Source organism: Margalitia sp. FSL K6-0131, assembly GCF_038008735.1.
GTDB classification, from domain to species: domain Bacteria; phylum Bacillota; class Bacilli; order Bacillales; family Bacillaceae_C; genus Margalitia; species Margalitia shackletonii.
Genome location: NZ_JBBOZS010000001.1, coordinates 57,672 through 115,342, shown reverse-complemented (window position 1 = coordinate 115,342; position 57,671 = coordinate 57,672). Strand labels below are relative to the sequence as shown.

Genomic DNA, 57,671 nt, shown 5'->3' with positions numbered 1-57,671 from the left:
CAAAAATCCCGTTTGGCAAATATCCGCAATTCTACCATCAATAATGACACTTGTATCCAATAGTTTCAATGTTTTTGTGTTCTTTTTTTCTTCCTCTACTTCGATATTTGCTTTCTTTTTGTTGGAACGAGAAATAGTAAATAGATTCATCAATTCCTCACGCTTTTTAAAACCAATTTGAAAGCCCAAATATCCAAGTAATAAAGTTAAAAGAATTGGAATAACTGAATTCACAAACGGAAATCTCATATTATTGAATGGTATTCCCACCAAAAAGGCAATAAGCAAACCAAAAATTAAACCTAAGCTCCCAGATATAATCTCCGTAATTGGGGCTTTCACCACAGAATCCTCAAACCATTTAACAAAATCAACCACATAATCAACTGTCCAAAAAGTAATTAAATAAAATATAATAGCACCTAAAATTGCAGTAACATAAGAATTATTAAGAAAGATAATATCATGTAAATTAAATAGTTTAAATAATTCAGGTAATAAAAAGATACCAAGCGTTCCTCCTATAATTAGAAAGCATGCTTGCACTAGTCTTTTTAACATTTTTTCACCTCCTTTATTCATTATAAACAAATTCTTAAGTTTAAAACGTAATATTGATGAATATTTTTATTTTGTAACGATATGGTCAAATTATTGTTATAACGAAGTATTAATTTGTACATTTGTAATATATATCTCCTCATCAATATAGTTATTTAAGTTGTTTTCACATTGATTGTTTCTTTTCGCCATTTATAATAAATCCTAACAAGACTGGCTTTCGGGGTTTGCCCATTTTTCACTAAATAAGGATGGTACAACGTTTTTGTCTTCAAAATCAACAGAGTTTAATTTATAACTGGCGATCCGCAAATATTTGCTCTCTTATCAACTGCAATCCGTCTTTAATTTTTCTTGCTCTTACCTCACCAATTCCTTCTACATCATCGAGTTCATCAACCGAAGCACGAAGGATATTGGGAAGCGTTGAAAATGTATCTATTAAGTTTTCCAAAATGATCGTAGGAAGTCTTGGAATCTTACTTAGGACTCGATAGCCTCTTGGACTGACCGTTTCATCAGGATGAATGAAATTGTTATAACCTAATAGCTTCATCACGACGTTGTCATCTAAAACATCGGAACCCACCATATCCTGAAATCTTAATAGCAGGTCGATAGGTTTTATCTTTTGATCAAAAGCATAGTCTCTTATAATCAGCATTGCTTCATGTTCAATATCTGTCATAAGTTCTTTCATCTGGAGCCGGACTAAACGCCCTTCTGTTCCTAATTCATTTAAATAAGTAATCAACTCTTTTTTTATCCTTATGACCATTTCTAATCGATGAAGCACTTGCAATAAATCACTGTTTGTTACAAGTTCTTCGAATTCCAAAACAGATAGATTTGCGATACTTTGATCTAGCACAACCTTGTATTTTTCTAACGTTTGAATAGCCTGATTAGCCTTTGTCAAAATGACCCCAATGTCTTTTAATGCGTAGCGAAAGCTCCCTTGATATAAAGTAATAACATTTCTTCTTTGCGAAATAGCAATAACAAGCGATTTTGTTTGTTTCGCTACTCTTTCAGCTGTACGGTGTCTCATCCCTGTTTCAGAGGAAGTGATGGTTGGATCAGGAGCCAATTGAGCATTAGCAATTAAAATTTTGCTGCCAGTTTCATTCAAAATAATAGCCCCATCCATTTTAGCCAATTCATATAAGTAACTAGGACTAAAACTGCAATTAATAGTGAATCCACCATCCACTAATGCTTTCACCCGGTCATTATAGCCAAGGACAATTAAGCCACCCGTATTAGCACGCAATACATTATCAATACCTTCTCTAATCGGTGTTCCGGGTGCGATTAATTGTAGAATCTCCGACATGGATTTTTGTTGGGGCTTTTTATCTTCCATCCATTCATCCTCCTAGTGCATGCTTTAAAGCTTCTTTCACTGTTGAAACACCAATTACTTGAATGTCTTTTGGTATTTTCCAGCCTCCCAGATTATTATTCGGAATAATAACCCGATTAAAACCTAATTTTGCAGCCTCTTGTACACGCTGTTCGATTCTGGATACTCTTCTAACCTCACCTGTTAGCCCAATTTCACCAATAACAATATCATCGGCATTTGTAGGTACATCCCGGAAGCTGGAGGCAATGCTTACTGCGATAGCCAAGTCGATGGCCGGTTCGTCAATTTTTACTCCGCCTGCAACCTTTAAATATGCATCCTGATTTTGTAATAGCATACCTACTCTTTTTTCCAAAACAGCCATTATTAAATTTACCCTGTTATAATCGATCCCAGATGCCATTCTTCGGGGTGTTGGGAACATAGTAGGTGAAACAAGTGCTTGGATTTCCACTAAGATAGGTCGTGTACCTTCCATTGAGGCAACAACTGTCGAGCCTGAAGCACCTTTTGACCGCTCCTCTAGAAATATCTCTGACGGATTTTCCACTTCTACAAGACCTAATTCTTTCATTTCAAATATGGCCATTTCATTTGTCGAGCCAAATCGATTTTTTACAGCTCGTAAAATTCGATAGGAATGATGTCTCTCTCCTTCAAAATAAAGAACAGTGTCAACCATATGCTCTAAAAGTCTCGGTCCAGCAATATTACCTTCCTTTGTAACATGCCCTACAATGAAAATAGCAATACCATTTGTTTTAGCTATTCTCATTAGTTCCGCTGTACATTCCCGAACTTGAGATACGCTCCCCGGCGCCGAGGTTACTTCGGGGTGAAAAATGGTTTGGATAGAATCGATAATGACAAAATTGGGGTTTATATCTTGAATGGTTTGTTGAATAACCTCAAGATTCGTTTCAGAAAAAACATATAGCTCACTTGAAGTAATTTGAAGGCGGTCTGCTCGAAGCTTCGTTTGTTTAACAGACTCTTCCCCTGAAATATACAAAACTTTGTGTTGATGTGTAGAAAGCTGAGATGATACTTGAAGAAGAAGTGTTGATTTACCAATCCCAGGGTCTCCCCCAATTAAGACTAAGGATCCGGGTACTACCCCTCCACCTAGTACTCTATTTAATTCCACTAAATCCGTTTCTACTCTAGCTTCCTGTTCCGATTGAATGGTATTTATGGGGGCTGCTTTTGCCGCCGTTCCTGGAGCAGTATGTAAAAAAGCACCTTTAGGCTTACTAATGACAGAAACTTCCTCCGTCATTTGATTCCATTCATTACAGCCTGGACATCTTCCCATCCATTTTGGCGATTCATACCCACAAGATTGGCAAATAAATTTTGTTGTTTTCTTTGCCATTTTTTACTTCCTTTCTATATATCTATGCGTAATCAAAATAGTGATGACCTTTTTGAATAAGAAAAGCACAAGCGCCGCAGCTCTAGCATAAGGATTTCGCAGTCCTCAACGCAAGATTTAGGAAATCGTGCTGAAGGTAGTTCACTGGCTGATGTTTTACTCGCAGGGCGGAGTAGAATCCCGCTAGCCGGCAGACGCTGGTGAAATTTAAAGTGCCAATTTCACTTGAAGCTAAACAAAGGCTAATGGCCTTAATAAATTCTTAAAAAACTTATTTTTATCTCTTAAAATACAGTTTCATACAACTTTCAAGTATGAAAGGAGGTTGCATTCTTTTGATTAAATATCTCAACAAAAGAATGCAACCTATTCCATTAAATTACATATTATAGACGTTCCAACTACCAAAATGGTTTCATATATTTATGAAATCATTAAGATAATGTTCCGGTCATTTCTGAGGAGTTCACAACAAATTTACCGTCTTTTACATCAATCACAACATGCTGACCTTCTAAAATTACACCTTTTAATAGCTCTTCAGACAAGCGGTCCTCAATATATTTTTGGATTGCTCGGCGAAGCGGTCTTGCACCATATTCAGGATCATATCCTTTTTCGGCAATCTTTTCTTTAGCTGCCTCTGATATTTCAAGTTCAATTTTCTGTTCTTTTAAGCGTTTTACTAGCTCTTCTGCCATAAGGGTAACAATTTGTTTCAATTGGTCTTTTTCTAATGCATGGAAGACGATCGTTTCATCAACTCGATTTAAAAATTCCGGACGAAATGCTCTTTTAAGCTCTTCCATTACTTTGCTTTTCATATCCTTGTAGTCTTGATTATTATCTTGAATATTAAAGCCGACAAATTTATTACGCTTTAAGGCTTCTGCACCTACATTAGACGTCATAATGACTACTGTGTTGCGAAAATCAACTGTACGGCCCTTGGAATCTGTTAAACGGCCATCTTCTAAAACTTGCAGTAAAATATTAAACACATCTGGATGTGCTTTCTCAATTTCATCTAACAAAATAACGGAATAAGGTTTTCTTCTTACCTTTTCTGTTAATTGTCCGCCTTCTTCAAAGCCTACATATCCAGGAGGGGAGCCGACAAGTCTAGAGGTAGAATGCTTTTCCATGTATTCAGACATATCAATACGGATCATCGCATCCTCATCCCCAAACATTGCTTCCGCAAGGGCTCTAGCTAGTTCTGTTTTCCCGACACCTGTTGGACCCAAGAAGATGAAGGAACCGATTGGACGTTTTGGATCCTTCAATCCGGCACGTGCCCGGCGAACTGCTTTAGAAATAGCCTTAACGGCCTCTTCCTGCCCAATTACTCGAGAATGTAATAGCTCTTCCAGATTTAATAATCTTTCTGATTCTGTCTGTGCCAATTTAGAAACCGGAATTCTAGTCCAGCTTGAAACTACATTCGCAATGTCTTCAACTGTCACTTCACTATTTTCTTGACCTTGCTTTTCCTTCCAAGATTTTTTCGTTTCTTCAAGCTTTTCACGTAAACGCTGTTCAGAATCACGGAGAGATGCAGCTTTTTCAAATTCCTGACTTTGTACCGCGGCATCCTTTTCCTTTTTAATTTCTTCAAGATTTACTTCTAATTCTTTTAAGCTTGGAGGAGTTGTATAGGATCTTAAGCGAACCTTTGAACCAGCTTCATCAATTAAATCAATCGCCTTATCTGGTAAGAATCGATCCGAAATGTAACGATCTGATAATTTTACAGCTGCTTCAATAGCCTCATCTGTGATAGAAACACGATGATGAGCTTCATAGCGGTCACGAAGTCCTTTCAATATTAAGATAGACTCTTCTGTTGTTGGCTCATCCACTTGAATTGGTTGAAATCTTCTTTCCAAGGCTGCATCTTTTTCAATATATTTTCGATATTCATCCAGTGTTGTGGCACCAATACACTGAAGTTCCCCGCGAGCTAGCGAAGGCTTCAAAATATTAGAAGCATCAATTGCTCCTTCAGCACCACCTGCACCAATTAAAGTATGAAGTTCATCAATAAATAGAATGATATTTCCGGCTTGGCGAATTTCATCCATTACCTTTTTTAAACGGTCCTCGAATTCACCGCGATACTTTGTTCCAGCTACAACTGTACCCATATCTAATGTCATGACACGTTTATCACGAAGTGTTTCCGGTACCTCATTATTCACAATTTGTTGAGCAAGTCCTTCCGCAATGGCGGTTTTACCAACTCCTGGCTCTCCAATAAGGACAGGATTATTTTTCGTTCTTCGGCTTAACACCTCTATCACGCGTTGGATTTCTTTGCTTCTGCCAATAACCGGATCAAGTGTTTCTTCTCGGGCAATAGCCGTTAAGTCCCGAGCAAGGCTGTCTAATGTTGGAGTATTCGCATTAGAAGGAGAACCTCCTGGATGGTTACCTGTCTCATTGCTGCCAAGAAGCTGCAGAACTTGTTGGCGTGCCTTATTTAAGCTTACACCTAAGTTATTTAGAACTCGGGCAGCGACTCCTTCTCCTTCACGAATTAATCCAAGCAATATATGTTCTGTTCCAACATAAGAATGCCCTAGCTTACGCGCCTCATCCATCGATAATTCAATTACTTTTTTAGCACGCGGTGTATAATGAATGGTTTGCCCAGAATCTTGTCCTTTACCAATCAAATTTTCTACTTCCGATTGAATTTTTTCTGCACTTAGTCCAAGACCATAAAGTGCTTTTGCAGCTATTCCTTCTCCCTCTTGAACTAATCCAAGTAATATATGCTCTGTTCCGATATTATTATGGCGTAAACGAATCGCTTCTTCTTGTGATAATGCAAGAACTTTTTGTGCTCTTTCTGTAAATCGGCCAAACATCATAAGGATCTCCTCCTAACCATTATTCACTTCTTCAAGTTTTAAGCGTTCCCTAATAAGTGAAGCTCTTCTAATATCCCGTTCATGTGGGCGAAGAGGTCCTCCGGCATATTGCTGTAAAAAGCCAGGTTGTGTGAGTATCATCAATTCATTTAGAATACTCTTTGATACGCTTTTAATATACCCCGTGTCAATGCCCAGACGTACATCCGAAAGGCATTGTGCTGCTTCTTTTGATTCGATAATACGGCTATTTGCCAATACACCATAAGAGCGGTATACTCTATCTTCTAATTGTATGTTAGAGGTTTTAATCAATGCTTCTCTTGCAGACCTTTCTTGAGCAATTATTTGATGAACTACACTTGTTAGATCTGCTACAATATCCTCTTCCGTTTTTCCTAACGTCATTTGATTAGAAATTTGAAATATGTTCCCGAGAGCTTCACTGCCTTCACCATATATTCCTCTAACCACTAAACCAAGCTGATTAATGGCCGGAATAATTCGATTCATTTGTTGAGTCAAAATTAAGCCAGGTAAATGAACCATGACGGAAGCTCTCAATCCCGTTCCGACATTGGTTGGACAGCTCGTTAAATAACCAAATTTTTCACTAAAAGCATAGTGAATATGTTCTTCAATTAAATCATCTATACGATTTGCTTTTTCCAATGCATCCTTTAATTGAAGCCCGGGAAAAAGGCATTGAATACGGATATGATCTTCCTCATTAATCATAATACTTACATCTTCATCATTAGTTAAGATGACTGCCCCGTGTGAGGATTCATCAGCAAGATTGGGACTGATTAAATGTTTTTCAACTAAAACCCTCTTTTGTAAAGGTTGTAATTCATCCATTTTTAACAAGTCTATCTGACTATAATCATTTCTTATCAAGTTAAAAATTTCTGTTACTTCCGTTATTATTTTCTTTGCTTGTTCAGGGCTATATATAGTTGGGAAATAATAATCTTTAAAGTTGCGGGCCAAACGAATTCGTGAGCTTAACACAATATCAGAATCTGGTCCATCCTGACTCATCCATGAACTTATCGCTTTATTTAAAAATTTATCAAGAGTCATCGGGCCTCTCCTCCTTCAGAAAGAAGTTTAGCCTCTAAAGCACGAACTTGATCGCGAATTTCTGCAGCTCTTTCGAATTCTTCATTTTGAATAGCAATGTGCAGGTCCGCTCTGAATTGTTGGATTTGCTTCTTAATATGAATGGAACCCCCAATTCTTTTAGGGATTTTACCATGATGCTCATAATTACCACTGTGAAGCCTTTTTAAAATAGGAGTTAATTGTTCTTTAAAAGTCTCATAACAATGGGCACATCCAAACTTTCCAACATTTAAAAATTGTTTAAAGGTCATTTTACAATTTTCACACTGTAAAATTTCATTTCTAGGGAGTGTTTCTTGCTTTGTTTGCTGAAAGATTGGATCATAGCTAAATAATCCCGCTAATAAGTTATTAATTGAAAAACCTGGCTCTCCATCAAACATGAACATTTCACCTTTTTCTTGAGCACATTTTTCGCAATAGTGAAGTTCTGTTTTCTCCCCATTTAAAATCTTGGTAAAGTGTAGAGTCGCCGGGCGCTCGTGACATTCTTGACAAATCATGCCTTACACCTCTCCACTATTTGTATTTCAATGTTATAAGCATTGCCTTTAGCATTCTTGCCCTCAGTTCATCTCTTTCAGGTAAATCGATGTACAATACTGAACGATCCATCACACATAGCATAATTTTTGCTTCTCTCTCGGAAATAACCTCTTCCTCCACTAATCGAATAATTACATCTGTTGCATTAGACTGGGAGACACGGTTTTTAATAAGTAAAATAAGCTGGTCAATTAAATGGGCTTGATCATGACTTTTTACTTTCATGATGCGAATATAACCACCGCCGCCTCTTTTACTTTCCACTACATAGCCTTTTTCTATTGTAAAGCGAGTATTTATTACATAGTTTATTTGAGATGGAACACACTGAAATTTATCGGCAATTTCACTTCTTTTTATCTCTACTATTTCACTGCCATTCATTTCCAAAACTTTCTTTAAGTAATTTTCTATGATGTCAGATATATTTTTCATCAAGTCCACCTCCTTCTCCCGACTTGACTTTGACTATATTTGACATTAATTATACATGATTATTCCAAAAGTGCAAGGGTTTCGATTCTAGCATATGTAGGCGGCGCTTAACACATTGCAATATATCTTATGTGAAATGACAATATTGGTTAACTGTATCGGATATTTCTAAATATCAGTTTCACCAAAGTGCATTTAAAATAAAACATGGAAAGAAAAAGTAAAAAATTATTTTTGTATACTTCTGTAGGTGAAGTTTTGCTTGTTGAAACTAAAAAATGAGGTTTTTATATGATTTAGCATTTATTCTCGTCGGTTTCATCCATAATCTCGCGAATGTATCCACTAATAGCAGCTAATCTCGTGATTCGGGACTATAGAACTATTTTTACCATACAAAAAAGCCACAGAATAATATCTGTGGCTTTCGCTGTTTGCCTGGCAACGCCCTACTCTTGCAGGGGGAGAGCCCCCAACTACCATCGGCGCTGAGAAGCTTAACTTCCGTGTTCGGGATGGGAACGGGTGTGACCTTCTCGCCATAATTACCAGACTATATGAGGTTTGTTCCCTCAAAACTAAATACTGCAGAAGAAGAAGTAAAACTGAGTTTCGCTTTTTTCAATCCAGCTCCAGCGCCTATCGGCTAGTGAATTTCTCCGTCTCCTCCCTACGATAAGTCAACATCAGTTCGTGAACTACCTCACTGTGTTTCCTTTATCTCGAGCCTGCGACTACGAAATTCATACGCCGATGAGCAAGGCGCTTCCACTTTATATTTTGGTTAAGTCCTCGATCGATTAGTATTCGTCAGCTCCATGTGTCGCCACACTTCCACCTCGAACCTATCAACCTGATCATCTTTCAGGGATCTTACTAGCTTGCGCTATGGGAAATCTCATCTTGAGGGGGGCTTCATGCTTAGATGCTTTCAGCACTTATCCCTTCCGCACATAGCTACCCAGCGATGCCTTTGGCAAGACAACTGGTACACCAGCGGTGCGTCCATCCCGGTCCTCTCGTACTAAGGACAGCTCCTCTCAAATTTCCTACGCCCACGACGGATAGGGACCGAACTGTCTCACGACGTTCTGAACCCAGCTCGCGTACCGCTTTAATGGGCGAACAGCCCAACCCTTGGGACCGACTACAGCCCCAGGATGCGATGAGCCGACATCGAGGTGCCAAACCTCCCCGTCGATGTGGACTCTTGGGGGAGATAAGCCTGTTATCCCCGGGGTAGCTTTTATCCGTTGAGCGATGGCCCTTCCATGCGGAACCACCGGATCACTAAGCCCGACTTTCGTCCCTGCTCGACTTGTAGGTCTCGCAGTCAAGCTCCCTTGTGCCTTTACACTCTACGAATGATTTCCAACCATTCTGAGGGAACCTTTGGGCGCCTCCGTTACTCTTTAGGAGGCGACCGCCCCAGTCAAACTGCCTGCCTGACACTGTCTCCCACCCCGATCAGGGGTGCGGGTTAGAATTTCAATACAGCCAGGGTAGTATCCCACCGACGCCTCCACCGAAGCTGGCGCTCCGGCTTCAAAGGCTCCTACCTATCCTGTACAAGCTGTACCAAAATTCAATATCAGGCTGCAGTAAAGCTCCACGGGGTCTTTCCGTCCTGTCGCGGGTAACCTGCATCTTCACAGGTACTATAATTTCACCGAGTCTCTCGTTGAGACAGTGCCCAGATCGTTACGCCTTTCGTGCGGGTCAGAACTTACCTGACAAGGAATTTCGCTACCTTAGGACCGTTATAGTTACGGCCGCCGTTTACTGGGGCTTCAATTCAGAGCTTCGCTTACGCTAACCCCTCCTCTTAACCTTCCAGCACCGGGCAGGCGTCAGCCCCTATACTTCGCCTTGCGGCTTCGCAGAGACCTGTGTTTTTGCTAAACAGTCGCCTGGGCCTATTCACTGCGGCTCTCTCGGGCTTGCACCCTACCAGAGCACCCCTTCTCCCGAAGTTACGGGGTCATTTTGCCGAGTTCCTTAACGAGAGTTCTCTCGCTCACCTTAGGATTCTCTCCTCGCCTACCTGTGTCGGTTTGCGGTACGGGCACCTTTCACCTCACTAGAGGATTTTCTTGGCAGTGTGGAATCAGGAACTTCGGTACTATATTTCCCTCGCTATCACAGCTCCGCCTTCACGGTTACGGGATTTGCCTCGTAACCAGCCTAACTGCTTAGACGCACATAACCAGCAGTGCGCTTACCCTATCCTCCTGCGTCCCCCCATCGTTCAAACGGTGAAGAGGTGGTACAGGAATATCAACCTGTTGTCCATCGCCTACGCCTTTCGGCCTCGGCTTAGGTCCCGACTAACCCTGAGCGGACGAGCCTTCCTCAGGAAACCTTAGGCATTCGGTGGAAGGGATTCTCACCCTTCTTTCGCTACTCATACCGGCATTCTCACTTCTAAGCGCTCCACTAATCCTTCCGGTTTAGCTTCACCGCCCTTAGAACGCTCTCCTACCACGGACACCTGTCAGGTGTCCATCCACAGCTTCGGTGATACGTTTAGCCCCGGTACATTTTCGGCGCAGAGTCACTCGACCAGTGAGCTATTACGCACTCTTTAAATGGTGGCTGCTTCTAAGCCAACATCCTGGTTGTCTAAGCAACTCCACATCCTTTTCCACTTAACGTATACTTTGGGACCTTAGCTGGTGGTCTGGGCTGTTTCCCTTTTGACTACGGATCTTATCACTCGCAGTCTGACTCCCAAGCATAAGTATTTGGCATTCGGAGTTTGTCTGAATTCGGTAACCCGATGAGGGCCCCTAGTCCAAACAGTGCTCTACCTCCAATACTCTTCATCTTGAGGCTAGCCCTAAAGCTATTTCGGAGAGAACCAGCTATCTCCAAGTTCGATTGGAATTTCTCCGCTACCCACACCTCATCCCCGCACTTTTCAACGTGCGTGGGTTCGGGCCTCCAGTAAGTGTTACCTTACCTTCACCCTGGACATGGGTAGATCACCTGGTTTCGGGTCTACGACCTCATACTTATTCGCCCTATTCAGACTCGCTTTCGCTGCGGCTCCGCTTCATCAGCTTAACCTTGCATGAAATCGTAACTCGCCGGTTCATTCTACAAAAGGCACGCTATCACCCATTAACGGGCTCTAACTACTTGTAGGCACACGGTTTCAGGTTCTCTTTCACTCCCCTCCCGGGGTGCTTTTCACCTTTCCCTCACGGTACTGGTTCACTATCGGTCACTAGGGAGTATTTAGCCTTGGGAGATGGTCCTCCCTGCTTCCGACGGGATTTCACGTGTCCCGCCGTACTCAGGATCCACTCTGGAGGGAACGAAGTTTCAACTACAGGGTTGTTACCTTCTTTGACGGGCCTTTCCAGACCTCTTCATCTACTCCGTTCCTTTGTAACTCCGTATAGAGTGTCCTACAACCCCAAGAGGCAAGCCTCTTGGTTTGGGCTTCTTCCGTTTCGCTCGCCGCTACTCAGGAAATCGCGTTTGCTTTCTCTTCCTCCGGGTACTTAGATGTTTCAGTTCCCCGGGTCTGCCTTCATTACCCTATGTATTCAGGTAAAGATACTGCTCCATTACGAGCAGTGGGTTCCCCCATTCGGAAATCTCCGGATCAAAGCTTGCTTACAGCTCCCCGAAGCATATCGGTGTTAGTCCCGTCCTTCATCGGCTCCTAGTGCCAAGGCATCCACCGTGCGCCCTTACTAACTTAACCTATAAGGTTATTACTACTTTAAAATGGATGAAATCCATAAAGTGGCGATTCTCGGTTTTACTTGGTTTCTTCTATCAGTATCTAGTTTTCAAAGAACAAATTATCCTGGATGAATTGATCATCCAAAACTGAACAGAACTTATAAACGTCTTCTTATAACCACGTAAGTGGTTTTCCATTATCCTTAGAAAGGAGGTGATCCAGCCGCACCTTCCGATACGGCTACCTTGTTACGACTTCACCCCAATCATCTGTCCCACCTTCGGCGGCTGGCTCCAAAAGGTTACCTCACCGACTTCGGGTGTTACAAACTCTCGTGGTGTGACGGGCGGTGTGTACAAGGCCCGGGAACGTATTCACCGCGGCATGCTGATCCGCGATTACTAGCGATTCCGGCTTCATGCAGGCGAGTTGCAGCCTGCAATCCGAACTGAGAATGGTTTTATGGGATTGGCTTAACCTCGCGGTCTCGCAGCCCTTTGTACCATCCATTGTAGCACGTGTGTAGCCCAGGTCATAAGGGGCATGATGATTTGACGTCATCCCCACCTTCCTCCGGTTTGTCACCGGCAGTCACCTTAGAGTGCCCAACTGAATGCTGGCAACTAAGGTCAAGGGTTGCGCTCGTTGCGGGACTTAACCCAACATCTCACGACACGAGCTGACGACAACCATGCACCACCTGTCACTCTGTCCCCCGAAGGGGAACGCCCTATCTCTAGGGTTGTCAGAGGATGTCAAGACCTGGTAAGGTTCTTCGCGTTGCTTCGAATTAAACCACATGCTCCACCGCTTGTGCGGGCCCCCGTCAATTCCTTTGAGTTTCAGCCTTGCGGCCGTACTCCCCAGGCGGAGTGCTTAATGCGTTAGCTGCAGCACTAAAGGGCGGAAACCCTCTAACACTTAGCACTCATCGTTTACGGCGTGGACTACCAGGGTATCTAATCCTGTTCGCTCCCCACGCTTTCGCGCCTCAGCGTCAGTTACAGACCAGAGAGTCGCCTTCGCCACTGGTGTTCCTCCACATCTCTACGCATTTCACCGCTACACGTGGAATTCCACTCTCCTCTTCTGCACTCAAGTCTCCCAGTTTCCAATGACCCTCCACGGTTGAGCCGTGGGCTTTCACATCAGACTTAAGAAACCGCCTGCGCGCGCTTTACGCCCAATAATTCCGGACAACGCTTGCCACCTACGTATTACCGCGGCTGCTGGCACGTAGTTAGCCGTGGCTTTCTGGTTAGGTACCGTCAAGGTACCGCCCTATTCGAACGATACTTGTTCTTCCCTAACAACAGAGTTTTACGATCCGAAAACCTTCATCACTCACGCGGCGTTGCTCCGTCAGACTTTCGTCCATTGCGGAAGATTCCCTACTGCTGCCTCCCGTAGGAGTCTGGGCCGTGTCTCAGTCCCAGTGTGGCCGATCACCCTCTCAGGTCGGCTACGCATCGTCGCCTTGGTGAGCCGTTACCTCACCAACTAGCTAATGCGCCGCGGGTCCATCTGTAAGTGATAGCCGAAGCCATCTTTCAATCTTTCCTCATGCGAGGAAAGAAGTTATCCGGTATTAGCCCCGGTTTCCCGGAGTTATCCCAGTCTTACAGGCAGGTTACCCACGTGTTACTCACCCGTCCGCCGCTAACTTTTAAAAGCAAGCTTTTAAAAGTCCGCTCGACTTGCATGTATTAGGCACGCCGCCAGCGTTCGTCCTGAGCCAGGATCAAACTCTCCAAAAAAGTGTTTGATATAGCTCATTATTTAAAACATTGACGTTTCGTTCTGTTCAGTTTTCAAAGATCAATGTCGTTCATCAGCGACTTTTCTATATTACTCTCTTAAATAGAGAATGTCAAGAACTTTTTTTGGTGGAGCCTAGCGGGATCGAACCGCTGACCTCCTGCGTGCAAAGCAGGCGCTCTCCCAGCTGAGCTAAGGCCCCAATATTAAATGGTCGGGAAGACAGGATTCGAACCTGCGACCCCATGGTCCCAAACCATGTGCTCTACCAAGCTGAGCTACTTCCCGTTTGAATTGATTATGGCGCGCCCAAGAGGAGTCGAACCCCTAACCTTTTGATCCGTAGTCAAACGCTCTATCCAATTGAGCTATGGGCGCATATTATAATAAATTATTTTGCTTTGCAAAAATCTTGGTGCCGAGGACCGGAATCGAACCGGTACGGTAGTCACCTACCGCAGGATTTTAAGTCCTGTGCGTCTGCCAGTTCCGCCACCCCGGCAAGGGTATTTGGAGCGGAAGACGGGATTCGAACCCGCGACCCCCACCTTGGCAAGGTGGTGTTCTACCACTGAACTACTTCCGCGCAGAAATTTTTATCAATGCGGGTGAAGGGAGTCGAACCCCCACGCCTTGCGGCGCCAGATCCTAAGTCTGGTGCGTCTGCCAATTCCGCCACACCCGCGTTATGGAAAGTTAATTTACTTTAAAAAATGGTGAGCCATGAAGGACTCGAACCTTCGACCCTCTGATTAAAAGTCAGATGCTCTACCGACTGAGCTAATGGCTCGGAAATGGTGCCGGCCAGAGGACTTGAACCCCCAACCTACTGATTACAAGTCAGTTGCTCTACCAATTGAGCTAGGCCGGCATTTTATATGGTGGAGGATGACGGGATCGAACCGCCGACCCCCTGCTTGTAAGGCAGGTGCTCTCCCAGCTGAGCTAATCCTCCATTATGTAAGCCTGGCAACGTCCTACTCTTGCAGGGGGAGAGCCCCCAACTACCATCGGCGCTGAGAAGCTTAACTTCCGTGTTCGGGATGGGAACGGGTGTGACCTTCTCGCCATAATTACCAGACTATATGAGGTTTGTTCCCTCAAAACTAAATACTGCAGAAGAAGAAGTAAAACTGAGTTTCGCTTTTTTCAATCCAGCTCCAGCGCCTATCGGCTAGTGAATTTCTCCGTCTCCTCCCTACGATAAGTCAACATCAGTTCGTGAACTACCTCACTGTGTTTCCTTTATCTCAGTCGAAGACTACGAAATTCATACGCCGATGAGCAAGGCGCTTCCGCTTTATATTTTGGTTAAGTCCTCGATCGATTAGTATTCGTCAGCTCCATGTGTCGCCACACTTCCACCTCGAACCTATCAACCTGATCATCTTTCAGGGATCTTACTAGCTTGCGCTATGGGAAATCTCATCTTGAGGGGGGCTTCATGCTTAGATGCTTTCAGCACTTATCCCTTCCGCACATAGCTACCCAGCGATGCCTTTGGCAAGACAACTGGTACACCAGCGGTGCGTCCATCCCGGTCCTCTCGTACTAAGGACAGCTCCTCTCAAATTTCCTACGCCCACGACGGATAGGGACCGAACTGTCTCACGACGTTCTGAACCCAGCTCGCGTACCGCTTTAATGGGCGAACAGCCCAACCCTTGGGACCGACTACAGCCCCAGGATGCGATGAGCCGACATCGAGGTGCCAAACCTCCCCGTCGATGTGGACTCTTGGGGGAGATAAGCCTGTTATCCCCGGGGTAGCTTTTATCCGTTGAGCGATGGCCCTTCCATGCGGAACCACCGGATCACTAAGCCCGACTTTCGTCCCTGCTCGACTTGTAGGTCTCGCAGTCAAGCTCCCTTGTGCCTTTACACTCTACGAATGATTTCCAACCATTCTGAGGGAACCTTTGGGCGCCTCCGTTACTCTTTAGGAGGCGACCGCCCCAGTCAAACTGCCTGCCTGACACTGTCTCCCACCCCGATCAGGGGTGCGGGTTAGAATTTCAATACAGCCAGGGTAGTATCCCACCGACGCCTCCACCGAAGCTGGCGCTCCGGCTTCAAAGGCTCCTACCTATCCTGTACAAGCTGTACCAAAATTCAATATCAGGCTGCAGTAAAGCTCCACGGGGTCTTTCCGTCCTGTCGCGGGTAACCTGCATCTTCACAGGTACTATAATTTCACCGAGTCTCTCGTTGAGACAGTGCCCAGATCGTTACGCCTTTCGTGCGGGTCAGAACTTACCTGACAAGGAATTTCGCTACCTTAGGACCGTTATAGTTACGGCCGCCGTTTACTGGGGCTTCAATTCAGAGCTTCGCTTACGCTAACCCCTCCTCTTAACCTTCCAGCACCGGGCAGGCGTCAGCCCCTATACTTCGCCTTGCGGCTTCGCAGAGACCTGTGTTTTTGCTAAACAGTCGCCTGGGCCTATTCACTGCGGCTCTCTCGGGCTTGCACCCTACCAGAGCACCCCTTCTCCCGAAGTTACGGGGTCATTTTGCCGAGTTCCTTAACGAGAGTTCTCTCGCTCACCTTAGGATTCTCTCCTCGCCTACCTGTGTCGGTTTGCGGTACGGGCACCTTTCACCTCACTAGAGGATTTTCTTGGCAGTGTGGAATCAGGAACTTCGGTACTATATTTCCCTCGCTATCACAGCTCCGCCTTCACGGTTACGGGATTTGCCTCGTAACCAGCCTAACTGCTTAGACGCACATAACCAGCAGTGCGCTTACCCTATCCTCCTGCGTCCCCCCATCGTTCAAACGGTGAAGAGGTGGTACAGGAATATCAACCTGTTGTCCATCGCCTACGCCTTTCGGCCTCGGCTTAGGTCCCGACTAACCCTGAGCGGACGAGCCTTCCTCAGGAAACCTTAGGCATTCGGTGGAAGGGATTCTCACCCTTCTTTCGCTACTCATACCGGCATTCTCACTTCTAAGCGCTCCACTAATCCTTCCGGTTTAGCTTCACCGCCCTTAGAACGCTCTCCTACCACGGACACCTGTCAGGTGTCCATCCACAGCTTCGGTGATACGTTTAGCCCCGGTACATTTTCGGCGCAGAGTCACTCGACCAGTGAGCTATTACGCACTCTTTAAATGGTGGCTGCTTCTAAGCCAACATCCTGGTTGTCTAAGCAACTCCACATCCTTTTCCACTTAACGTATACTTTGGGACCTTAGCTGGTGGTCTGGGCTGTTTCCCTTTTGACTACGGATCTTATCACTCGCAGTCTGACTCCCAAGCATAAGTATTTGGCATTCGGAGTTTGTCTGAATTCGGTAACCCGATGAGGGCCCCTAGTCCAAACAGTGCTCTACCTCCAATACTCTTCATCTTGAGGCTAGCCCTAAAGCTATTTCGGAGAGAACCAGCTATCTCCAAGTTCGATTGGAATTTCTCCGCTACCCACACCTCATCCCCGCACTTTTCAACGTGCGTGGGTTCGGGCCTCCAGTAAGTGTTACCTTACCTTCACCCTGGACATGGGTAGATCACCTGGTTTCGGGTCTACGACCTCATACTTATTCGCCCTATTCAGACTCGCTTTCGCTGCGGCTCCGCTTCATCAGCTTAACCTTGCATGAAATCGTAACTCGCCGGTTCATTCTACAAAAGGCACGCTATCACCCATTAACGGGCTCTAACTACTTGTAGGCACACGGTTTCAGGTTCTCTTTCACTCCCCTCCCGGGGTGCTTTTCACCTTTCCCTCACGGTACTGGTTCACTATCGGTCACTAGGGAGTATTTAGCCTTGGGAGATGGTCCTCCCTGCTTCCGACGGGATTTCACGTGTCCCGCCGTACTCAGGATCCACTCTGGAGGGAACGAAGTTTCAACTACAGGGTTGTTACCTTCTTTGACGGGCCTTTCCAGACCTCTTCATCTACTCCGTTCCTTTGTAACTCCGTATAGAGTGTCCTACAACCCCAAGAGGCAAGCCTCTTGGTTTGGGCTTCTTCCGTTTCGCTCGCCGCTACTCAGGAAATCGCGTTTGCTTTCTCTTCCTCCGGGTACTTAGATGTTTCAGTTCCCCGGGTCTGCCTTCATTACCCTATGTATTCAGGTAAAGATACTGCTCCATTACGAGCAGTGGGTTCCCCCATTCGGAAATCTCCGGATCAAAGCTTGCTTACAGCTCCCCGAAGCATATCGGTGTTAGTCCCGTCCTTCATCGGCTCCTAGTGCCAAGGCATCCACCGTGCGCCCTTACTAACTTAACCTATAAGGTTATTACTACTTTAAAATGGATGAAATCCATAAAGTGGCGATTCTCGGTTTTACTTGGTTTCTTCTATCAGTATCTAGTTTTCAAAGAACAAATTATCCTGGATGAATTGATCATCCAAAACTGAACAGAACTTATAAACGTCTTCTTATAACCACGTAAGTGGTTTTCCATTATCCTTAGAAAGGAGGTGATCCAGCCGCACCTTCCGATACGGCTACCTTGTTACGACTTCACCCCAATCATCTGTCCCACCTTCGGCGGCTGGCTCCAAAAGGTTACCTCACCGACTTCGGGTGTTACAAACTCTCGTGGTGTGACGGGCGGTGTGTACAAGGCCCGGGAACGTATTCACCGCGGCATGCTGATCCGCGATTACTAGCGATTCCGGCTTCATGCAGGCGAGTTGCAGCCTGCAATCCGAACTGAGAATGGTTTTATGGGATTGGCTTAACCTCGCGGTCTCGCAGCCCTTTGTACCATCCATTGTAGCACGTGTGTAGCCCAGGTCATAAGGGGCATGATGATTTGACGTCATCCCCACCTTCCTCCGGTTTGTCACCGGCAGTCACCTTAGAGTGCCCAACTGAATGCTGGCAACTAAGGTCAAGGGTTGCGCTCGTTGCGGGACTTAACCCAACATCTCACGACACGAGCTGACGACAACCATGCACCACCTGTCACTCTGTCCCCCGAAGGGGAACGCCCTATCTCTAGGGTTGTCAGAGGATGTCAAGACCTGGTAAGGTTCTTCGCGTTGCTTCGAATTAAACCACATGCTCCACCGCTTGTGCGGGCCCCCGTCAATTCCTTTGAGTTTCAGCCTTGCGGCCGTACTCCCCAGGCGGAGTGCTTAATGCGTTAGCTGCAGCACTAAAGGGCGGAAACCCTCTAACACTTAGCACTCATCGTTTACGGCGTGGACTACCAGGGTATCTAATCCTGTTCGCTCCCCACGCTTTCGCGCCTCAGCGTCAGTTACAGACCAGAGAGTCGCCTTCGCCACTGGTGTTCCTCCACATCTCTACGCATTTCACCGCTACACGTGGAATTCCACTCTCCTCTTCTGCACTCAAGTCTCCCAGTTTCCAATGACCCTCCACGGTTGAGCCGTGGGCTTTCACATCAGACTTAAGAAACCGCCTGCGCGCGCTTTACGCCCAATAATTCCGGACAACGCTTGCCACCTACGTATTACCGCGGCTGCTGGCACGTAGTTAGCCGTGGCTTTCTGGTTAGGTACCGTCAAGGTACCGCCCTATTCGAACGATACTTGTTCTTCCCTAACAACAGAGTTTTACGATCCGAAAACCTTCATCACTCACGCGGCGTTGCTCCGTCAGACTTTCGTCCATTGCGGAAGATTCCCTACTGCTGCCTCCCGTAGGAGTCTGGGCCGTGTCTCAGTCCCAGTGTGGCCGATCACCCTCTCAGGTCGGCTACGCATCGTCGCCTTGGTGAGCCGTTACCTCACCAACTAGCTAATGCGCCGCGGGTCCATCTGTAAGTGATAGCCGAAGCCATCTTTCAATCTTTCCTCATGCGAGGAAAGAAGTTATCCGGTATTAGCCCCGGTTTCCCGGAGTTATCCCAGTCTTACAGGCAGGTTACCCACGTGTTACTCACCCGTCCGCCGCTAACTTTTAAAAGCAAGCTTTTAAAAGTCCGCTCGACTTGCATGTATTAGGCACGCCGCCAGCGTTCGTCCTGAGCCAGGATCAAACTCTCCAAAAAAGTGTTTGATATAGCTCATTATTTAAAACATTGACGTTTCGTTCTGTTCAGTTTTCAAAGATCAATGTCGTTCATCAGCGACTTTTCTATATTATCAAATCTCAATGCTGATGTCAACATGTTTTTTTGTTTTTCTTTTTCCTCGTTGCCCTTTCTTACCGGACAACGAATATAAATATACCACCATTTTCACTAATATGCAATAGCTTTTTAAAATTTTATTCCCTTAATTAATATATTAATATAACAAAATCCATCCTCGAAAAATGATAGACGATATATTATTACTTTAATCGAGTAGGAGGAGGTGACTAACCCCCGACCTCTCACACCACCGTACGTACGGTTCCGTATACGGCGGTTCCATTTATGTCTGACGTAGTTGAGAATATCTCACATAAAGACTCTTCAGCCCTCGCATCTCCCAATAGGAGTTTGTGAGGGTTTTCTGTAGGATTGGGCTTCTGGCTATTCTCCAATATTTCTTTCTAGAGTTTCCCCATTCGTATGCCTTCTCTTTTGGAATCCCTAATCCAATGAGTTTTCTTACTTTGGTTTTTGGTTTCTTCCATTCTTTCCATTGGCACATTCTGAGACGCCTTCTAATCCATTCGTCTAATTCTTTGAAAATAGTGGGTGTATCTGCTAATGCATAATATCCGCACCAGCCAATCAAATATTGATTCAGCTTCTCTATTCTATAATCCATTGGAATTGGTTTTGACCTTGAAGTTAATTCTCGTATCCGTTTCTTGACACGTTGAATACTTTGGTTTGACATCCGCACCTTCGGTTTCTTATGAAATGTGAAGCTAAAACCTAAAAACTTTCTTTTCCAAGGTCTGTCTACAGCTGACTTTTCTCGATTCACCTTTAGTTTTAGAGTAAATTCAATGAAAGTAGTAATCGAGTCCATTACTCGCTCTCCGGCTCTTCTCGATTTTACGTAGATATTACAATCATCTGCGTATCGGACAAACTTGTGCCCTCTCTTTTCTAACTCTTTGTCTAGTTCATCTAGAACGATATTGGAGAGTAAAGGACTTAATGGTCCACCTTGGGGCGTACCCTCCTCGGATTTCGTTATGACTCCATTAATCATAATGCCAGACTGTAGATACTTCCGAATTAGTGATAGGAGCGTTCTGTCTTGAATCCTTTTGGATAGAGTCCGCATTAATCTATCATGATTGACTTTATCAAAGAATTTCTCCAAGTCCATGTCGACTACCCATCGGTATCCCTCTTCGATATATTTCTTCGCTTGTCTAACACCGTCATGACCTCGTTTGTTTGGTCGAAAACCATAGCTCTGTGTTGAAAAAGTCGGGTCGAAGATAGGGGTTAAAATCTGAGTAATCGCCTGTTGGATGAAACGGTCTGTCACGGTTGGGATACCTAATAACCTTACTCCACCGTTCGGTTTTGGGATTTCAACCCGACGGACAGGAGAAGGTTGATAAGTACCCTCCATTAAGGATGTTTTAAGTGTATCCCACGTTTCGAGAATATGTCTTCGTAGGTCTTTTACGGACATATTGTCTACTCCATGACTTCCTTTGTTCTTTTCTACTCGCTTTAATGCCAATAAAAGATTTTCCCGTGACAACATTCGTTCCATTAACATTGAGATTTATCCTTTCTACGTGAACAATACATTCTCATTAAGTGGGTTCTTTACTAAGCCCTCCCGAAGTCCCCCATGGAATTCACCATTTCTTCCTTTCAGGTAGGTTCCGTAAGAATTTTCTGCTTTCATACATAAAGAACCGTTTGCCGAGTGTTTGTTCTCCTAAAATGGTTCAGTCCTTCCTTGATTCTCTCGAGCAAACCAAGTACTACGACTTCGGCTGACTTCTGATTGTTCAGCTATCCATTACTAGATAGGTTACCAAGTGTACTTGGCGTATCAACCAGACCTCCCCGGGTAAGAGTGCAATCTTTCCTTCCATCTATCTGCTTCATTTACTTTGTATCACCTTCGGCAGAAAGGACTTTGTTTTGTATTGCAAACTCATCCAATGATACCTAGCCTTGTATGAAGTTCGTGTTCCTCAGACCGGAAGTTTGCCGCTCGCTTCCTTCAGATTCCGCGTCACCACGGACACCCTTGCGTTAAGCTAACTGCTACTTCTGCCTTCACAGTTCGGGACTTTCACCCTAGAGACTACACCCATGCCGGGCGCACAATATACTAAAGCCCCCTATTCGGGAGCTTTTAAAAATAATTTATTCCTTGTTTTTCATTAACGGGAATAACAATACATCTCTAATAGAAGCTGAATTTGTTAATAGCATTACTAAACGATCTACACCTATACCTAATCCACCTGTAGGAGGCATACCATATTCTAACGCTTCCACAAAGTCGTCATCCATCATATGTGCTTCATCATTACCTTGTTCACGTTCTTTTAATTGATTCTCAAAACGTTGACGTTGATCAATAGGGTCATTTAATTCTGTAAAGGCATTCGCGTGCTCACGACCCACAATAAATAACTCAAAGCGATCCGTAAAACGTGGATCATCATCATTCTTCTTCGCAAGTGGAGAAATTTCTACTGGATGCCCATAAATAAAAGTAGGTTGAATAAGTGTTTCTTCCACTTTTTGCTCAAAGAATTCATTCACTATATGGCCAAATTCCATATGATCCGTGATTTCAATTCCGTGTTCTTTTGCTAATGAGCGAGCTTCCTCAACAGACATCTCTTTCCAGAAGTCAACACCAGTAACTTCCTTCACTGCATCTACCATATGCAATCTGCGCCATTCAGGTTCAAGATTAACCTCATATTCGCCATATTGAATACTGGTAGTTCCTAGTACTTCTTTCGCAATATGAGCAACTAAATTTTCTGTCAAACTCATAATATCCCGATAATCTGCATAAGCTTCATATAATTCAATCATTGTAAATTCAGGATTATGTCTAGTAGAAACACCTTCATTACGGAATACACGACCAATTTCATATACTTTTTCTAATCCACCGACAATTAGTCTTTTTAAATGCAACTCGATTGCAATACGCATATAGAGCGGAATATCTAATGCATTATGATGAGTAATAAAAGGACGGGCAGCCGCACCGCCTGCTATTGCATGCATCATTGGTGTTTCAACTTCTAAATATCCGTGATTATCCAAATATCTGCGCATAGATTGGATAATCAAGCTGCGAGTAATAAACGTCTTTTTACTCTCATCACTCATAATTAAATCAAGATAGCGTTGACGATAACGTTGTTCAACATCCTTTAGCCCGTGAAATTTATCAGGTAATGGACGTAGTGATTTTGTTAATAAAACAAAATCCGTTACTTTAATAGACAGCTCTCCAACCTTTGTTTTAAAAACGGTTCCTGTAACACCAATAATATCCCCTAAGTCTAATGTATCAAATAAATCGTAACTTTCATCACCAATAGTATCTTTACGAACATATACCTGAATTTGCCCTTGCAAGTCTTGAATATGAGCAAATCCAGCTTTTCCTTTTCCACGTTTTGTCATGATACGACCAGCGATGGTTACTTGAACGTCTTTTTCTTCTAACTCTTCTTTCGTCATTCCTTCGTAAAGATCTTTAATCTGTTTAGTATTATGCGTTCTATCAAAACGTTTTCCAAACGGATCAATTCCACTCTCACGGATAGACTGCATTTTTTCACGTCTTACTAGCACTTGATCATTTAATTCTTCATTACTCACTTTTGCCACTCCAATCTATTAGTTAGACTCTCTTCATTTAAAAGCCATTTTATAAATGCTCGTATGTCTATAATGAATATACTTTATTATTGTACACAATCTTAAGAATTCAGACATCCATTAAGTATAGATTTTAATAATTAGTGAAAAAACTGCCAGACTTACTGGCAGTTTGGCAATCAGTTAACCCACTTTTACTTCCTCGTTAGCTTCCATTTCTTCCACATAATTTGTTAAAATTTCTACTAATTCAGCACGTGTATTACATTGATAAATGCCGGTTCTTACTTTTGCATTTCCGTTCATGCCCTTTAATCCTTCATACATTTGATCACGAGTTCTACCATGTAAAAAAACGTCTGCTTCCACTAATGTTTCCTTTTCCTCACCGAAGATTTGCAAACTGAATGGTTTTTACGTTCATCTATATATAAAAGGTTCATTGTCTTCTCGTTTATAAAAACAATACCCTTGTCACTGATTTCATTTCAGCACATACTAAACCAGCACCAAATTCTTTACCGTTAAGCGGAAAGCTGTATTACAAATACGGGCCATCGGAGCCTAAAACTACTTGGTTTTTCATTGCATTTTTATCAATTTCAAATGCCGGTTCTCCCCCTATATATTATTATTCTTTATCCTCAGGAGGGGTAAGCTCATCCACTTTAATTTCAAGCAAACCAGCTACATCATTTAAAAAGCTATCAGTAGGCAAACGGCTTCCTCTTTCAATTTCTCCTAATATCGACACAGAAACTTTTAGATTTTTTGCTAACTCCTCTTGCGTATATCCTTTTAATTTTCGAAAAGCGCGAATGCGTCTTCCCCATTTATCTGTTTCCATAAGCGAACTCCTTCTTTATCAGGTATTCCGTTTAGAACTTCATTTAAAGGGGCTTTCAAGGTTGGCAGCTGTACGTCTGGGTCTATTTCCATTAATGGTACAAGCACAAATGCTCTCTCATGCATCCTTGGGTGCGGAATAATTAGTTTCTCTGATTTTATATTTTCGTTATTAAACAATAAAATGTCAAGGTCTACCGTCCTTGGCCCCCACCTAATATCCCTAATTCTCCCCAATTCCTTTTCCGTATGGAGACATATTTCAAGCAGTTGTTCTGCAGAAAATGATGTCTTTAACTTCACGACCATATTCAAAAAATTACCTTGATCCGAATATCCAACCGGTTCGGTTTCGTAAATAGAAGATGTATTAATAAATTCAATTTCAGGATAATTCACTAACTGCGTTATTGCGTCTTTCAAAAATCCTTCCCTATTACCGAGATTAGAACCTAGAGATAGATAAACTATGTTTGTCATTTTGTCAGACTCCTTGTTATTTCCACTGCCACGGATTGGTAATGGCCTGGAATTGGCGGGTCAGGTTTAATTACTTTTACAGTAGTCTGAACAATAAGCGGAAAATGATTTAATATAGTGTAAGCAATCTTATCTGCAACAGCCTCCAACAAACGATATGGTTTTCCTTCCACTATTTCCTTGCAAATTTCATATATTTCCGCGTAGCTGACTGTATCATTCAAATCATCGCTCTTACCCGCTTTCGCTAAATCAAGTTCAAGCACTAATGAAACACGAAATCTTTGGCCCAGTCGATTTTCCTCTGGTAAAACACCGTGATATCCGTAAAACTCTAACTCATTTAAATATATTTTATCCATCATACTCTCCCTTACCAGCAAGAATATCCATTACTTTTGCCATTCTGCTCATTTCTTTCACATCATGTACTCTGATAAGTTGACACCCTTTATCAATGCCATAACAAATAGTTGCACCTGTTCCTTCCATTCTTTCATGGGGAGGCAGATTTAAGATTTGTCCAATCATTGTTTTTCTTGATGTAGCCAATAAAACGGGATAGCCTAATCCAACAAGCTTGTCCAAGTTTTTCATCATTTCAATATTTTCCTTTACATCTTTGGCAAAACCAATCCCTGGATCTAAAATAATATTTTCATCCCTGACGCCCGCTTTTTTTGCAATAGAAATACTTTCATACACATCATTTAATACATCGCGAATAAAATTCGTGTAATCTCTGTTTTCTCTATTATGCATTAGTATGATTGGAACATCATGTTCGGCGGCTACATCGGCAATTTCGGGATCCTTTTTCGCCCCCCAAACATCATTGATAATATGCGCTCCCGCCTCTAATGCTTTTTGTGCAGTTTCAGCTTTATATGTATCGATAGAAATAGGTATGGATATTTCCTTGGAAAGTGCTGAAATGATCGGGAAAATCCTCGCAATTTCTTCTTTTGCACTAACAGGTTCATGTCCAGGACGGGTGGACTCCCCGCCTATATCGATAATATCTGCCCCGTCGCTAACCATTTCCTTTGCATGAAATAGAGCTTTTTCTTTATCAATGAATTTTCCTCCATCCGAAAAAGAGTCTGGAGTCACATTTAGAATTCCCATAATCAAGGTCTTCTGCTGATAATCTAATTGGTATGGCCCGCATTGAATTACATGGTCCATTTATTTAACTCCTTTCACACTTACCTATTTATAGTCTAAACCTTTTTCAAGCCATTTCTCAACCCATATTCGTAAACTTAAAAAGGCAATCGGATGAACCGATTGCCTCATTTGCTAAATCTTAATCCTCAAATTGATATAGTGCAGTACTTAAATATCGTTCACCATTATCCGGAATGATTGCTAAAACTTTTTTCCCTTTTCCTAATGTTTTTGCTACCTTTAATGCTGCATGAATGGCAGCCCCTCCGGAAATTCCACCAAGAATTCCTTCCAGTTTTGCTACTTTCCTGGATGCCTCAAAAGCTTCTTCTGTATGAACGTGAATAATCTCATCATATATTTCTTGATTCAATGTATCCGGAATAAAATTTGCTCCAAGTCCTTGAAGTTTATGCGGACCCGGTTTGCCCCCTGCCAGAATTGGAGAGTCTGCGGGCTCAACCGCAATAATTTTAATATTTGGGTATGTTTCTTTTAGGACTTTACCAGCACCGCTTATCGTTCCACCCGTACCAATACCAGCTACAAATGCATCTAGTTGATCTCCCATTTGTTCAACAATTTCCTTACCTGTTGTCAAACGATGGATCTCCGGATTAGCCTCATTTTGGAATTGCTGCGGCATAAAATAACCGTTCTCTTTTACTAGCTCTTCCGCTTTATTGACAGCGCCTCTCATTCCTTCAGACCCAGGTGTTAAAACAAGCTGCGCACCGTACGCGCGAAGCAGATTTCTGCGTTCTAAACTCATTGTATCCGGCATAACAAGAACGGCATTATATCCTTTTGCTGCAGCCACCATCGCTAATCCAATACCTGTGTTTCCGCTGGTTGGTTCCACAATTGTATCACCAGGTTTAATTTTCCCGGCATTTTCAGCTGCTTCAATCATCGCTAATGCAATTCGATCTTTTACACTGCTTCCAGGGTTCATATACTCCAGTTTAAGATAAAGTTCCGCATCATTTTCTCCAGTTAAACGAGTTGCTTTTACAACTGGTGTTTCTCCAATTAATTCCGTTACAGATTTTACATTTCGAGCCATGACTAATCACCCCAAATTCCGAGTATTTTTATTGGTTTAATAACTAAAAATTAACATTTGGATATAGGAAAGTCAATGAAAAAGAATCGACATATTTTAAAGAAAAGCGAAAGCGCCTTGCTCATCGACATACGGATGAGTGAAAATATCACTTCCATTTTCAACTGATGCCCTTACCCGCAGGGCGGAGACGGAGAATATTGCTAGCTGATAGGCACTGGAACTAGAAAAAATCATATTAGTTATCATTTTTATTTGATAAAATATTTATACTTTTTTAGCATAAAAAGACACAAGTACTTAGCTTGTGCCTTTCACTTTTCATTTTCGTAAAACCATTTTACATGATATTCCTTCCAAAATGATTCTGGTGTAACGGAATTCTCTATAGAGTTTAAAGCTACTTGCCTTCTAATTTGATCTTTTACTTCATTATATGAATAGACTTTGCCATTAATTCGATCCGTAACTTGCACAACCACAAAATGTCCTTTATACGGAATAGGATTACTATATTGATCCACTTTAAGATGTTCAATAGTTTGTAAAAATTCTTTTGAATATTCCTTGGAATCCTCAGAAATATAACCAATATTTCCTCCTTGAGGACTTGAAGCCGGATCAATGGATGCCTCCATTGCTAATGCATCGAAGCTGGAACCATTTTTTAAATCCCGAATAATTTGTTCCGCTTCACCTTTTGTTTTCACCTCTATTAGTGAGATCTTATAAGAAGTAGGAATGTGATAAAAGTACTGATTATCCCGATAATATTTTTTTAATTGTTCTTCCGTTACTTTGACATCTTTCGTGATCAATTTATCAAATAATAAATTTGCTTTAACTTCATTTTTTAACAAGTCATCATTTTGCAGTACACCATCTGAATCCTGAATGGATTTGGCAATGGCCATTTCCTGATTTAATTCCTTATTGCTTACCGATATACCGTATTTTTTTGCCATTTTTTCTATTAGTTTTTGATCAATCAAATTTCTTAGTGTGTCTTTTCCACTTTGTTGTTCCATTGCTAACAGCCAGTCTTGTCTTGCAATCTTCTCGCCATCTACACTTGCAACGGTTTCGTTTAAGTTATTATTTGCAAACGCACTTTGATTCCCGTAATCCTTAAAAGTAAAAAAGAAGATGGTACAAATATTAAGTAAGACTAATCCACCAATAATGTACAATAATTGCTTCTTCCCCAAGGTTCTCTCTCCCTATTTTGCTTCTTCTGCTAACTCCTCAAGCTCTTCTTTCGAAAAAAGATATTTTGAATTACAAAAATGGCATTGCGTCTCCGCTTGTCCATCATCATGAATCATATCTTCAATCTCTGTTTTTCCTAAGCTGATAATGGCAGCAGCAAATCTTTCCTTCGAACAATTACATTTGAATTGAATTGGCATTTGCTCTAATACTTTTACATTTCCTTCGCCTAATAAACTGATTAATATTTCTTCCGGACTTAATCCTTGTTGAATAAGCTTTGAAATAGGAGGACTAGCCTGAATTCTTTTTTCTATATCCTCTATTACTTCTTCATTTGTACCCGGAAGCAGCTGAATAATAAACCCTCCTGCAGCTAATATACTGTTATCTGGATTTACTAATACTCCAACCCCCACAGAAGATGGGACTTGTTCAGAGGCAACGAAATAATAGGTGAAGTCCTCCCCTAATTCCCCCGATACAATCGGTACTTGACCGGAAAAATGCTCACGTAACCCTAAATCTTTTACGACTGTTAGTGTACCATCAGTTCCAACTGCACGACGGACGTCTAATTTTCCATGTTCGTTTAGATCAAAATGAGTTTGCGGATTCGTTACATAGCCACGCACATCCCCTTTAGCGTTACTATCTACAATGATCACACCAACAGGACCATGCCCTTCAATCTTAACCGTTAATTTTTCCTCACCCTTTAACATGGCGCCCATCATTACCCCAGCAGTCATGGCACGTCCTAATGCGGCAGAAGCAGTTGGCCAAGTATAATGACGTCTCTGCGCCTCGCCTACCGTCTCTGTACTTTTCGCTGCATATGCGCGAACTTGTCCATTATAAGCTAAAGCCTTAATCAAATAATCTCCCAATCGAAAAGCCTCCTCATTACTCACTTGTATTCCTTTTATAAATAAGACTTAAACCTTTTAAAGTCAAAAAAGGATCTACAATATCAATTAATTTTGATTCGCTTGCTATTAAGCTGGAGTGTCCTCCTGTCGCAATAACAATCGGTTCCTTTTTACTCTTTGCTTTCATCCTAGTAACAATACCTTCAACTTGACCTACATATCCATATACAATGCCTGCCTGCATTGCAGCTATAGTATTTTTCCCTACTATTCCATCAGGGCGGGTAATTTCAATACGCGGCAATTTAGAAGCCCTGGAATATAAAGCTTCTGCGGATATACCGATTCCTGGTGCTATAGCTCCTCCTAAATATTGGCCTTCTTCATTAATATAGCAATAAGTTGTAGCTGTTCCAAAATCCACTATAATAAGCGGGCTTCCATATTCATGTATCCCCGCAACTGCATTGACAATTCTGTCGGCACCCACTTCTTTTGGGTTATCATATTTAATGTCCAATCCTGTTTTGACACCAGGACCAACAATTAAAGGTTTAACATTGAAGTATTTATTGCACATACGTTCTAGAGCATAGTTTATAGGAGGAACAACGGAAGAAATGATAACACCGTTTATATCCTTGAAATGTATTCCCACATGCTGAAATAAGGCATTTATAATCATTGCATATTCATCTTCAGATTTAAAACGGTCTGTTTCCACTCTCCAATGATGCTTTAGTTTTTCATCATCATATATGCCTAAAACAATATTTGTATTCCCTACGTCTAAAACAAATAACATACTATCACCACTCTAATTAGTCTAATTGCATGCCAACATCATACCATATTTCCATCATAAAATAGGAACGGTTTTATCTAAAAAAAGATATGTTCGTGTTTATAGTTGATATATAGCCTTTCAGAGCATTGGAAATGTGTATGGATTATTCAAGTGATATCCTCCATCAACACTTACTGAAATAAACTCGATATCATATAATTTCACAAAAATAAAAGGGACATCGGAATTAGGAATACGATGCCCCTTTCGTCTAACCTTATTCTTTTGGTTCTTCAGGATTATCTTCGGTCTTTGTATTGGTTGGACCAAACTTTTCTGGTCTAGAAGTTTCATCCTTTTTCTCAGCAAACTCTTCTGATTTCTTTTGGATATTAACCTTTAAATCAGAATCCGCCTCGGATTTTTTACTTTCTATATATGCTGCAGAACTGCGATCTGGCAAAGTGCCATTCTCGTATAACGAACGAATTTGTTCCGCATCTAATGTTTCCACTTTTAACAATGTCTGAGCAATAATTTCAAGTTTGTCACGATTTTCGGTAAGGATCTTTTTAGCACGCTCATAGCATTCTTTGATAATGCTTTGAATCTCCCGGTCAATTTCATAAGCAATTTCATCTGAATAATTTTGTTCATTATTCAGATCTCTTCCTAAAAAGACTTGACCGCCTTGAGCTTGACCAAACTGTAATGGACCAAGCTTATCACTCATACCAAATTCCGTTACCATTTTCCGTGCAATATTAGTTGCACGTTGGAAGTCGTTTGAAGCACCTGTAGATACTTCACCAAATGTAATTTCCTCAGCAACACGGCCTCCTAATAGACCGGTAATCTTATCCAGCAACTCAGGTTTTGTCATAAAATAACGGTCTTCCTTCGGTAACATAACAGCATATCCACCCGCTTGACCACGTGGTACAATCGTTACTTTATGAACCATTTCTGCCTCATCTAAAACTAAACCGATAACAGTATGACCGCCTTCATGATAGGCAACAATATTTCGTTCCTTTTGGGAAATAACACGACTTTTCTTCGCGGGCCCCGCAATAACACGATCTGTTGCTTCATCGACATCTTCCATATCGATTTTTTTCTTATCCTGTCTTGCTGCAACCAGCGCAGCTTCATTTAGCAAGTTTTCAAGGTCTGCACCTGAAAATCCAGGCGTTCTTGAAGCAATTGCTTTTAAATCAACTGTAGGATCTAATGGCTTGTTACGAGCATGAACTCTTAACACTGCTTCACGCCCGTTCACGTCAGGACGGTCAACAGTAATTTGTCTGTCAAATCGACCTGGACGTAATAATGCCGGGTCTAAAATATCAGGGCGGTTTGTTGCTGCTATGATAATGATTCCTTCATTAGCGCCAAACCCGTCCATTTCAACAAGCAATTGGTTTAATGTTTGTTCACGTTCATCATGTCCACCACCTAAACCGGCACCACGCTGACGACCAACTGCATCAATTTCATCGATAAATATGATACACGGAGCATTTTTCTTCGCATTTTCAAATAAATCACGAACACGGGAAGCACCGACACCGACAAACATTTCAACAAAATCAGAACCACTTATAGAGAAGAACGGCACTCCTGCTTCACCAGCAACTGCACGAGCTAATAAAGTTTTACCAGTACCTGGAGGTCCAACAAGAAGTACCCCTTTAGGAATCCTTGCACCAAGCTCCGCAAATTTTCTAGGGTCTTTTAAGAATTCTACTACTTCTACAAGTTCTTGCTTTTCCTCATCTGCACCAGCTACATCACGGAAACGAACTTTTTTCTTATCATCATTGTAAAGCTTTGCTTTGCTTTTCCCAAAGTTCATTACACGACCGCCGCCGCCTTGAGCTTGGTTTAGCAAGAAGAAGAAGAGAATAAAGATAATGACAAACGGTATGATGGAGGTGAAAAAGGATACCCAACCGCTTGTTTCTTTTGCCATCATTACATTAACTTTTGTTTTTGCAGCAGCTTTATCAATACGATCAAGCGCTGCCTGACTATTCATTACATATGTAAGGAATTGTTCTTTGTTATTCAATTCTCCTCTAACTTCATACACGCCTCTTTCAGGCTGCATAGAGAAGTTTTTTACTTCCCCCTTATCTAAGGAAGAAACAAATTGATCATATGATATATTCTTCGTAGGCTCATTGTTATTGTTAAAGTAACTTACGATACCAATAAGAACGAGGAATAATAATACATAAAAGATTGTATTTCTAAATATTCTGCTCATTCCTTACCTCCTCCCACGTTCAGAAAACTATAATAAATAGTATCATAGAGAATCTTGACATTTCAACAATTTGCACTTGCAATAAAAGCTTTTTTGAAAGCATTTTCTAAACGTCACATTGTTAGTGTAGACTTATTCACTTTTCGTATACACTTCCGGTTTCAAAACTCCGATATAAGGAAGATTTCGATACCTTTCAGCGTAATCTAATCCATAACCGACAACAAAGGCGTCAGGAACAATAAAGCCTACATAATCAGCCTCTATATTAGCCTTTCGACCGGTTGGCTTATCAAGCAATGTCACAATTTTGATGGATTTTGCTTTTCTATAACGGAACAACTCCACTAAATAGCTTAAAGTGAGCCCGCTGTCGATGATGTCTTCGATAATAAGAATGTCTCTTCCCTCAACGGAGGTATCAAGATCCTTTAAAATTTTGACTTCCCCGGAGGAAACAGTGGATTTGCCATAGCTCGAAACATCCATGAAATCCATTTCCAAATAAGTGTCTATCCGCTTCACCAAGTCAGCCATAAACAATGTCGCACCTTTTAAAACTCCAATGGCTAGCGGAAAGCGTCCGTCATAATCTTTTGTAAGTTGTTCTGCTAAGTCTTTCGTCTTTTTTTGTATTTCTTCTTCTGAAATTAACACTTTTTCAATATCTTGTTTCATTAACTTTGTTGCCCCCTAGAAGATGATTGTTTGCAGTATTGTAAAATATAATAAGCTTCATTAGGTACGGGCGGCTTGTCATAACATGATTTCTTTAACCCGGGAATCCATAAAATAATTCCATCATGGTCTGTTACAATCGGCCATAATTCCCTTTCGTCTATCGGAACTTTTTTATCAATAAATATATCCTTCACTTTTTTCGTTCCATTTAATCCTTTTACTTTCATTCTGTCACCATTACGTTTTGTGCGAACAGTGATAGGAAATTTAATATCATTTGCATGTATACAGATAATATTATTCCCTTCGTTCATGGGTAGATGCTTCCCTTTTTTTATTTGAATCAGATATCCATTTGGAAGATTTACCTTGGCTCCATCCTCTAGTATAAATTCATATGCAAAAGATTGTTTCGCGCGAGCAAAAGCGAAGCGGCATCTTTCATAAGAACGGATAACCGTTAAACCCAGTGGTAAATCTAGCTTTCCAGATGGATGGTGAAGATTCGCTATTAACTCCAGAACAGCATCAATATGAACGGATAAAAAAGTACCAGGATTTTCTTTATAGAGATAGTTTAATATTAGTTGAATCCCTCTTCTTTGTAAAGGCAAAGGCATTATAGAAAAGGTCTTAATGTTAATGGTAATCTCATCATCTGTTTTATTCCATACTTTATTCATTTCTTTCTCTGTTAATGCCTGCAAAAATGATTCATCCTCCAACAATTCCTCACTGAACCGCTGAAAGTGTTCATGTACATGACTATTTTCTTTTTTTAAAAACGGAAGTATTTCCATTCGGAAGCGATTCCTAGTATATTCGGCAGATTGATTACTAGGGTCTTTACGGGGCTTTAATTGATAATAATTGCAGTATTCTTCTATCTCCTTTTTGGTTATACAAAGGAGAGGCCTGATTAACTCGCCACCCTCTACCTTTCTTCGAAGTGGAATGCCCGCTCGTCCTTTTCCAGAACTACCGCGTGTCAACCTCATCAAAATTGTCTCTATTTGGTCATCTCCATGATGTCCCAGGACGAGCTTATTCAGACCAAATTTCTTCATGGTTTCGTCATAAAATTGATAGCGATATTTTCTTGCTGTTTCTTCAAAACCATTTCCTTCAATATGTACTTTTTCTTCTATATTGATTCTTGCAGCTGTGATATGAACACCGAGCTGATGGCAAAATTCCTCCACAAACAATAAATCCTCGTAGGACTCCTGCCCGCGCAGCATATGATCAACATGCGCTACAGTCAGAGAGATAGAGAAATAGTCCTTCTTATGGAATAAATAATGAACTAAAGCCAATGAGTCCGGTCCCCCGGATACTCCGACCAATACGGAATCTCCCTTTTCCAATAATCGATGCTTTTTGATAAATTCAGTTACTTTTACTTCAAATGACAGCATATCGTTATTCTTTCCTTTAAATAATAAAATACCTTAAGGTTATAGTACCAAATAAAAATTTTTCAATCGAAAATAATGCATTAAAAATTTGAAATTTATAATGTTAAGAAAAGATAAGCGCCGCAGTTATAGCGTTGAAGTACTAATTTCACCTTCGTCGTCACAGGCGTGAACAGCGAAAAAATATTTCGAGATAATTCACGAGCTAGTGAAAACTGGTACTTCAAATTTCAACGAGTATAACTTTTAAAAGTAATTTTACCTGAAGTCCTTACTCCCAGGAAGGAGGGAGAAATCTTCGGGCCGATTAATATGTTAATAAACTTATACGTTCTTATTTAAAAAAAGGGAGTCATACAAAATATGGCCCCCTTCCTACAGTAAATGTCCATATACATATAGAATATATAGAAATGATATTACTAATATAATCATCATTGTTTCTAAAAAGCCAACAATTTTATTATGCCTTCTCCTTCTTACTCTTGAAGCGGTTCCCTTTTTTGGTTTGGTTGAATTTACTTTCATGGTGGAGCTATTTTGAGTATTACCAGAATCGCTAGACAGTAATTTTAATAAATCCTTCCTCATTTCTAATGCAGCACTATATTTACCAGTGATGGCCTTCCATAAAATATCACGACGCTCTGCTAATTCCGGCTTAGCCTGAATAGCTTTTTTCAGCTGCTCAAGCCCCTCCCTTTGTTTGGTAAATCTTTTGGGATAGGATAAATTGATCATTACCATTGCTGTCGCAAATAAATCATAGCTAGGATCTGCTTTTCTAGAACCAGCTCCCCAATAACCCCTATCAAAGAACTCTGTATACTCCTTGATGGCTCGTCCTATCATAGTTGTTCCACCAACATCAATACAACGTATTCGTGTCGGAGGACCTGTCACAATTAAATTTTCCGGTTTTAGATCTCCAAAAACCCATCCTTCATGATGCAGACGATCCAAATCATTTAAAAGTTGCAAAATTAATACATCCGACCATCCATGGCCTTTCTTTTGCACAAAGGCTAATAAATCCGGTCCATGTATATATTCCATCACATAGAAGGGAATCCTTTTGTTATGTGTTTCCCAATCATCAATTTCTAGCAAAGAAGGCCCGAGGGTATTCCCTTGGACCTTTGAAAATGATTTTAGGACATTTACCTCAGAGGTAATAGATATCGAATTATCACTCATTTTTAGTGCTACATAACCTTGTTTCCCTTCTGCCAGGTAAACCATTCCGTTGGCACCATATCCCAGCTCCTTAATAAGGGTATAATGGTTTTTATTCCATTTACCATATATGACAGTACCTGATTGAAATTTATATTGACTCTTCAAAGTATTGTTCATCATCACGAGATAACAATCCCCTTAAAGAACGTTTTTTATTAAAATAAGCAATCGCTTCTTTAATAGCTGGACCAGTTGGCGTAATACCGCCTACGCTTAATTTTGAAAAAACAGTAGTAAGTGATTCCAATCTTGGTGTCCAATCCAGCAATTTTTCGACATCTTTCCTTTTCCCGGGAAATACAAAAACGGAGAATTGGTTATTTCCCATTCTGGCATTTAAGCTTAATGATAGGTCCAATAAGGCCTCCTTTACGGTTGGAAGCTTATGCTTCATACTTGCACTTGTATCGACAAGAATCAACACGTCCAAGTCTACTGTTTCACCAAGCTCATCCACTACTTCCATTACCTCTCCCCTTTGCTCAGGCGGGAGTTCTTCCATTGATGTATTGCGACCCAAGATATGCTTTAACTCACGATTTACTACACCTTGTAATGTTTGAGTCATTGCCTTTCGCGTTACCATCTGGACAGTTTGCGACAAGCTTTGGGCATATACAATCTGACTGACACCACCACCCGACATGGATATTCCCTCAATTTCTTGCATTCCCTTCTCATCAATTACATCATTTTCCATTACACCAATAACATTAATGGTGATACCTTGTTCTTTTGCCAAGGCAGCCATTGCTATTGGATCGCCTCCTTGATTTGAACAACCATCAGTAATAAGCAGAATTTGCTTTAATGTTCCTGTTTTCAAAAATTTCCCCTCCAAATCGTCATTCTTTTGAATAAAATAAAAAGAAGCTTTTGTTAATAACCATCTTCGACGATTTAAAGGGGTTTTATACTTTTTATGTTTACTATTTTTTAAGTTTTGGATGTATCGTGATTATTGATGATGGACAATATATGCACTGGAACATACTCTATTCGATACAAAACCTGGAGAAACATGTACATATATGGCGTATAAAAATATCATTATTAGCAGATCCCTAGTTTTAATAAACTGTTTCTAAGATATTAATGCTTTTCGTTTACTCACCGGAATAGCCGCCCATTTTGGGGTATTGTGTTCAATTTTGGCTACAACAATCGTCATATCATCGTCTATTACTCCTGATCTTGTCCGAATGACCTCCTCCATAATTAAATCGGCTATTTCCTGGGGATCTTCCGTTTGCAATTCCCGTATTTTTCGTTTCATCCATAAGTCATAATTTTCTACATGCTTTGGCCCTTCAAAAATACCATCGCTCATCATCACAAGCAGATCTCCGGCCTTCAACTGATCGGAAACGACATCTACATCAAATTCCTGAATCATTCCCATCGGTAAATTACTAGATTCTACTTTCAATACTTTATTAGCCCTCTTAATAAAGCTTGGAGTAGAGCCTATCTTTAAAAACTTTGCACTCGCGTCCTGCAAATCAATCATTGCCAAGTCTAGTGTGGAAAAAATTTCATCTGTTGTTCTTAAGGAGAGAATGGAATTTACAGATTTAATAGCCACTTTCTCTTCTATTCCGGACTGTAAAATTTTCTGGAGCAATTTAAGCGTTTCGTTACTCTCATGATGTGCTCTTTCTCCATTCCCCATCCCGTCACTGATGGCAATAGCATATTTTCTTGCCCCAAGTTCAATCATGGAATAACTATCCCCCGAGATGAACCCCCCTCCTTTTGCTGCGTGGGCGACACCTGTTTTTACAACATATGCCTTGTCCGACCTAAAGGTTACATAAGTAAATCCATTAGGGTAAGCTACATATTCCGCTTTTTTAACAACGATGGTTTCTCCTAAAATATCAGATAACAAGGGCGCAATAATTTTTTCACATTCCCCGTGGCTATTATTCGTTGGAATAGTCATATCAATATCGATATTGCCTTCCTCCAGACTATATATTTCTACCTGTTCAATTTCTAATCCAAAATCCTGTAACGCATCTAAAATCATTTCCTCTTGCTTTTGATGATTCTCCCTTTCCCTTTTTATTTCATTCGCAAAATCACCCATTACTTCGGAAACACCCAATAATTGTTCTGCAACTAATTTTCGGCTTTCTTTAACCTGTTTCCTTAGCTTTTGGTTTGCATAGAAAAATGTCAGCTCCTGATAAATGGCATCCTCGACTTTCTTTGCTTTTACACAATGTTTTTCTAACTCACGATGAGTACGCTGAGGTATTACTCCTTCCCCTTTATCGCATTCATTCATCACCTTTTTCATTAGTTCATATGTTTTATCAAAATTATTTGCCCAGCACTGTTCTTTTTTGAAGCAGGACTGACAAGTTTTTTCCGTCACATTGCTTAAATAATAATCAAGCTCCTGATCTTCTTGATCTCCTTCCCGCCACTGATCATATTGGGAGAAACTATTTGAAAGTGCTTGAAAGACGGAGGAAAATTGTTCAACTCGGTGAACGGTGATGTCTCTGATTTTTCTCATGTATTGTTGCTGTTCCTGAGCAAATTCTGATGTTCCCGGAATATGCTTTGCCATTTTCATTGTCAACTGCTGCGGCGTTAAAATAAGCAGCATTATGGCAATACAGGATTCATAAATATTTTGAAGTAAAGGAGTTTGGGCATCTCCATACATTCCTATTAATAAGGTGGCAATTAATAAACCAATGGAAGTGCCGACTTTCCTCCCTTCTTTTAAAAGCCCTCCTAACAATCCCGAAAAAGCCAATAAACTCATTTGATAGAAACTAGATACATTTGCTAAGCTAAAAATGAGACCTGTGACGACTCCTACTGTTGATCCAACCGTTGCACCTCCAACAAATGCAAAAAGAAGAACCAGATACCTCGATAAAATATGCTCTATGGATAAATTATAGATGGACCACCCAATGGTTCCTGTAAGCACAGAAGCCAGCATAATTATTAGACTGACAACCTCTTCTGTTTTGAAACTTTTTTTTCTTTTTTTAAGTGATAAGAGTGGAATGCTCTGCATAAATATAAGTGTGAGGATAAAAGTGAGACATGCCTCCACCCCAGCCATCATACCATCATATAAGGTAATGGTTTCATGATGTTGAATATAAAGAAAGGCACATCTTGCAGCAAAAGAAGTAAAAAATACATAGTATGGCAGAGCCTTTATTTCATCCTTATGAAATCTGGCAAACAGCCGGAAAGCTACTAAAAAAATGACCGCACACGAAAAAGTATAGACAGTACTGGCGATTGATAAGGTAAAAGCACCTGCAAGCAGTCCCAATAAAACTAACGGCGCTTTTTTTCTCCTCATCATATACACGGAAACAAAGAACGGCAGTGAAAATGGTGATAAATGTGATAATATTAAGGCTCGTCCAAGTAAAAAACCGATAATAATGAGAGCTACACCTTTTTGGAGAAAGAATTGGTCTAGCTTTACTTGAAGACTGGTTAATCTTCTGGAAACTTCAAGCTTTGTTTCCTCTAAGTTACTTCCTTGATCCATAAAGCTATGTTCCGCCTTTTCCATTTTTATACACCCCTCTAGCGTAGTAGTTGCAAATCATTATATATTGGACAAGTCTAGAAGTTTGTCAAAATTGAGAGATGAATAGAAAGAAAAGTTCGACTTCTTTCAGCGAAAAGATGGATGGTCTTCCATGTTTCTCGTCAAATAACGAGATAATAAACAGGAGATTTTTATCTTTATTAAGAGAATACCGTATGCATACTGAGATTGAAGGCACATTCGACACTATTTTGTAAAGACGGTCCATCTTATGCCATTAGCCTGGGAAACTCACAAAAAATGTTTTCCACACAAATTGATTAAAAAAATAGTAAAAGTATATTGACAAAGAACCAATCCGTAGGTAATATAGAACTTGTGCTTTTGAAATATCTTTTAAATATGGCGGCGTAGCTCAGCTGGCTAGAGCGTACGGTTCATACCCGTGAGGTCGTGGGTTCGATCCCCTCCGCCGCTACCAATTTAATATGGCCCGTTGGTCAAGCGGTTAAGACACCGCCCTTTCACGGCGGTAACACGGGTTCGAATCCCGTACGGGTCATTACAAAACACAAAAGGCGCCTTGCTAAGCAAGGCGCTTTTTTTTGGCTGCATAAATACTAACCTTTTTTTGTTAAAATCGAGTAGGAGGGGGTGACTAACCCCCGACCTCTCACACCACCGTACGTACCGTTCGGTATACGGCGGTTCACTTAAGTATGACGCAAATGGTTGTATCTATCTAACAGACTTTTAAGCTTTTGATTTCTCCAAAACTTTAGATTTAGTGTTGTGTGTAAGATAGGACTATTCGAAATGCGCCAATATTTCTTACGAGAATTTCCCCATTCATGGGCCTTCTCTCTTGGAACGCCAAGGGATATGAGCCTTTTAATTTTTGTTTTGGGTAGTTTCCATTGTTTCCAAAGGCACATTCGGAGTCTTCTTCGAATATGTTCATCCAGTTGTTTAAAGGGAGTTGGCGTGTCTGCCAGCGCAAAATATCCGCACCAACCAACAAGGTATTCATTTAGTTTCTCAATACGCAATTCCAATGGAATGGGTTTTGACCTTGATGTTAGTTCTTTTATTCTACTTTTAGCTCTCTTTATACTTTCTTTTGCGATACGGATTTTTGGATTACGGTTTGATGTGAAGCTGAATCCAAGAAACTTTCGTTTCCACGGTCTGTCCACCGCACTTTTCTCTTCATTTACTTTTAGTTTAAGCTTCTTTTCAATGAAAGTAGTGATAGAACTCTTGACGCGTAAACCTGCCTTCTTGGTTTTTACGTAAATATTACAATCATCTGCGTAGCGGACAAATTTGTGTCCTCTTTCCTCTAGTTCCTTATCTAATTCATCTAACATGATATTGGAAAGTAGTGGACTTAATGGTCCACCCTGAGGAACACCTTCTTCGCTGATAGTTTCCACACCGTTTATCATAATCCCCGACTCTAAGTATTTTCTAATTAACTTTAGAATCGTCTTATCCTTGACTCTTTTTGCTAGGAGTCCCATAAGCATATCGTGATTTACCTTGTCGAAGAACTTTTCTAAGTCCATATCTATTACCCATCTGTAGCCCTCTTCTATATATTGCCTTGCTTCCCTAACGGCATCATGTGCCCTTCTTCTGGGTCTAAACCCATAGCTATGTTCGGAAAAGGTTGGGTCATAGATTGGGGTTAATATTTGGGCAATCGCTTGTTGGACAAAACGGTCTGTCACGGTAGGAATACCTAATAAACGAACGCCGCCATTTGGTTTCGGGATTTCGACTCGTCTGACTGGCATAGGCTCATAGGTTCCGTCCTTTATTGAATTTCGGATTTCTTGCCAATTTTGTAGAATATGCGCTCGTAGGGATTTTACAGGCATTTCATCTACTCCATGGCTACCCTTATTCTTTTCGACACGTTTCAATGCCGAAAGTAGATTGTCCCGTGACAGTATTCGTTCCATCATTTCGATACATCCTTTCACGTGAATATACGTGCTATTTGTGCCATTGTTTATTCCACCCTCTTAAAGTCCCCTGTGGAATTCACCACTTCCTCCTTTAAGTAAGTCCAATTGGATTGTCTGTATCATCATAAACAATGAACGCCTAGTGTATATTCTCCTTAAATGTTCAGTCCTTCCCTAACCATCTTAAGCTAGTCAGGTACTATGACCTCTGCTGACTTCTGGCTGTTCAATTACCCTTCACAAAGTAAGTTACCGAGTGTGCTCGGCATTTCAGCCAGACCTCCCCAGGTAAGAGTACAGTCTTTCTCCCCATCTATCTGCTTCATTTACTCTGTATCATCTTTGGCAGAAAGGACTTCGTTTTGTTTGGCAAACTCATCCAATGATACCTAGCCTTATATGAAGTTCGTGTCCCTCAGACCGGAGATTTGCCGCCCGCTTCCTTCAGATTCTGCGTCACCACAGACACCCTTGCGTTTAGCTACTGCTACTTCTGCCTTCACAGTTCGGGACTTTCACCCTATAGACTGCACCCATGCTGGGCGCACCAAAAAAGACATTCTTCTTAAAAAGAATGCCTTTTTTATTTATGAAGATTACCTTCACCTGCTATATGTGAATAGACAGCAAGTTAGCCTCGTCTAGCACCACGGCCGCCGCGTTTCGATTCTGTATGGCGTTTTAATGAAGATAGACGATCTTCACTATCCTTTAAAAAACGAGCCATTTTTTGCTCGAAGTTTTCTTTTGGACGTTGATTATGACTTGGTTTATTATGACGAGGTTTCTGAGTTGGTGCCTGTTCTTTTGCTTTTCGAATCGATAAACCAATTTTGCCGTCTTTCTCAACATTAATGACTTTTACTTGGACCTCATCGCCCACTTTCAAATGTTCATTAATATCCTTCACATAGTTATCCGCTACTTCACTAATGTGAACAAGACCTGTTGAGCCTTCAGGCAATTCAACAAACGCTCCAAAATTAGTGATCCCTGTTACTTTCCCTTGTAACTTGCTGCCTACTTCGATCGACATAAAAAATAATTTCCTCCTTAAAAGATAAAAGATAAAGCTTATTATATATTATATCGGACGTTAAAAAAGAGTGTCAATAAGACACATCTTTATCCTCGTCCTTCTTCTTCTTGTCGTCAGGAATGTTAAAAATAATTTCTCCCTTTTCAGAAAGGAAATATTCACTTCTTGCCAGCTTTGCAATATAGTTATCATCGTTTAATTTTACTACCTCATCTTGAAGGTAGGTCTTTTTTTTCTTCAGATCAGCAAGTTTTTTCTCTAGCTTTGCCTTTTCTGCTTGTTTTACCTCAAGCTGGTGGTTTCTTAAGATGAGTGTGGAAACCAACAAATATACCGATGCCAATGCGATAATACTAAAAACCGCTAATCTGCGGAAAAGTAATTTTTTCCTTCTCGCCATTACTTTCTCTTTCATCATTTGCTGTTTTGTATATGCATTTTCCATCGGCGTAATATTTTTTTCTTTCCGGACACCCATCTCTAAACCTCCTATCTTGATTCCTATAAAACCCTACTTTTTATAAAAAATACTGCTTATAAATTTCCACGCATACATAACTTTATTCTTAGTTTTTTCCAAAATCCCTGCAAATCCAGAATAGAATTTTTCGACTGATTTTTTAATAAATCCAGGAACTAATTTCCATAATAAACTTAGAATCCATTTAATTGGATAAAATATAACCTTTAACACCCATAATAACATCTTTATAATCATTTTTACAAGGGACAATAGTACCTTTCCTAATGTAATGGATAGCGTAATGATTGCCAAAACAATCCATTTAATTGGATGAAAAATCAGCGACATAAATAATCGTAGTATAAATTGATAGATTGATATTACGGCATTAATTATTGCCTCAAGTAATTTAACATAAATATTTTTCATTAAAGCTTGATATGCCGCAAAACCACAAACTAATGCAATAAATATATAAAAACGGATTTCCCCATAGTTGACTAAGAACAAAATATAGAAGATGGCTAGTCCCTGTATCAGCCAAAACATCACATCATTGATGAATACAATCCACTTTTTTCTCTTACCTCTTTGAAGGAAACGGTTATACGTATCAAGGGAGGCACCAAAAATGCTTCCCATAGCGATCATGGCAAGCATCGTGTAAAACTGGGTGGTTAGGCTCATCGGAATAGCTTGCTAAAGAAGCCTTTAGCTTTCTCCCCATGATGTTCATCTAAGTATACCAAATCAAAGACCTTCCCCTTGATGGAAACAATCCCTTTTTCTACATCGAGATTTTTCATTTGCAGGTTTTGTCCTCGAATAGCTAAAAAGCCCATCACCGTTTCCAATAGGAACTCTTCATTGTCAAAGCTATCAACTTGTTTTACACCCGTAATGTCTAAAAGCTTCCTCCCTCTCATAATCACATCATGTTCTTGATTTACATTTTTCCCACTAGAAGGTGTATCATAATACTGACTCAACTTAATCCCCCGCTTTCCGTATTCCTGCCATACATATGCTTTCAGCTATCTTTCAACTAGTCCAAGCTATATAATCATGTGTATGTCAAGGTTCGGAAAAAAAGAACAAGCCTGTTTCAATACAATAAAAAAACTCCCTATAAAAGGGAGTGACTATTCTTGATTAATCCGTTCGTCTTTCAGTACCGAATACATACCGGCCGCGTCCTCTTTACGAGTGTTTTCTTGCAGATTTTCTACCTTCACCGTTACTAGTCTTTGACCGAATCGAACCACCAGCTCATCACCAATTTTCACATTTGAGCTTGCTTTTGCCTGCTGACCATTAATCGTGATTCTTCCTTGATCTGCTACTTCCTTTGCAAGAGTTCTCCTTTTGATTAATCTGGAAACCTTTAAAAATTTATCTAATCTCATCGTTGTCATAATTTTCACCTCTATAATCCTGCTTTTTTTGCCTGATCCCAAAATTCATCTAGCTCGGCTAATGTAAATTCCGAAAATGATTTTCCGCTTGATTCTACTTGTTCTTCAATAAATTGGAATCTTCTTTTAAATTTCTGATTTGTTCTTTCAAGGGCTTCTTCCGGATAAATGGATAATAAGCGCCCAACATTAACCATAGCAAAAAGAAGATCTCCAAACTCTGAAATCTGCTTCTGTTTATCCTTTTTCGTTATTTCCGCCTGAAATTCCTTCATTTCCTCCAGAACTTTTTTCCATGCTTCTTCCGCCTGATCCCAATCAAATCCAAGCTTGGACGCGCACTTTTGATATTCAAACGCACGAATTAGTGCAGGCAATCCCTTTCCTACCTTATCCAATACAGATTTTTTCGCTTCATGCCCTTTTTCTTGTCCTTTTATTTCACTCCAATTTTTCAATACATCTTCCACATTATTTGCGACTACCTCACCGAAAACATGCGGGTGTCTCCGAATCATTTTATCAGAAATGCCTTCTATTACATCTTCAATGGAAAACATACCTTCGTCTTCCCCAATTTGTGCATGCAGCATAACTTGAAGAAGAACGTCTCCAAGCTCTTCAATAATATGGTCTATATCATCTTCATCTATTGCCTCTAATAATTCATATGCCTCTTCTAATAAATATTTTTTCAAGGTAAGATGTGTTTGTTCCTTATCCCACGGACACCCATTCGGGCCTCTCAAGTCAGCAATGATAGACCGTAATGCAGTAAACTCTTTTAGGGATGTTTCCTTCATTGGAGCAACATAAACACTTGTCAGATTATTGATTTCAACTTGGCGATCCAGTTCATAAAGTGGGATGGTTTTAACCCTTTCCTCCTTTGAGCCTGCTGCTGTTACTATAGAAATCAAATAATCATCTGGATATTTTTCCATTAACGTTAATTTCACATTAGAGGCACTGAATGCATCATATACCTGTCCAATAATGAGATGTTGATTTGTCCGGATATCATCTCTATGTAGATCTGTTCCATCTAAAAGTTGAAATCCCTCAATCGGATCTGCCTTTACAGCTGCAAATAAAGGGTCAATAAAGCTTTGCCCCCCAGCTATGACAATATCAATATTTTCCGCTTTCCCTCTTTCCAGTAATAATTGAACGGTCCTTTCTGCAACCAGCGGATGCCCCGGTACTGCATAAGTAATATCCTCATTACGTGCGGCAGCTAGCAAGTGTTTTGTAATTTCCTCATACACCATCTCAAATTGGTCATTTTGTTCATATACATCATCAAAGCTGGTAAAATGGATCCCTTCTTCTTCCAATTCCCTTACTACAGGGTGTTCTTTCGTTCTTAAAAAAAGCACTTTAGCGCTTTTGACTATTTTATATATTCCTAAAGGAAGCTGATTAATGTCACCCGCTCCCAATCCAATTACCGTTATTTGATTACTCATTCGATCTTATCTCTCCTTATTTGTAAAAATTCGAAAAAGCTTGTCGCCAAATGGAAGAAATGGTACATCCTCTTTCGTAAAAAGTTTGAAGCACGTAATGGAAATGAGATATGCTGCTCCACCAACGATCACTCCTGATAATGCGAGAAAAACACTTGAAGTTCGACTTAAAGAAATGTAATTTTCCCAGCATGTAACCCAAATTTGCAGAACTGCCGTCATGATCAGCGCTGAAACTAGCACCTTTATATAAAATAAAAATGGTAAACGTCCTAATTTTAGTTTATTAAGCTCCTTCATAAAAAGACAGGATATGATTCCAAGAGATAGGACAGTTGCTAATGAAGCACCCAAAGTTCCTAATTTGGGAACGAACATTTGATTAGCAAAAAACTTTAATATAACACCGATTATCATATACACGGCTGGAATATAAACACGCCCGATACCTTGTAAAATTCCAGTTACCGTTAATATGATGGAACTAAAAAGAATGGATATAGAAAATACGGCTAATACTAGGGAGCCATAATCGTTTTTAAAAAGCATGATATTGGTTGGCTGAATAATATTGATTAATCCAACGGTGGAACCTATTCCGACAATAAAGCTAATTTTTATGGCGATACTTACCTTTTCCTTTAAAATAGATAAATCCCCGTTTTTATATGCTCCAGAAATTACCGGCACTAATGTTAAGGAAAGGGATGTCGCAACAATCGTTCCTAATTGTAATAATGGCTGCCCACGGTCATATATCCCTTTTAACGTCTTGGCATCACCAAAGGATACGCCTGACTTTGTTAATAGGGCATAAATATTTAAGGAATCAACTAATTGAAATAAAACAAGTAGCATTCCACTTATACAAATCGCCAAGCCTTGCAGTAAGAAGGTTTTTCCTAATTTGACTTGTGTGTTCCCAACTCGCAGTGGATGCTTATTTTTATATCGAAACAGGAGCAAGACTAGTAATAATAAAGATACCACTCCACCCGCTATCGACCCAATTAGTGCTCCTTCACCTGCAACATAAAGGGAATATCCTCTTCTTACTAAAAAAAAGGTCAGAAGTAAAATAGACGTTACCCTAATAAATTGTTCCGTTACTTGTGATACTGCAGTAGGAAGCATATTTCCTCTCCCCTGAAAAAAGCCTCTTATAACAGAGATAAACGGCACTAGCAAAAAGGAAAAAGCAATGATTTTTATTAAAGAACTTAATTTTGGATCACCCATTAAATCTGCAAAAAATGATGCACCTATGAAAAAAAGCAAAAATAAAATAATTCCCAGGAAACTTAACAATATGAAAATGGACCGCATCATTTGCTTAACGCTAATATTATTTGAAGCTTCACCTTCGGCAACAAATTTTGAAATAATCACAGGAAACCCATAGGTTGCTAATGCAATCGCGACTCCATAAATTGGATATATTTGTTGATATATGTAAAAACCTACATCTCCTACTATATTTTGAAATGGAACTCGATAAACAGCACTTAGAATTTTTGTGATTGCTGCTGCAATAGTTAAAATAAAAGCTCCTTTAAATAATTTCTTAGAATCCTCTTGAGGCAAATTCTTCTACCTTCCTATACTAAAATATGTCGTATTATAGCATATCATATGGAAGGGGAAAAATAACAAGAGTTGTTTTCGGATCGCTTTTCGTCATTTGTGATGGCTTTTTCTTAAACTTTATTGCTTTTGTAAAAGAAAAATCTTATAAACTTCTTCATCCACTTAAGAATAGGTACCCTTTTTCCAAAAAAAGAAGAAGCAGGATATCTTTACCTGCTTCCAACATTTTGCAGAGTTTTATTGCTCCATTTGTCTTGCTAGGAATCCTGCAGCAGTCTCTGTTGCTTTTTGTTCCACTTCACCCATTGTGCGTTCTTTCGAGAAAATAACTACCGCACCAATCGGATCGCCATTTGCAACAATTGGAGAAATAGTGTAGGACGAAAGCTCTTCTTCGTAACCATCTACGAGTGATGCTTGTCCCTTATTGGTAACAAGTACAGGGTTACGATCCTCCATGGCCTTTTCAATAACTTCCCCAATATTTTTATTTAAGTAGTCCTTTTTGGATCCACCTGCCACTGCAATCACAGCATCTCTGTCACAAATTAAAACTTGGCTAGTTAAGCTGTCATACAATGCCTCTGCATATTCCTTCGCAAAATCGCTTAACTCACTGATTGGAGAATATTTTTTTAATATGACTTCTCCATCCCGATCAACAAAAATCTCCAAAGGATCCCCTTCACGAATACGTAACGTTCTGCGAATTTCTTTTGGAATTACAACTCTTCCTAAATCATCAATACGACGAACTATTCCAGTTGCTTTCATCTTATGTTGCCTCACTTTCATCAGATGATTTTAATCGGCATTTTACTGCCTGATTTGTAAATGAATGAATCTTTTACCAACGTTGTCATTAGTATCTTTCATCTAGGAAGTTCTATACATATGAGTTATTTTTTCTTACAATGTATCTTTACCTCCATAAAATAGAAAATAAACCATCAAGTTGGATAAAAAAGGGAAAACACCACAACTTATAGGCTGTGATGTTCTCCAAACATTGTTATCCGACATGTTCTGTTTGCTTACTTGCATATTTCAATTCTTTTACAATATCCATAATAATGGAAAGCCATTTTTCTTCTGGGATTCCTTTGATATTCAAAGTAATTTTTAATTTATTTCCGTCCATTCCAAAGCCTACCGCACGGCCAAATCTATTACAAACCTCTACAACCCTTGGTCCATCTATATTCTGTGTTCCTTTTTCCGAAACAAGGACGGATATTGTCTGTTTGGCTTGCTTAACTGAATCTAGACTAGCCTCTATTGCAAATACCTTCATTTCAGAAATCATAAACAAATATTCGACCTGAACAGGATACTCTCCATAACGATCGATCATTTCTTCTTTTAATTCCTCTAATTCGTCTAACGATTCAATAGCTCTAAATCGTTTATACATTTCAATTTTTTGATGACCGTCTGCAATATACGTATCTGGAATATAAGCATCTATTTCTAAATCAATCTCAAAAGGTACTTTCTTGTCTTGATCCTCCGTACCCCTTCTTTCTTCAATCGCTTCTTTTAACATTTGTGAATATAAATCAAAGCCAACGGAGTCAATAAATCCATGTTGTTGAGCGCCGAGGATATTCCCTGCCCCTCTTATCGATAAATCACGCATGGCAATTTTGAAACCAGAACCGAGTTCCGTAAACTCCTTGATTGCTTGAAGTCTCTTTTCCGAAACCTCCGTTAGCACTTTATCTTTACGATAGGTGAAATAAGCATATGCAACACGATTAGATCGTCCAACACGTCCGCGCAGCTGGTATAATTGGGACAATCCCATACGGTCAGCATCATACACAATTAATGTATTAACATTTGGAATATCTACACCAGTTTCGATAATAGTAGTTGTAACAAGAACATCATATTCTCCTTCTAAAAAGCTTAAAATAACAGATTCCAGTTCACTCTCTGTCATTTGGCCATGTGCATAGGTTACACGGGCATCCGGGACAAGGGTTGATATTTCCTCTGCTTTTCTTTCAATATCCTCTACACGGTTATATAAGAAATAAACCTGACCATTTCTGGCTAATTCCCTCTCAATTGCCTCTCGCACAAGATGCCCATTATATTCCATGACATACGTTTGAACAGGGAAACGATTTTCAGGCGGAGTCTCAATAACGGATAAATCCCTAACCCCTAGCATGGACATATGTAATGTCCTAGGGATCGGAGTTGCAGTCAACGTTAAAACATCCACATTTGTTTTCATTTGTTTAATTTTTTCTTTATGTGTAACTCCAAATCTTTGTTCTTCGTCAATAATTAACAAGCCAAGATTATGAAACTGTACATCCTTCGATAAAATGCGATGGGTACCAACAACAATGTCTACTGTTCCATTTTTCAAGCCTTTGGTGGTTTCTGTTTGTTGTTTTTTTGTTCTAAATCGACTCAATAACCCTACGGAGACGGGATAATCCTGAAAACGTTCCTTCATCGTCTCATAATGCTGTTGAGCCAATATAGTCGTTGGAACAAGAAAGGCTACCTGTTTTCCATCCATAATGGCTTTGAATGCAGCCCGAATAGCAACCTCTGTTTTTCCGTAGCCAACATCTCCGCACAATAAACGATCCATCGGACGTTCTCTTTCCATATCGCGTTTGATTTCCAGAATAGAACGCAGTTGATCCTCTGTCTCTTGATATGGGAAGGCTGCTTCAAACTCTCTTTGCATATCACCATCAGGCGAAAAGGCATATCCCTTCGCTGCTTCTCGTTCTGCGTACAGTTTAATTAAATCATCTGCAATGTCTTGAACAGAGGATTGGACCTTTTTCTTAACCTTCTTCCACTCCGTACCACCCAATTTATATACTTTAGGCTCTTTCCCTTCGGAACCTACATATTTTTGTACAAGATCAATTTGTTCGACAGGAACATAAAGCTTATCGGTCCCTTGATATTTAATATGTAAATAATCTTTATGGACCCCATTAATGACAAGCGTCTCAATTCCTAAATATTTTCCAATACCATGATTGACGTGAACAACATAGTCACCTATTTTTAATTCTGAATAGCTTTTAATTCTCTCCGCATTTGATAGCTTTTGTTTCCGAGGAGCTTTTTTTGTCTTTTTATTGAAAAGCTCTTCTTCAGTAATCACTGCAAGCCTCTGCATCGCAAGCTCAAATCCGGTGTTAAGGTTTCCTTGAATAACTTGAACATGGCCCGGTAATAGCTTGTTAGAATCTTCTACTACTGCCGCTTCGATCTCATAATCCTCTAACACACTATGTAACTTTGAAATGCGTCCTTCATCTGTTGCTAGAAAGACGACGGTAAAGTTCCCCTTCCTCCAGCGCTCCATTTCAGTCTTTAACACATGCATTTGACCATGAAAGTTTTGCATTTGCTTACAAGTTATATTCACAATGTTTTGCGGATTTGTATTCGGAATATGTCGTAAAAACAAGGATAAGTATAGTCTTGGCAAGTTTGCTTGAATTAATAGCTTTGTTAAATTGTGGGATACTTCCAATCCGTGCACAATTTGACCTTCCTCTAAAAGGGAAGTAAACCATTCCGCCTCCTCATTCTCTAAGCGGTCATTCATTTCCTGAATACGACTATATTCATCTAGTATGACAAGTCCTTTTCCATCTAAATAATCTAGTAAACTTGCAGGTTTCATGTATGCTAATGAGAGAAATTTAAAGAATTGTTCAGGTTTTTGTGCATTTTTTAAGGTTTCAATTGCATATCCAATATTTTGTGTTAAAAGCTCCTTTGAATTTGCACTTTTCACCTTTTTGAGAGTTTTAGAGAGCTCCTTTTCCAGTCGGTCTGCCATTATTACTAATGTATCCGAGTCAATAGGCGTTTCTGTTGCAGGTCCAATTAAAATATCATTCCTTTTCTCAATAGACCGCTGATCTTCTACAGAAAAAGTCCTTATCGAATCCACTTCGGTATCAAATAATTCAATACGAATTGGGTTTTGCTCTGTTAAAGGATAGATATCTAAAATACCCCCGCGTAAGCTAAAATCCCCCGGGGCACCAACCATATCATTCCTATCATATCCCATTGCAATAAGAGATTCTAAAATAGATTCAAGGTCTATATCCTTTCCAACTTCAAAAGCTAGCTGATACTTTTTCCAAAGGTCTACTGAAGGCAGAACTTTCCGCAATCCTGCCATAGGAACAATAATAATCCCCTTTTTCTTCGATACAAGAAAATTTAGAGTTTCGATGCGCTGGGCCATTAATTCTGGGCTTGCTATTCCTATTTCTGCAGCAATGAGTTCATTTGCGGCATATAAATATACGAGATCTTCATCGACTAATTGTGATAAATCATCATATAATTTCTGAGCTTGCAAAAGATTATATGTCACAATTACAATGGATTGATTCGACTTTTCAAAGATAGATGAAATAAAGACGGTCCTGGAGGATCCGGACAAACCCGCTACCAGTTGTTCCTTTAAATTCCCTTCAATACCAGTAATGACCGATTGAACTTCATCCTGTTGCAAAATAATTTGCTTTAATCCCTTCAATCAATAGCCCTCCTTTCTTAAATAACTATTATGGACTATATGAAACAATTACTTTTTTTATAAAGAATGTTTTGATATAAGTGCAGAAGCATCTTTTTACAAAACTCGATATTAATTTAGATTTACTATACTATTAAAAACAACATAGTTTATGCCAGGAACCCTATAAAAACAAGAAACAGAAAAATGCTTTGGATTCTCTTCCAAAGCGGACTAGTGAATCAAATAATCATATGCATGTAATTCAGGATTACTTGTAAGTGCTTCTTGGCAATCCTCACAAATCGATTTTATATGAATGTTACCATTTGATTCATAGGAAATCATGTCTTGGCGTTCCTCATTTGTTAATGTATTTAAACCAAGATGGTCTGCATGGATGGACAAATTATCTAAGATCCCCATGTTGGTTCCACAATGACGGCAAAAATAATGTATCGCCATTCTTTTGCCTCCTTATCATAGCTTTTTTAATAGTATGAACCGGTTGATAAGGAGTTATTCGTGCGAAATTAATTATTGCTGTTTTCTCATTAATTATTGCTTTACGTCATCTGTAATAAATCCTAATCAGGCTTGGCTTTGGGGCATCTTTTCTTATAAGTTTTAATTCCAACCAAAATAAAGTTGTAACTGCGTGCTTTCGTATACAAAAGCAACAGGTTAAAATCAGCTATTGGATTTTATACAAAGTTTAAGAAAAGAGCCTTAATTAAATTGATTCATTACTTCTATAAATGGTTTTTCCAGCCATTGTTCACATGCATCTGCTGATTTTTCAATAGCTATTTGAAGGGTCGGCCATTCCTCTTTTTTAAATTTACTTAACACATAATCCGGAACGGACATTCCATTTTCTGGACGACTTATTCCAATACGTATACGATTAAAGGTTTGAGTGCCAACATGTGCAATAGTAGACTTAATTCCGTTATGGCCTCCGGCACTTCCTTTTTGACGTAAGCGGATTTTTCCAGCAGGAAGATCAAGATCATCGTAGATAACCAATAAATCTTCAAGATCAATATCGTAATAATCCATTATCGGTCTAATACATTCTCCCGATAAGTTCATATAAGTTAACGGTTTTAATAGCATAAATTTTTGACCATTTTTATGGATGATGGTATACAGTCCATTAAATTTCGATTGATTTAAGGTGGCACCATACCGATTAGATAATTCATCAATTACCTCAAAGCCAATATTATGCTTTGTTTTATCAAATTGTGACCCGGGATTACCTAAGCCTACGATTAATTTCATTATTTACACCTCAAATTAAATATAACATAAAAAGGACCCTTGCCTTTTTACGTTTAGATTTCATATTTAATATTATACATGGGGATATTTTTTGGAACAAATTTGAAAAGCGAAAGCACCAGTAACACTGGCGTACATGATTTCGTAGTCTTTATCCGAGATAAAGGAAACCATGCTGACGTAGTTCAGGAGCTTGTAAAGTTGGCACTGTAATTAGACAGAGAAACAGGTTCGAAAAGTAAAAGGATTATCCCCACTTATGAAGATAATCCCTTTATGAATGCTATTCGCCTTCCGTTTCCGTTGTTTCTCTTCCTTCAAGGTTTTCCGGCATACCGGATTCCTGCTGTTCTCCAGTACTAATTTCCTCTTCTTGTCTTGGTGGCAAGATGGAGGCGATGGTTTCCTCATCTTCATGATTAATACTAAATGGATAATTACCTCTTATATCAGCAACGGTAATCGTTTCTCCAACTTGAAGGTTGGCCACATCCACTCTTATTGCATCAGGTATATCATTGGGCTTAGCGGTTACCGAAAGTTCGTGAACAGGTTGCTGCAGAACACCGCCATCCTTAACACCAGCACTTTCTCCCACTATTTCAATCCGGACATTTGCTTCTATTTCAGCAGATAAATCGACTGCCAGAAAATCAATATGAACAATGTTTTTCTTTAAGGAATCTTCCTGATACTCGTTTAAAATAACATTTTGCTTCTGTCCCTCGAGATTTAACGATATAACTCCATTTCTTCCTGCTTCTCTAATAGTCTTTGTAAATTCAGCCTCATTAACATAAATAGGTGTATTCTCTATCTTATAGCCATACACAACAGCAGGAATATTACCATTATTTCGAAGCTGCTGAAGCTCTGAATGTTGTTTATTATTTCTTTTTTTTGCTTCCAATACCGCGACCATCCTCTATTCCTCCTATTCTTATGTAAAGAAATCTCCTTATATAAATTCCCTAAATAAATGAAATCTAAACATAGAAATGCAAAAAGCACCTGCCCATCGACGTACTTCCCCTCAAGCTCGACGCAACATTTAGGAAATGCAGCAAGGCAGTTCACGAGCCGGTGAATTTGGCACTTTAACCCTTTAAAAATCGAGTAGGAGGGGGTGACTAACCCCCGACCTCTCACACCACCGTACGTACCGTTCGGTATACGGCGGTTCACTTAAGTATGACGCAAATGGTTGTATCTATCTAACAGACTTTTAAGCTTTTGATTTCTCCAAAACTTTAGATTTAGTGTTGTGTGTAAGATAGGACTATTCGAAATGCGCCAATATTTCTTACGAGAATTTCCCCATTCATGGGCCTTCTCTCTTGGAACGCCAAGGGATATGAGCCTTTTAATTTTTGTTTTGGGTAGTTTCCATTGTTTCCAAAGGCACATTCGGAGTCTTCTTCGAATATGTTCATCCAGTTGTTTAAAGGGAGTTGGCGTGTCTGCCAGCGCAAAATATCCGCACCAACCAACAAGGTATTCATTTAGTTTCTCAATACGCAATTCCAATGGAATGGGTTTTGACCTTGATGTTAGTTCTTTTATTCTACTTTTAGCTCTCTTTATACTTTCTTTTGCGATACGGATTTTTGGATTACGGTTTGATGTGAAGCTGAATCCAAGAAACTTTCGTTTCCACGGTCTGTCCACCGCACTTTTCTCTTCATTTACTTTTAGTTTAAGCTTCTTTTCAATGAAAGTAGTGATAGAACTCTTGACACGTAAACCTGCCTTCTTGGTTTTTACGTAAATATTACAATCATCTGCGTAGCGGACAAATTTGTGTCCTCTTTCCTCTAGTTCCTTATCTAATTCATCTAACATGATATTGGAAAGTAGTGGACTTAATGGTCCACCCTGAGGAACACCTTCTTCGCTGATAGTTTCCACACCGTTTATCATAATCCCCGACTCTAAGTATTTTCTAATTAACTTTAGAATCGTCTTATCCTTGACTCTTTTTGCTAGGAGTCCCATAAGCATATCGTGATTTACCTTGTCGAAGAACTTTTCTAAGTCCATATCTATTACCCATCTGTAGCCCTCTTCTATATATTGCCTTGCTTCCCTAACGGCATCATGTGCCCTTCTTCTGGGTCTAAACCCATAGCTATGTTCGGAAAAGGTTGGGTCATAGATTGGGGTTAATATTTGGGCAATCGCTTGTTGGACAAAACGGTCTGTCACGGTAGGAATACCTAATAAACGAACGCCGCCATTTGGTTTCGGGATTTCGACTCGTCTGACTGGCATAGGCTCATAGGTTCCGTCCTTTATTGAATTTCGGATTTCTTGCCAATTTTGTAGAATATGCGCTCGTAGGGATTTTACAGGCATTTCATCTACTCCATGGCTACCCTTATTCTTTTCGACACGTTTCAATGCCGAAAGTAGATTGTCCCGTGACAGTATTCGTTCCATCATTTCGATACATCCTTTCACGTGAATATACGTGCTATTTGTGCCATTGTTTATTCCACCCTCTTAAAGTCCCCTGTGGAATTCACCACTTCCTCCTTTAAGTAAGTCCAATTGGATTGTCTGTATCATCATAAACAATGAACGCCTAGTGTATATTCTCCTTAAATGTTCAGTCCTTCCCTAACCATCTTAAGCTAGTCAGGTACTATGACCTCTGCTGACTTCTGGCTGTTCAATTACCCTTCACAAAGTAAGTTACCGAGTGTGCTCGGCATTTCAGCCAGACCTCCCCAGGTAAGAGTACAGTCTTTCTCCCCATCTATCTGCTTCATTTACTCTGTATCATCTTTGGCAGAAAGGACTTCGTTTTGTTTGGCAAACTCATCCAATGATACCTAGCCTTATATGAAGTTCGTGTCCCTCAGACCGGAGATTTGCCGCCCGCTTCCTTCAGATTCTGCGTCACCACAGACACCCTTGCGTTTAGCTACTGCTACTTCTGCCTTCACAGTTCGGGACTTTCACCCTATAGACTGCACCCATGCTGGGCGCACCAAGAAGAGAGCCCGCATTTTTTGCAGGCTCTCTAATATTATATTAATCAAATAATGTACTTACAGATTGATTTTCATGAACGCGAATAATCGCTTCACCAAGTAGAGGTGCAACCGATAATTCGACTACTTTATCAATCTTCTTTTCTTCTGGAAGGGTGATGGAATTTGTCACCACTAATTCTTTAATTTTTGAATTTTCAATTCTTTCTATAGCAGGTCCAGATAATACCGGATGTGTACAGCTTGCATACACTTCTTTGGCGCCATTTTCAATTAAAGCATTTGCTGCTAGTGTAATGGTTCCCGCTGTATCAATAATATCGTCGATTAAAATAGCAATTTTTCCTTCAATATTCCCTACGATATTCATTACTTCTGCAACATTTGGACGCGGACGTCGCTTATCAATTATAGCAATCGGTGCTTTTAAACGATCTGCCATTTTACGGGCACGTGTAACACCGCCGTGATCTGGAGAAACAATGACAATCTCATCGTTGAATTTTTTACTCTTGAAATAGTCAGCTAAAATCGGAACACCCATTAAATGATCAATTGGAATGTCGAAGAAGCCTTGAATTTGCGGAGCATGTAAATCTAAAGTAATTACCCTTGTAGCACCAGCTGTTTCAATTAAATTTGCAACTAATTTCGCCGTAATTGGTTCCCGTGCACGAGCTTTTCGATCCTGACGGGCATATCCGTAATAAGGCATTACAATATTAATCGTCTTAGCTGATGCACGTTTAAGAGCATCGATCATAATTAGAAGTTCCATCAATCTTTCGTTAACAGGTGAGCTAGTTGCCTGCACAACATATACATCACACCCGCGAATACTTTCTTCAATGTTAATTTGAATCTCACCATCACTAAAACGGGTTACGGAACATTTACCAAGTTCCACACCGACTACTTGTGCAATTTCTTCCGCCAACTGGACATTTGAGTTTAATGTAAAAATCTTAAGATTTGGGTCAAGATATTGGTTAGACATGATGGACCTCCAATTATTGATTGTGTTTTAGTTTGCTTACATAATTTTCTTTATTTACTTGTCTTGCACGCGCAATAGATAAGCTTTCAGCCGGAATATCATCTGTTATGGTGGAACCTGCTGCAATATAGGCATTTTTCCCAATTGTTACAGGTGCTACCAAGTTCGAATTACAGCCAACAAATACACCATCTTCAATTTTTGTCAAAAATTTATTTTTGCCGTCGTAATTTACAGTGATAGATCCACAGCCAATGTTTACATCGGCACCGACTTCAGCATCCCCAATATAGCTTAAATGAGAGGCTTTGCTTCCTTTACCGAATTTGGCCTTTTTAATCTCCACAAAATTACCTATTTTTACATTTTCCTCTATTAAAGATTCCGGACGAATATGTGCGAATGGACCAATGTTAACATGAGACCCAATTGAACTTTGTTGAGCCACTGATTGTTTAATATTTGAACCATTTCCAACTTCGCAATCCTTAATCTCTGAATTCGGTCCTATAATACAGTCCTCACCAATAACCGTTTTTCCGGAAAGAATACTCCCAGGCTGTATAATAGTATCCGCGCCAATTACCACATCCGATTCAATATATGTGTTATCAGGATCAATAATGGTAACACCATTACGCATATGAGTTTCATTGATTCTTCTTCTCATTATCCGCTCCGCACTGGCTAATGCAATACGATCATTTACTCCTAATGTTTCATCCATATCATCGGTTTGGTAAGCAGATACTATTTCACCTTGTGATTTTAAGATTTCAATCACGTCCGGTAAATAATATTCATTTTGAGCATTATCGTTTTTTACTTGTTTTAATGCTTCAAAAAGTTTTTGATTGTCAAAGCAAAATACGCCCGTATTTATTTCTTTCACTTTCCGC

39 protein-coding genes, 11 tRNA genes, 6 rRNA genes and 1 pseudogene (2 of these 57 cut by a window edge) are annotated in these 57,671 nt (G+C 40.3%); 2 read left to right on the top strand and 55 right to left on the bottom strand.

All coding sequences use genetic code 11. The annotated features are described in order from the left end of the window. The 39 genes and pseudogenes from NSQ59_RS00580 to spoIIE form a co-directional block, all read right to left on the bottom strand. Positions 1-561 carry the 5' portion of a PIN/TRAM domain-containing protein gene (locus tag NSQ59_RS00580; protein WP_055737777.1) on the bottom strand. 534 nt of this gene lie to the left of the window's left edge, so the window shows 561 of its 1,095 coding nt (coding positions 1-561); it begins with the start codon at positions 559-561; the stop codon falls past the left edge of the window. Positions 562-853: 292 nt separating this feature from the next. Next, positions 854-1,927 carry a DNA integrity scanning diadenylate cyclase DisA gene (gene disA, locus NSQ59_RS00575; RefSeq protein ID WP_055737776.1) on the bottom strand — a complete coding sequence of 358 codons (1,074 nt, stop codon included), beginning with the start codon at positions 1,925-1,927 and terminating at the stop codon, positions 854-856. A gap of 4 nt (positions 1,928-1,931) precedes the next feature. Next, positions 1,932-3,305, bottom strand: a complete 1,374-nt coding sequence (gene radA, locus NSQ59_RS00570; protein WP_055737775.1) for a DNA repair protein RadA — start codon at positions 3,303-3,305, stop codon at positions 1,932-1,934. 434 nt (positions 3,306-3,739) lie between these two features. After that, positions 3,740-6,181, bottom strand: a complete 2,442-nt coding sequence (gene clpC / locus NSQ59_RS00565) for an ATP-dependent protease ATP-binding subunit ClpC (RefSeq protein WP_055737774.1) — start codon at positions 6,179-6,181, stop codon at positions 3,740-3,742. Positions 6,182-6,193: 12 nt separating this feature from the next. Beyond that, complete coding sequence (locus NSQ59_RS00560; protein WP_340828565.1) at positions 6,194-7,267, bottom strand: protein arginine kinase; 1,074 nt, start codon at positions 7,265-7,267, stop codon at positions 6,194-6,196. Continuing rightward, on the bottom strand, positions 7,264-7,812 hold the full coding sequence (locus tag NSQ59_RS00555) for a UvrB/UvrC motif-containing protein (protein ID WP_055737772.1): 549 nt from the start codon (positions 7,810-7,812) through the stop codon (positions 7,264-7,266). Before NSQ59_RS00555 ends, NSQ59_RS00560 begins: the two co-directional genes overlap by 4 nt. 16 nt (positions 7,813-7,828) lie before the next feature. Continuing rightward, complete coding sequence (locus tag NSQ59_RS00550; protein ID WP_055737771.1) at positions 7,829-8,290, bottom strand: CtsR family transcriptional regulator; 462 nt, start codon at positions 8,288-8,290, stop codon at positions 7,829-7,831. A 436-nt stretch (positions 8,291-8,726) separates the two neighbouring features. Continuing rightward, a 5S ribosomal RNA gene (rrf, locus tag NSQ59_RS00545) occupies positions 8,727-8,843 on the bottom strand. 227 nt (positions 8,844-9,070) lie between these two features. Next, a 23S ribosomal RNA gene (locus NSQ59_RS00540) occupies positions 9,071-12,005 on the bottom strand. Positions 12,006-12,193: 188 nt separating this feature from the next. Then, positions 12,194-13,744: ribosomal RNA gene (locus tag NSQ59_RS00535) — 16S ribosomal RNA — on the bottom strand. Between the two features lie 127 nt (positions 13,745-13,871). Next, positions 13,872-13,947 (bottom strand) — tRNA-Ala (locus tag NSQ59_RS00530). A 9-nt stretch (positions 13,948-13,956) separates the two neighbouring features. After that, positions 13,957-14,033, bottom strand: a tRNA-Pro gene (locus tag NSQ59_RS00525). A gap of 13 nt (positions 14,034-14,046) precedes the next feature. Then, a tRNA-Arg gene (locus NSQ59_RS00520) sits at positions 14,047-14,123 on the bottom strand. 35 nt (positions 14,124-14,158) lie between these two features. Further along, a tRNA-Leu gene (locus tag NSQ59_RS00515) sits at positions 14,159-14,247 on the bottom strand. Positions 14,248-14,256: 9 nt separating this feature from the next. Further along, positions 14,257-14,331 (bottom strand) — tRNA-Gly (locus NSQ59_RS00510). Positions 14,332-14,348: 17 nt separating this feature from the next. Then, a tRNA-Leu gene (locus NSQ59_RS00505) sits at positions 14,349-14,430 on the bottom strand. A 29-nt stretch (positions 14,431-14,459) separates the two neighbouring features. Continuing rightward, positions 14,460-14,535 (bottom strand) — tRNA-Lys (locus NSQ59_RS00500). Positions 14,536-14,540: 5 nt separating this feature from the next. Next, positions 14,541-14,616 (bottom strand) — tRNA-Thr (locus NSQ59_RS00495). An 8-nt stretch (positions 14,617-14,624) separates the two neighbouring features. Further along, a tRNA-Val gene (locus NSQ59_RS00490) sits at positions 14,625-14,700 on the bottom strand. A gap of 9 nt (positions 14,701-14,709) precedes the next feature. Beyond that, positions 14,710-14,826: ribosomal RNA gene (rrf, locus tag NSQ59_RS00485) — 5S ribosomal RNA — on the bottom strand. Positions 14,827-15,052: 226 nt separating this feature from the next. Continuing rightward, a 23S ribosomal RNA gene (locus NSQ59_RS00480) occupies positions 15,053-17,987 on the bottom strand. A gap of 188 nt (positions 17,988-18,175) precedes the next feature. After that, positions 18,176-19,726, bottom strand: a 16S ribosomal RNA gene (locus tag NSQ59_RS00475). Together the 16S, 23S and 5S rRNA genes with 9 tRNA genes alongside form the textbook arrangement of a ribosomal RNA operon. A 367-nt stretch (positions 19,727-20,093) precedes the next feature. Continuing rightward, a complete protein-coding gene (ltrA, locus tag NSQ59_RS00470) occupies positions 20,094-21,353 on the bottom strand; it encodes a group II intron reverse transcriptase/maturase (protein WP_055737770.1) in 1,260 nt (419 codons plus the stop codon). A gap of 602 nt (positions 21,354-21,955) precedes the next feature. Then, positions 21,956-23,443: a lysine--tRNA ligase gene (gene lysS / locus NSQ59_RS00465; protein ID WP_055741707.1), complete on the bottom strand. Its 1,488-nt coding sequence runs from the start codon at positions 23,441-23,443 to the stop codon at positions 21,956-21,958. Positions 23,444-23,779: 336 nt separating this feature from the next. Continuing rightward, a pseudogene (locus NSQ59_RS00455) lies at positions 23,780-24,029 on the bottom strand (tRNA-dihydrouridine synthase); the annotation flags it as partial. Positions 24,030-24,074: 45 nt separating this feature from the next. Next, a complete protein-coding gene (locus tag NSQ59_RS00450; protein WP_055741705.1) occupies positions 24,075-24,290 on the bottom strand; it encodes a helix-turn-helix domain-containing protein in 216 nt (71 codons plus the stop codon). After that, a complete protein-coding gene (gene folK / locus NSQ59_RS00445; protein ID WP_055741704.1) occupies positions 24,242-24,769 on the bottom strand; it encodes a 2-amino-4-hydroxy-6-hydroxymethyldihydropteridine diphosphokinase in 528 nt (175 codons plus the stop codon). The genes NSQ59_RS00450 and folK overlap by 49 nt, the downstream gene beginning before the upstream one ends. After that, entirely contained in the window at positions 24,766-25,131 is a 366-nt protein-coding gene (gene folB / locus NSQ59_RS00440) for a dihydroneopterin aldolase (protein WP_126648475.1), read from the bottom strand. Before folB ends, folK begins: the two co-directional genes overlap by 4 nt. Then, positions 25,124-25,957 carry a dihydropteroate synthase gene (folP, locus tag NSQ59_RS00435; RefSeq protein WP_340828548.1) on the bottom strand — a complete coding sequence of 278 codons (834 nt, stop codon included), beginning with the start codon at positions 25,955-25,957 and terminating at the stop codon, positions 25,124-25,126. The genes folB and folP overlap by 8 nt, the downstream gene beginning before the upstream one ends. Before the next feature lie 121 nt (positions 25,958-26,078). Next, a complete protein-coding gene (cysK, locus tag NSQ59_RS00430; protein ID WP_055741701.1) occupies positions 26,079-27,005 on the bottom strand; it encodes a cysteine synthase A in 927 nt (308 codons plus the stop codon). 314 nt (positions 27,006-27,319) lie between these two features. Beyond that, on the bottom strand, positions 27,320-28,213 hold the full coding sequence (locus tag NSQ59_RS00425; RefSeq protein WP_340828546.1) for a peptidyl-prolyl cis-trans isomerase: 894 nt from the start codon (positions 28,211-28,213) through the stop codon (positions 27,320-27,322). Positions 28,214-28,225: 12 nt separating this feature from the next. Then, positions 28,226-29,104 (bottom strand): Hsp33 family molecular chaperone HslO, encoded by an 879-nt coding sequence (hslO, locus tag NSQ59_RS00420; protein ID WP_055741699.1) that lies wholly within the window; start codon positions 29,102-29,104, stop codon positions 28,226-28,228. Between the two features lie 16 nt (positions 29,105-29,120). Then, positions 29,121-29,891, bottom strand: coding sequence for a type III pantothenate kinase (locus tag NSQ59_RS00415; protein WP_340828544.1), 771 nt, complete (start codon positions 29,889-29,891; stop codon positions 29,121-29,123). Between the two features lie 259 nt (positions 29,892-30,150). Next, positions 30,151-32,145: an ATP-dependent zinc metalloprotease FtsH gene (gene ftsH, locus NSQ59_RS00410; protein WP_340828542.1), complete on the bottom strand. Its 1,995-nt coding sequence runs from the start codon at positions 32,143-32,145 to the stop codon at positions 30,151-30,153. 132 nt (positions 32,146-32,277) lie between these two features. Continuing rightward, complete coding sequence (hpt, locus tag NSQ59_RS00405) at positions 32,278-32,823, bottom strand: hypoxanthine phosphoribosyltransferase (protein ID WP_055741696.1); 546 nt, start codon at positions 32,821-32,823, stop codon at positions 32,278-32,280. Then, positions 32,823-34,244, bottom strand: coding sequence for a tRNA lysidine(34) synthetase TilS (gene tilS, locus NSQ59_RS00400; RefSeq protein ID WP_055741695.1), 1,422 nt, complete (start codon positions 34,242-34,244; stop codon positions 32,823-32,825). Before tilS ends, hpt begins: the two co-directional genes overlap by 1 nt. A gap of 375 nt (positions 34,245-34,619) precedes the next feature. After that, entirely contained in the window at positions 34,620-35,603 is a 984-nt protein-coding gene (locus tag NSQ59_RS00395) for a serine/threonine protein kinase (RefSeq protein WP_126648479.1), read from the bottom strand. Next, positions 35,572-36,309, bottom strand: a complete 738-nt coding sequence (locus tag NSQ59_RS00390) for a vWA domain-containing protein (RefSeq protein ID WP_055741693.1) — start codon at positions 36,307-36,309, stop codon at positions 35,572-35,574. The genes NSQ59_RS00395 and NSQ59_RS00390 overlap by 32 nt, the downstream gene beginning before the upstream one ends. Positions 36,310-36,567: 258 nt before the next feature. After that, positions 36,568-39,042 (bottom strand): stage II sporulation protein E, encoded by a 2,475-nt coding sequence (gene spoIIE / locus NSQ59_RS00385; RefSeq protein ID WP_340828538.1) that lies wholly within the window; start codon positions 39,040-39,042, stop codon positions 36,568-36,570. 383 nt (positions 39,043-39,425) lie between these two features. Here spoIIE and NSQ59_RS00380 point away from each other — a divergent pair. Further along, positions 39,426-39,502 (top strand) — tRNA-Met (locus tag NSQ59_RS00380). Positions 39,503-39,511: 9 nt separating this feature from the next. Next, positions 39,512-39,583 (top strand) — tRNA-Glu (locus tag NSQ59_RS00375). Positions 39,584-39,734: 151 nt separating this feature from the next. On the opposite strand, the gene ltrA (NSQ59_RS00370) is transcribed toward NSQ59_RS00375, so the two are convergent. The 16 genes from ltrA (NSQ59_RS00370) to glmU all read right to left on the bottom strand — a co-directional run. Next, positions 39,735-40,991: a group II intron reverse transcriptase/maturase gene (gene ltrA / locus NSQ59_RS00370; protein ID WP_340828527.1), complete on the bottom strand. Its 1,257-nt coding sequence runs from the start codon at positions 40,989-40,991 to the stop codon at positions 39,735-39,737. Positions 40,992-41,625: 634 nt separating this feature from the next. Then, complete coding sequence (locus tag NSQ59_RS00365; protein ID WP_055741691.1) at positions 41,626-42,030, bottom strand: S1 domain-containing RNA-binding protein; 405 nt, start codon at positions 42,028-42,030, stop codon at positions 41,626-41,628. A 73-nt stretch (positions 42,031-42,103) separates the two neighbouring features. After that, positions 42,104-42,511 (bottom strand): FtsB family cell division protein, encoded by a 408-nt coding sequence (locus NSQ59_RS00360; RefSeq protein ID WP_055741690.1) that lies wholly within the window; start codon positions 42,509-42,511, stop codon positions 42,104-42,106. Positions 42,512-42,544: 33 nt separating this feature from the next. Then, a complete protein-coding gene (gene yabQ, locus NSQ59_RS00355) occupies positions 42,545-43,183 on the bottom strand; it encodes a spore cortex biosynthesis protein YabQ (RefSeq protein WP_055741689.1) in 639 nt (212 codons plus the stop codon). Beyond that, entirely contained in the window at positions 43,180-43,485 is a 306-nt protein-coding gene (gene yabP / locus NSQ59_RS00350) for a sporulation protein YabP (RefSeq protein WP_055741688.1), read from the bottom strand. The genes yabQ and yabP overlap by 4 nt, the downstream gene beginning before the upstream one ends. Before the next feature lie 153 nt (positions 43,486-43,638). Beyond that, entirely contained in the window at positions 43,639-43,902 is a 264-nt protein-coding gene (locus NSQ59_RS00345; RefSeq protein WP_055741890.1) for an RNA-binding S4 domain-containing protein, read from the bottom strand. Positions 43,903-43,922: 20 nt separating this feature from the next. Further along, a complete protein-coding gene (gene mazG / locus NSQ59_RS00340; protein WP_055741687.1) occupies positions 43,923-45,380 on the bottom strand; it encodes a nucleoside triphosphate pyrophosphohydrolase in 1,458 nt (485 codons plus the stop codon). 6 nt (positions 45,381-45,386) lie between these two features. Then, on the bottom strand, positions 45,387-46,964 hold the full coding sequence (locus tag NSQ59_RS00335; protein ID WP_235950800.1) for a putative polysaccharide biosynthesis protein: 1,578 nt from the start codon (positions 46,962-46,964) through the stop codon (positions 45,387-45,389). A 240-nt stretch (positions 46,965-47,204) separates the two neighbouring features. Then, entirely contained in the window at positions 47,205-47,741 is a 537-nt protein-coding gene (spoVT, locus tag NSQ59_RS00330; RefSeq protein WP_055741686.1) for a stage V sporulation protein T, read from the bottom strand. A 238-nt stretch (positions 47,742-47,979) separates the two neighbouring features. Beyond that, positions 47,980-51,513, bottom strand: a complete 3,534-nt coding sequence (gene mfd / locus NSQ59_RS00325) for a transcription-repair coupling factor (RefSeq protein ID WP_055741685.1) — start codon at positions 51,511-51,513, stop codon at positions 47,980-47,982. Positions 51,514-51,726: 213 nt separating this feature from the next. Then, complete coding sequence (locus NSQ59_RS00320; RefSeq protein ID WP_055741684.1) at positions 51,727-51,957, bottom strand: anti-sigma-F factor Fin family protein; 231 nt, start codon at positions 51,955-51,957, stop codon at positions 51,727-51,729. 264 nt (positions 51,958-52,221) lie between these two features. Continuing rightward, positions 52,222-52,779, bottom strand: coding sequence for an aminoacyl-tRNA hydrolase (gene pth, locus NSQ59_RS00315; RefSeq protein WP_055741683.1), 558 nt, complete (start codon positions 52,777-52,779; stop codon positions 52,222-52,224). Between the two features lie 283 nt (positions 52,780-53,062). Continuing rightward, positions 53,063-53,701, bottom strand: a complete 639-nt coding sequence (locus NSQ59_RS00310) for a 50S ribosomal protein L25/general stress protein Ctc (protein ID WP_055741682.1) — start codon at positions 53,699-53,701, stop codon at positions 53,063-53,065. Positions 53,702-53,964: 263 nt separating this feature from the next. Further along, the gene (gene ltrA / locus NSQ59_RS00305; RefSeq protein ID WP_340828527.1) at positions 53,965-55,221 is read right to left on the bottom strand and encodes a group II intron reverse transcriptase/maturase; all 1,257 of its coding nucleotides are present in this window, start codon (positions 55,219-55,221) and stop codon (positions 53,965-53,967) included. Between the two features lie 594 nt (positions 55,222-55,815). After that, on the bottom strand, positions 55,816-56,772 hold the full coding sequence (locus tag NSQ59_RS00300; protein WP_055741681.1) for a ribose-phosphate diphosphokinase: 957 nt from the start codon (positions 56,770-56,772) through the stop codon (positions 55,816-55,818). A 13-nt stretch (positions 56,773-56,785) separates the two neighbouring features. Further along, positions 56,786-57,671 carry the 3' portion of a bifunctional UDP-N-acetylglucosamine diphosphorylase/glucosamine-1-phosphate N-acetyltransferase GlmU gene (glmU, locus tag NSQ59_RS00295; protein WP_126648488.1) on the bottom strand. It continues 488 nt past the right edge of the window, so 886 of the gene's 1,374 nt are visible here — the last part of the coding sequence; the start codon falls outside the window, past its right edge; it ends in the stop codon at positions 56,786-56,788.

Bases quoted from the DNA above. Each gene is read 5' to 3' on its own strand.
- ltrA (WP_055737770.1), bottom strand. From the start codon at position 21,353: ATGTTAATGGAACGAATGTTGTCACGGGAAAATCTTTTATTGGCATTA.
- NSQ59_RS00320 (WP_055741684.1), bottom strand. From the start codon at position 51,957: ATGGCGATACATTATTTTTGCCGTCATTGTGGAACCAACATGGGGATC.
- clpC (WP_055737774.1), bottom strand. From the start codon at position 6,181: ATGATGTTTGGCCGATTTACAGAAAGAGCACAAAAAGTTCTTGCATTA.
- NSQ59_RS00360 (WP_055741690.1), bottom strand. From the start codon at position 42,511: ATGGGTGTCCGGAAAGAAAAAAATATTACGCCGATGGAAAATGCATAT.
- NSQ59_RS00415 (WP_340828544.1), bottom strand. From the start codon at position 29,891: ATGTTATTTGTTTTAGACGTAGGGAATACAAATATTGTTTTAGGCATA.
- NSQ59_RS00550 (WP_055737771.1), bottom strand. From the start codon at position 8,290: ATGAAAAATATATCTGACATCATAGAAAATTACTTAAAGAAAGTTTTG.
- yabQ (WP_055741689.1), bottom strand. From the start codon at position 43,183: ATGAGCCTAACCACCCAGTTTTACACGATGCTTGCCATGATCGCTATG.
- spoIIE (WP_340828538.1), bottom strand. From the start codon at position 39,042: ATGGAAAAGGCGGAACATAGCTTTATGGATCAAGGAAGTAACTTAGAG.
- NSQ59_RS00395 (WP_126648479.1), bottom strand. From the start codon at position 35,603: ATGATGAACAATACTTTGAAGAGTCAATATAAATTTCAATCAGGTACT.
- ltrA (WP_340828527.1), bottom strand. From the start codon at position 55,221: ATGATGGAACGAATACTGTCACGGGACAATCTACTTTCGGCATTGAAA.
- cysK (WP_055741701.1), bottom strand. From the start codon at position 27,005: ATGGCTCGAAATGTAAAATCTGTAACGGAATTAATTGGAGAAACACCA.
- mazG (WP_055741687.1), bottom strand. From the start codon at position 45,380: ATGAGTAATCAAATAACGGTAATTGGATTGGGAGCGGGTGACATTAAT.
- NSQ59_RS00365 (WP_055741691.1), bottom strand. From the start codon at position 42,030: ATGTCGATCGAAGTAGGCAGCAAGTTACAAGGGAAAGTAACAGGGATC.
- ftsH (WP_340828542.1), bottom strand. From the start codon at position 32,145: ATGAGCAGAATATTTAGAAATACAATCTTTTATGTATTATTATTCCTC.
- NSQ59_RS00560 (WP_340828565.1), bottom strand. From the start codon at position 7,267: ATGACTCTTGATAAATTTTTAAATAAAGCGATAAGTTCATGGATGAGT.
- hpt (WP_055741696.1), bottom strand. From the start codon at position 32,823: ATGAAACAAGATATTGAAAAAGTGTTAATTTCAGAAGAAGAAATACAA.
- tilS (WP_055741695.1), bottom strand. From the start codon at position 34,244: ATGCTGTCATTTGAAGTAAAAGTAACTGAATTTATCAAAAAGCATCGA.
- NSQ59_RS00555 (WP_055737772.1), bottom strand. From the start codon at position 7,812: ATGATTTGTCAAGAATGTCACGAGCGCCCGGCGACTCTACACTTTACC.
- radA (WP_055737775.1), bottom strand. From the start codon at position 3,305: ATGGCAAAGAAAACAACAAAATTTATTTGCCAATCTTGTGGGTATGAA.
- NSQ59_RS00345 (WP_055741890.1), bottom strand. From the start codon at position 43,902: ATGAGATTAGATAAATTTTTAAAGGTTTCCAGATTAATCAAAAGGAGA.
- folP (WP_340828548.1), bottom strand. From the start codon at position 25,957: ATGGACCATGTAATTCAATGCGGGCCATACCAATTAGATTATCAGCAG.
- folB (WP_126648475.1), bottom strand. From the start codon at position 25,131: ATGGATAAAATATATTTAAATGAGTTAGAGTTTTACGGATATCACGGT.
- NSQ59_RS00310 (WP_055741682.1), bottom strand. From the start codon at position 53,701: ATGGTCGCGGTATTGGAAGCAAAAAAAAGAAATAATAAACAACATTCA.
- spoVT (WP_055741686.1), bottom strand. From the start codon at position 47,741: ATGAAAGCAACTGGAATAGTTCGTCGTATTGATGATTTAGGAAGAGTT.
- ltrA (WP_340828527.1), bottom strand. From the start codon at position 40,991: ATGATGGAACGAATACTGTCACGGGACAATCTACTTTCGGCATTGAAA.
- disA (WP_055737776.1), bottom strand. From the start codon at position 1,927: ATGGAAGATAAAAAGCCCCAACAAAAATCCATGTCGGAGATTCTACAA.
- folK (WP_055741704.1), bottom strand. From the start codon at position 24,769: ATGACAAACATAGTTTATCTATCTCTAGGTTCTAATCTCGGTAATAGG.
- pth (WP_055741683.1), bottom strand. From the start codon at position 52,779: ATGAAATTAATCGTAGGCTTAGGTAATCCCGGGTCACAATTTGATAAA.
- NSQ59_RS00300 (WP_055741681.1), bottom strand. From the start codon at position 56,772: ATGTCTAACCAATATCTTGACCCAAATCTTAAGATTTTTACATTAAAC.
- NSQ59_RS00450 (WP_055741705.1), bottom strand. From the start codon at position 24,290: ATGGAAACAGATAAATGGGGAAGACGCATTCGCGCTTTTCGAAAATTA.